Below are 57,671 nucleotides of genomic sequence, written 5' to 3' on the forward strand. Positions count from 1 at the left end.
CCGATAATGGATAACAACCAAATGCCGAATATGATGCCGATAATGGATAACAATCAACCGCCGAATATGATGCCGATAATGGATAACAACCAAATGCCGAATATAATGCCGATAATGGATAACAATCAAATGCCAAACATGATGCCGATAATGGATAACAATCAACCGCCGAATATGATGCCATATCAAATGCCGTATCAACAGCCAATGATGCCACCATATCCGCAGTATCAGCAACAAAATCCATACAATCAAATGCCGTATCAACAAATGGCGCCGCAATATACTTCTATGCCAAATCCGAATATGATGCCAATGGATAATAATATGCCGCCACTCGTGCAAGGTGAAGAAGATTGTGGATGCGGAGGAGAAAATAGGTTATATAGTCCACAACCAGGTGGACCGCAATATGCTAATCCATTATATTATCAACCAACTCAGCCAGCATATGCACCACAGCCAGGAACGATGTATTATCAACCAGATCCACCAAATGTATTTGGAGAGCCAGTTTCGGAAGAAGAGGACGAAGAGGAAGTTTAAAAAAAGGTGGGGTTATTCCCGCCTTTTTTTGCATTCATGTTAATTAAAAAAATAAAGTTTTTTTCATCAAGTGTTAGAAAATTCCTAGTGAAATATTAACAGTGTAAAAAACTACTCTGTTACTCATCATAAGAGGGAGCTTTTCAGAAGAGAAGCTCATTCTAACAGAGGGGGTTTTTGTATTGAATACGAAAGTAAAAGTTATCGCTGCTTCTTTGTTAGTTACCAGTGCATTAGCTGCATGTGGTACACCAAAAAATAATAATGCCATGGATGGACGTAACTACAATTACGAGCGTACATCTTATAATGATACACACCAGTATCGTGATAATGTAGCGCGTAACGATCGCTATACAGATTATGTAACATATAGAAACGGTCGTAACGATACAGGATACAACTATTACCGTGATGTAAATTACAACGGGCAAATTGCTAATCCGCATCCAACTCGTAATATTACAATGAACAATTCATACATTAACAATGATGGTAAAACTGCGGAGAAAATTACGAATCGTGTGAAACGTATGAATAACGTAGACCGAGTTTCTACAGTTGTATATGGAAACGATGTAGCGATTGCGGTAAAACCACGTAATACAACGACGAATGAAACAGCGATGGCAAACGAAATTCGTCAAGCTGTTGCGAATGAAGTTGGAAATAGAAACGTATATGTTTCTGTAAGAAATGACATGTTTACTCGTGTCGATGCAATGAGTACGCGTTTACGTAACGGCACAGTTACAAACGATTTTAATCGTGACATAACAAATATGTTCCGAGATATTCGTTACGGTTTAACTGGTACTATGCGATAACAAATCAAAGAGGAAGGGCTAGCCCTTCCTCTTTATTTATCATCATCTTGTAAACGACGTTTTTTTATGAAATAACTAACGGAATAAGAAGTTAAAAAGCATATGAAGAAAATACTACCTGTAAGGATAGCTTCAAACAGAGGTCTTTCTGGACTGAAAATGATATAAATAATAGCTATAATAATTCCAACAATAAGAGAACGTAAAACAATTTTGTAATAAGGAGTTAACTTTATATCCTTTTCACTTTCTTCTACATCGATTGAAACGCTTAACTGTAAATAAGCAATTAAAATACTCGTAAGCATAAATAATAACCATAATGGAGATTTTGTAATTTGATCCATTCCTTCAGTGAATCCGATATACCCTAAAATTCCAATTATACCGAGTGATTGAAAAAGAAAGGCAATACGTATGTTTTTTAACGTTTGCAGAATGAGTCGTTCATCCTTAATTTTTTTCACAATATCCATCTCCTGTTAATTATGATTTCGCTGTTATATTAATTGTAACATATATATTACATTTATCAATTTATAATTTACATATAATTCATTTGGATGAAAGAGGAAATATAATATTTTTATAAACATGTTGCGCTTCTATCTTATTAATGTTATATTAGCAAAGCGATGAGCTAATTTACGTAAGACGAGAGATATGCTTAAGTGCTAAACACGCGAATGTGGTCGCCTGGTTTCTCGCCGTAAACGCATCAAGACGCCTGCTTTGCAGGCGTCTTTCATTTTATATAAAAGTAAATGATACATGCAGATGAGGGATAAACCCTTGTCTGCATTTTTTATTTTCCCTAGAAATTTAATACTAGTGTTTATATGGATAAAACCCCCATTTCCGGAAAAGCTACAAATGAAAGTATGATTTTGCCTAGAAGAGGTGAACGGAAATGAAATGGATACTAATTGCATTGCAAGCTTTCGTTATGATGTTTTGCTTAGCTTATGGATCCGATGTGAGGGCAGAAGTAGTAGAAAAAGAACCTCAAGTTACAATTTTATTAGAGCGCATGTATGTTGACGGAGAAGTAAGTGAGGAAATACTGACAGAAAAAGTAGCGGATTTAGAAAAGTTTTTGCAGCAATATAAGGAATGGCAACTTGTTGATCGTGATGATGTGCAAATCGTATTACAAAAGAAAGTTGATGATATTTCTCCTTTACTGAAAACGAGCGGGTATTTTGGTGTTTCAGAGGAAGGGATATTACAAATTTTCAAAGGGGTACCGAAAAGTGATAACGCGATCCACTCCTTCTTTCAAATTGATATGAAAAAGCTTGAGAGTTATGAGCGTGCGAAATTGAAACGTGGTATTCGCATAAAATCAAAAGAAGGTTTTGTGAAGACAATCGAAAAAATGAAGCAGTATGCAGTGCAAAATAATAAGAAAAGCAGCTCATGATGAGCTGCTTTTCTTATTTGTTTTTAGCTAAAATTTCTTTTGCAATTTCATCAATTAGCATGTCTTTTCCGATTGGATTGAATGCTTTCGTATTGAAGACTTCATTTGATACTTCGTATACGTGATTGCTTTTTACGGCTTTATTGTCTTTCCAAACGGCACTGTTTTTATAGTCCTCGTACACTTTATCAGCTTCACCGCCGAAGTTTACGATAAACATTTGGTCAGGCTGGAATGCAACAAGACCTTCTAGTGATACTTGTGCCATCGTTTGTTTTAAATCTGTACCTTTTGTTGCTGGAAGCTTTAAATCATTAAAGATGATGTCACCGTATCCAAAGCTACCGTATACACGGAAGTTTTGAGGTGTAACTGCGACGAACATAAAGTTTTCATCTTTTGTTTTTTCTTTAATTTTTTTTGATAAAGAGTCTGCTTTTTTATCGTAATCTGCAATCCATTTGTCAGCTTTCTTCTCTTCGTCAAATAGTTTACCTACTTCTTTAAACTTACCACGCCAGTCTTCTAGATTTGTTTCTAGAACAACTGTCGGTGCCACTTTTTCTAGTTGATCATAAATTTTCAATTGACGATTGTTTAAAATAATTAAGTCTGGTTTTAAAGCTGTAACAGCCTCTAGGTCAACTTTAGGCGCCCAGTACCAGCCGACTGCTTTTACTCCGTCTAGCTTTTCTGTTAAGTGATTTTGGATTTTATCTTTATATGTGTTTGCTGTACCAACAGGCTTATGTCCAAGGATTAATAATTCCTCTGTTGATCCAGATAAGTCAACAATTCTCTTTGGATTAACTGGAATTGTTGCTTCCCCTTTAGCATGTTTTACAACTTTCGTTTTCGGTTGTTCTTTTGCTTTTGACTCTTCTTTTTGAGAAGAACAGCCAACGATAGAAAGAACAACTAGCATAATAGTAAATAAAATAAATAGCTTACGTTTCATCCCGATGTAACCCCTTTAATTAGTATTGATAATCATTATCGACTTCTGTATATTAAGGTGCTTTATCCTTTCTGTCAATGGAAAATAACAGAAGTTTCAAATAGAGAACATTTGTTGGGGCAGTCTCGCTTTTCTATTGTTAAATATGTTAAAATGGAATACATGATTTGAGAGGGAGAGATTGTATTTTGTTTGAATATGTTACAGGTTACGTGGAGTATGTAGGACCGGAATATGTCGTAATTGACCATAATGGAATTGGTTATCAAATTTTCACACCAAATCCGTATGTATTTCAAAGAAGTAAGCAAGAAATCCGTGTCTATACATATCATTATGTGAGAGAAGATATTATGGCACTTTACGGGTTTAAAACACGTGAAGAGCGTTTATTATTTACAAAGTTGTTAGGTGTGTCTGGCATTGGGCCAAAAGGAGCTCTTGCAATTTTAGCTTCTGGTCAAACCGGACAGGTCGTTCAAGCGATTGAACATGAAGATGAGAAGTTCTTAGTGAAGTTCCCGGGCGTTGGAAAGAAAACAGCGCGCCAAATGATTTTAGATTTAAAAGGAAAACTAGCAGATGTCGTGCCAGATGCATTTGTTGATCTGTTCTCGGATGTCGAAAGTTTTGATCAGAAGAAGGGTTCATCAGTGGAACTTGACGAAGCACTGGAAGCATTGCGTGCACTTGGTTATGCAGAACGAGAAGTTTCTCGCGTTGTACCAGAGTTATTAAAAGAATCATTAACGACGGATCAATATATTAAAAAGGCACTTAGTCTTTTACTAAACGGTAAGAGGTGAGTATAATGGACGAACGTCTCCTTTCAGGGGAATCTGGATACGAAGATGCGGATTTAGAGTATTCATTACGGCCACAGACGCTCCGTCAGTATATTGGCCAAGATAAAGCGAAACATAATTTAGAAGTGTTTATTGAAGCGGCGAAAATGCGTGAAGAAACGTTAGACCACGTACTTTTATATGGCCCACCTGGACTTGGTAAAACGACGCTTGCGAATATTATTGCCAATGAAATGGGTGTTAACATTCGAACGACGTCAGGTCCCGCAATTGAAAGACCAGGAGATTTAGCAGCTGTATTAACAGCGCTTCAGCCTGGAGATGTATTATTTATTGATGAAATTCATCGTTTGCATAGATCTATTGAAGAAGTGCTATACCCGGCGATGGAAGATTTTTGCCTTGATATCGTGATTGGAAAAGGACCATCAGCGCGCTCTGTACGATTAGACTTACCTCCATTTACGCTAGTTGGGGCAACGACGCGTGCAGGTGCATTATCAGCACCACTTCGTGACCGTTTCGGTGTACTTTCACGATTAGAGTATTATACAGTAGATCAGCTTTCTGCGATTGTCGAACGTACAGCAGAAGTGTTTGAAGTTGAAATAGATTCGTTAGCTGCACTAGAAATTGCAAGACGTGCTCGTGGTACACCTCGTATAGCGAATCGTTTATTACGACGTGTACGGGACTTCGCACAAGTTCGCAGCGACGGAACAATTGCAATGGAAATTACACAAATGGCGTTAGAACTACTACAAGTAGATAAATTAGGTCTTGATCATATTGACCATAAATTATTACTTGGTATTATTGAAAAGTTCCGCGGTGGTCCAGTTGGACTAGAAACAGTTTCGGCGACGATTGGGGAAGAATCTCATACGATTGAAGATGTGTATGAGCCATATTTATTACAAATTGGCTTTTTACAACGAACTCCAAGAGGCCGTATTGTAACTCCGCTTGCATATGAACATTTCGGAATGGAGATGCCAAAAGCATGACGGAGATGCCAAAGCTGCTTATTACAGCTGGTATTTTACTCATTGTTGTTGGTCTAGCTTGGAAGTTCATTGGAAGACTTCCAGGCGATATTTTTGTGAAAAAAGGAAACGTTACCTTTTATTTTCCTATCATTACATGTATTGTGTTAAGTATTGTATTATCTTTTATTATGTATATAATAAATCGATTTAAATAAGAAATAGGTGGATATAGTTATGGATATTAATCTGTTTGATTTTCATTTACCAGAAGAACTTATTGCACAAGTCCCATTAGAGGATCGTGAAACATCAAGATTAATGGTGTTAGATCGTGAAACCGGTGATATTGAGCATAAACATTTTACAGACATTCTTTCTTACTTACATGAGGGGGATTGCTTAGTTTTAAATGAAACGAAAGTTATGCCTGCTCGTTTGCATGGTGTGAAGGAAGATACAGGTGCACACATTGAAGTACTTCTTCTAAAACAAGAAGAAGGCGATACGTGGGAAACGCTTGTTAAGCCAGCGAAACGTGTAAAAGAAGGAACCGTGATCTCTTTTGGCGAAGGGAAATTAAAAGCAACTTGCACAGGAACTGCAGATCAAGGTGGACGTCAGCTTGAATTTTCATATGACGGCATCTTCTATGAAATTTTAGATGAACTTGGGGAAATGCCACTTCCTCCATATATTAAAGAGACGCTAGAAGATCGCGATCGCTACCAAACAGTATATGCGAAAGAAATTGGTTCAGCAGCAGCGCCGACTGCGGGACTTCACTTTACAGAAGAGTTACTTGAGAAGTTAAAGCAAAAGGGTGTTCAATTAGCTTTCATTACACTTCACGTAGGGCTTGGAACATTTAGACCAGTTTCTGCAGATACGATTGAAGAGCACCATATGCACGCAGAATATTACCATATGTCTGAAGAGACGGCTGTGTTATTAAATCGTGTGAAAGAGAATGGTGGACGTATTATTACAGTAGGTACGACATCAACTCGTACGTTAGAAACAATTGCGACAGATCATGATGGTAAGCTTTGCGCTGCTTCTGGATGGACAGATATTTTTATGTACCCAGGTTATGAATTTAAAGCAATTGATGGTTTAATTACAAACTTCCATTTGCCAAAATCAACATTAATTATGCTTGTAAGTGCATTTTCAAATAGAGATAATGTACTTCATGCTTACAATGAAGCAGTAAAAGAAAAATATCGTTTCTTTAGTTTCGGTGATGCGATGTTCGTTGCATCTCACTCTAAAATGAGAAACAAATAAAAGGAGTAAATTATGACAGCAATTCGTTATGAATTTATTAAAACTTGTAAACAAACGGGTGCGCGTTTAGGTCGTGTACATACGCCACACGGTTCATTTGATACACCAACATTTATGCCAGTTGGTACACTTGCAACAGTTAAAACGATGTCACCAGAAGAATTAAAGGCAATGGATTCGGGCATTATCTTAAGTAATACGTATCACTTATGGTTACGTCCAGGTCATGAAATTGTACGCGAAGCAGGCGGTTTGCATAAATTTATGAACTGGGATCGTGCAATTTTAACAGATTCTGGTGGTTTCCAAGTATTTAGTTTAAGTGACTTCCGCCGTATCGAAGAGGAAGGTGTTCACTTCCGTAACCACTTAAACGGAGATAAATTATTCTTATCACCAGAAAAAGCGATGGAAATCCAAAATGCATTAGGTTCAGATATCATGATGGCATTTGATGAGTGTCCACCATTCCCAGCTACTTTTGAATATATGAAGAAATCTGTAGAGCGTACAAGCCGCTGGGCAGAGCGTTGCTTAAAAGCACATGAACGTCCACAAGATCAAGGTTTATTCGGTATTGTACAGGGTGGAGAGTTTGAAGAGCTTCGTCGTCAAAGTGCGAAAGATCTTGTTTCAATGGACTTCCCTGGATATGCTATAGGCGGTCTATCTGTTGGTGAACCGAAAGATATTATGAACCGTGTTCTTGAGTTTACAACACCACTTCTTCCGGATAATAAACCACGTTACTTAATGGGAGTAGGTTCTCCTGACTCGTTAATTGATGGTGCAATTCGCGGTGTTGATATGTTTGACTGTGTACTTCCAACTCGTATCGCTCGAAATGGTACATGTATGACAAGTGAAGGTCGTTTAGTTGTAAAAAATGCGAAATTCGCTAGAGACTTCGGTCCGCTTGATCCGAACTGTGATTGCTACACATGTAAAAATTACTCTCGTGCGTATATTCGTCACTTAATGAAATGTGATGAAACGTTCGGAATTCGTTTAACGTCTTATCACAACCTTCATTTTCTGTTAAACTTAATGGAGCAGGTGAGACAAGCTATTCGTGAAGACCGTCTTGGCGATTTCCGCGAAGAGTTCTTTGAACAGTATGGCTTTAATAAACCGAATGCTAAAAACTTCTAATACATAATTTAAAAGGAGGAACAAAAGATGAATCCAGGTATGATGAATATCATTATGATCGTTGCGATGTTTGCGATTTTCTATTTCTTATTAATTCGCCCGCAACAAAAGCGTCAAAAAGCAGTTGCTCAAATGCAAAACGAGTTGTCAAAAGGTGATGCTATCATAACGATTGGTGGCTTACACGGTACAATTGAATCAGTAGATGAAACGAAAATCGTTGTTAAATCTGGTGGTTCACACTTAACTTTCGATCGCAATGCGATTCGTGAAGTTGTGAAAAACTAATGATGAAGGCCCTGCATGAAATATGCAGGGCCTTTTTTAGTTATTTTGTTTTGACATATTTACACCGAAAATACCACCGAGTGTACTCGCACCCATTAATGCTAATTGGTAGAGTAACTGTGAGTTCGATAAAGTTTGAGAGAAGCCTAAATAGTTAACTAGAAAAACAAGTATGGCGAATGTAAGTCCTGTTGTGAAACCTACTAGCCAACCTTTCCCTTGCGCCTTTTTTCCAGCAATAAACCCAGACATAAGCATAGATAGAAGAGCTAGTATCAAAATAGTGACGGTTAATGTCCCTTCATTCATATTCGTAAACTTTAACAATAGAGCTATAACCATGCTAGTAATAGATGCGAGGACAAGTAGGGCAATAATACCGAAGCCGATTGCAGTTGATAATTTTTTCGTTCCATCCATTTATGAATTCCCCCTTTTTAATACAAGCATATTTTCATTTTGATCAAGTTAGACTAGTTTCTTTTTTGTAGGGAAGTCTATAAATAAAAAAGGAGATGTAGAAATGGAATGGGTATCAATAATTGGCCGGACGATGCTTTTGTATATCATTATCTTAATTATTTTCCGTCTTATGGGGAAACGTGAAATTGGAGAACTAAGTGTATTAGATTTAGTCGTATTCATTATGCTCGGTGAAATGGCTGTAGTAGCAATTGAAAATACGGATAAATCACTTTGGCATCAATTAGTTCCGATGACTTTTCTTATGTGCATACAAATTATTTTGTCAGTCATTTCTTTAAAGTTTCAACGATTTCGGCATTTAATAGAAGGAGAGCCAGCTATTCTTATAAATGCGGGAAAGATTGATGAAAAAAAGATGCGGAAACAGCGCTATAACATAGATGATTTAATGATGCAATTAAGGGAGCAAGGAGTTGGAGATGTGCGGGATGTGGAGTACGCTATTTTGGAACCATCAGGGAAGTTGTCTATTTTTCAAAAACAAAAAAGTAAAAAGAGTAAAAATGATACGCCTATTTTTACTCTCCCGTTAATTATTGATGGAGAAATTCAATTCAATCATTTGCAAATGATTGAACATACAGACGAATGGCTCATTGGAAAATTAAAAAACTTAGGTTATAACGATATAGCACAAATTTTATACTGCAGCTTTCAAAATGGCCAATTTTTTGTGGATTTGAAAGGAAACTAGAGGCTTACCGTATTAAATAGTAAGCCTATTTACTTCAAAAATGAAAGTTTCCGAATGATAGGGAGGCGACTCAACTCTTCTTTTCGAATGAGTTTGAAAGCAAAGAGGAGGAAAATATAAATGATTGTTGTTAAAGTGATTTCCCATAATGTTTGTACGCCAAGTGAATGAGAGAAAATAATATACTTATGAAGGTAAAAACCGAAGGCACCTGCAATACCGATGGCAAGTCCTCCGAAAATATAGTCTTTTGCATAAATGGTAAATTTAATTTTCTTTAAAACAGTAGCATAGTGAAGGAATGTTACGGTCACTATATTTGCTGCAATAGCAAGGGCAACTCCCATCATTTGAAACTCTGGCTTTGAAGCTAGTACAAAAATAACGATTAATTTCACGATAGCGCCAATAAATGTGTTCATCATTGCAGCTCTTGCTAAGTTTAAAGCTTGCAACACAGATGTAAGTGGGCTTTGAAAATAATGAAATAAAAAGCAAGGTGCAAGAAGTTGGATGAACGCTGTTGCACTGTCCGATCCATACATAAGCGTTAAGACGGGTGAAGCAAATACATATAAAATAACGACTGACCATCCACCAGTAATTAAGGAAATTCGAAGGGCTTGTTGTAAACGGTGTTCCACTAATTTGTGCTGTCTCTTTGCCATTGCTTCACTAATGGAAGGGACGAGTGCTGTAGAAAGAGCGTATGTAATAAAGGCAGGTAGTGATAGAAGCGGGAAGGCGTAACCGTTCAATATACCGTATTGCTGTGTTGCGACAGAAGCGGCAACCCCGGCAATTGCTAGGCTTTGCATAACAACGATAGGTTCAAAGAAATAAGAAACGGAACCGATTAAACGGCTTCCTGTAGTTGGAAGTGCGATATCCATAAGAGAATAAAATGTATTTTTGCTCTCCTTTACCGTAGTGAAAAAACCAGAGCGTATAGATAAATGTTTTTCGCGCTGGAATAAAGTAAGTAAAAATAATAAAGATGCAACTTCGCCAAGAACGGCTGATAGCATTGCGCCAGCTGCAGCATATTCTACGCCGTAAGGTAAAAATAACCGAATGCATACAGCGATAATTGTAATGCGGACAACTTGTTCTATGACTTGAGCATAAGCGCTAGGTTTCATATTTTGTTTCCCTTGGAAATAACCGCGTAAAACAGAAGAAACAGCAATAACAGGAACGACAGGTAAAATGGCCATTAATGGATAGTACGTTCTTTCATCGGTTAATAATGTTTTTGCTAAAATAGGTGTAAGGAGCATAATCCCAATTGTTAAAATGATGCTAATAAAGGAAGTGACAGCTAGTGATACGGTTAATATTTTTTTTATTTTTTGTTTATCGTTCACCGCTTCCGCTTCTGCTACAAATTTTGCGATTGCAACGGGAAGACCTATTTGTGTTAATGTAATTGCTAAAATGAAGGTGGGAACAGCCATCATATAAAGGCCAACGCCTTCTTCGCCTAAAATACGTGCCATTACAATGCGGTTAATAAATCCAAGGATTTTTGTAATAAAGCCAGCTATCATTAAAATAAATGCACCTTTTAAAAAGCTTTGTCTTGTCATACTCTTCTCCTACCTTCTCAAAATCAATGGAATGATTTACAATAATTTATATGCACGTATGAGACAAGAATGACAAGCATTTAAGAGAGTAAAGTGTGAATGGTACTCTTAGAAGTAGTTATTGCTGTCCATTAGAGCGGGAGTAAAAGCGACTTTTCGTGCTGAAATAAGAAGGAGATGTTATATATGTTGGATAAAGAGGCTTTGGTAGAATCATACCGCGGACAGTTACAAGTCGTTTTAGAAAGTAAAGTAGAAGAGTTTCACTTGTTTGGTTATGACCGAGTGACAGATAATGATATTTGGAAGTTTCTCAAGGCGAAAAAGTGGAAAAAGATAGACAGTGATGTTAGGTTATATGAATTAGTAAATGATGTATTAAGAGTAAGTACTAATGAATATATGAATTATTTAACTGTTGAAGCATATCAAGCGCCACTTTGGTCGTTTGATGAATATGAAAATAAATAACCGACTGTAATTGGTTTGTTCTTCCTTTTGCAGTATAATGATAGGTATTGATAAAGAGGAATTAATTATGTCTAAGATTATATATAAAGGAGGTAGTGAAGAGAGAAAATAAATAATGAAAGTGTAGGTATGGTGACAAGCTTACCGACGCAGCTAGTGATGAACTAGCGAAAATACATGTATTTTATAGAAAGTAAGTCTACTAACTAGGCGTATGCACACGTGTAAAAATGAATCGTAAGAGATTTATTGAAAGTGTTAGTAGCAGAAAGAGGGTACATATGGCAAAGCGTGGTACAAGAATTGCCGCCTTTTTCCTCATCGTTTTATTAATTGGTGGAGTAATTGGTGCGGCAGGAAAAGACATAGCAAAAGGAATTAGTCTAGGACTAGACCTTCGCGGTGGTTTTGAAATTCTGTATGAAGTAAAACCAGCCAAAAAAGGTGATAAAATTGACCGAGAGGCACTTGTAAGTACAGTAGGTGCTCTTGAAAACCGTGTCAATGTTCTAGGTGTAAGTGAGCCGAACATTCAAATCGAAGGGCAAGATCGAATTCGTGTACAGCTTGCTGGTGTACAAGATCAGCAAAAAGCACGTGAGATGTTATCAACACAAGCGAAATTAACATTCCGTGATGTAGATGACAACCTTCTTATGGACGGAACGGATTTAAAAGGCGGCGGAGCGAAGCAAACATTTGATGAGCAAGGCCGTGCGAGCGTAGGTCTTACTCTAAAAAGCGCTGAAAAATTCCGTGATGTAACTGAAAAAATTTCAAAAATGCCACCACCAACGAATTTAATGGTAATTTGGCTTGATTTTGAAGAAGGAAAAGATTCGTATAAAGCAGAATCGGCAAAACCGAATCCGAAGTTTTTATCAGCGGCAACAGTAAGCCAAGTGTTTAATCAAGCTGAAGTATCTATCGTAGGTGGAAACTTCACAGTTGAAAGTGCGAAGCAACTTTCATCTTTATTAAATGCAGGTGCACTTCCTGTTGATTTAAAAGAAATGTATTCAACATCAGTTGGAGCGAAATTTGGTCAACAAGCGTTAGAGCAAACGATTTTCGCTAGTGCGATTGGTATCGCTCTTATTTTCTTATTTATGCTTGTATTCTACCGTTTACCAGGAATTGTAGCGGTTATTATGTTAGGTCTATACATTTTCGTTACATTACTTGTCTTTAACTGGATGCATGCAGTTCTTACGTTACCAGGTATTGCGGCGTTAGTGCTCGGGGTAGGTATCGCAGTTGATGCGAATATTATTACGTACGAGAGACTGAAAGAAGAGCTGAAAATTGGTAAGTCAATGATGTCAGCATTCCGTGCTGGTAACCATCGTTCATTAGCAACAATTTTAGATGCAAACGTTACGACTCTTGCAGCGGCTGGTGTATTATTCGTTTATGGTAATAGCTCTGTAAAAGGATTCGCAACAAGTTTAATTGTAAGTATTTTAGTTGGTTTCGTTACGAACGTATTCGGTACGCGTTTCTTACTAGGTTTACTTGTAAAGAGCCGTTACTTCGATAAAAAACCGGGATACTTTGGTGTGAAACAAAAGGATATTATTCCATTAACAAAAGGTGTAGTACATCCACCGACAAGATTTGATCGTATTAACTTCGTAAATATCGGTCATAAATTCCTTGTTTTCTCGATTGTAGTTGTAATTGCAGGTGCAATTATACTACCAATTTTCAAATTGAATCTTGGTATTGACTTTGCGAGTGGTACACGTATCGACTTGCAATCAAAACAAACACTTACTGTGTCTGATGTTCATAAAGATTTTAAAGAATTGAAAATTGATGTGAAGGAAGAAAATATTGTACCGACTGGAGATGACAATAAAGGATTCGCAGTTCGTACATTAGGTGTTCTATCAAAAGATGAAATTGCGAAAACAAAAACATTCTTCCACGATAAATATGGTACAGATCCAAACGTAAGTACAGTTTCACCGACAATCGGTAAAGAAATTGCACGAAATGCATTTATCGCAGTATTAATCGCTTCTGCGGTTATCATTTTATACGTAAGTATTCGATTCAGATTTACGTACGCATTATCTGCAGTACTTGCATTATTACATGACGCATTCGTTATGGTTGTTATATTTAGTATTTTCCAATTAGAGGTAGACTTAACGTTTATCGCTGCGGTATTAACAATCATCGGTTATTCTATCAATGACTCGATTGTTACGTTTGATAGAAACCGTGAGCTATACAAACAGAAAAAACGCGTTCGCGACATAAAAGACCTAGAAGAAATCGTAAACGCAAGTATTCGCCAAACACTTGGACGTTCGATTAACACCGTATTAACAGTGTTATTCCCAGTAATTGCGTTACTTATCTTCGGTAGTGAGTCACTACGTAACTTCTCGTTTGCGTTACTTGTTGGATTAGTTGTAGGTACGTACTCTTCTGTTTTCGTTGCTTCTCAAATTTGGTTAATGCTTGAAAACCGTCGTTTGAAAAAGGGCAAAAACAAGAAAAAGGTTGAGAAAGTAGAATCTGAACCGCAAGTATAAAAAAGATGATGTCTCTTTATGAGGCATCTCTTTTTTCGTTTGTGGATACAATAAGATAGCAACTTTTGAAAGAATAAAATGGAAGAAAGTGGTGAAGTTATCGCTGTTTTTGTTAAAATAAAAAGATAGGTTAAGAAAAGAAGGGATTTTAATTATGGAAAAAGATGAACGTTTTAAACAGGCCGAGTTTGGTGCTATTGTCGGAATCGTTGGTAATATTATATTAGCGATTATAAAAGCGGTAATTGGTTATATTGGAAACAGTAAAGCACTATTAGCGGATGCAGTGCATTCTGGATCAGATGTAATTGGTTCGCTAGCTGTACTTTTTGGATTACGAGCAGCGAAGCAGCCGCCTGATGAAGATCATCCGTACGGTCATGGCAAAGCGGAATCGATTTCAGCGATTATTGTTGCGGTATTATTATTTATTGTTGGACTAGAGATAGCGATTTCGTCTATAAAAGCTTTTTCACAAGAACTAGAACCGCCGAAGGGAATTACGATTTTTGCTGTTATTTTTTCTATTGTCGTGAAAGAAGGAATGTTTCAATATAAATTCCGATTAGGGAAAAGGATAAATAGTGATGCAATTATTGCAAATGCATATGAGCACCGTTCGGATGTATTTTCTTCAATTGCAGCTTTAATCGGTATTTGTGCAGCGATTATTGGTGGTAAGTTCGGTTTAGATTGGCTTGTATATGCCGATCCAATTGCAGGATTATTTGTTTCACTTCTTGTTGCGAAAATGGCGTGGAGTATTGGGGCAGAAGCGATTCACGCAACGCTTGATCATGTTCTTCATGAGGAAGATGTTATTCCGCTTAGAGAAGCAGTACTTCAAATAGATGGTGTGAAAAAAATCGGTTCTTTATATGCGAGGGAGCATGGTCATTACGTTATTGTTGATATTAAGGTTTCTGTAGATCCATACATTACTGTAGAAGAAGGGCACCGCATTGGAAAGTATGTGAAAGAAACGCTTATGAAACAAGATAACGTACAAAATGTTTTTGTACATATAAATCCGTATTCTCCAAATTAAATGGCATTAATATTTTAGTATATGGATATTGCATCGTAGCTTGCATCATATTGTCACCCCTTAATCTGTCTTGTATAATGGATAGGTTAAGGGGTGATTTCGTGTTACAACCGAAGACGCGTTGGAAAGAAAAAGAATATAGTGAAGAGCGAGTGAGTGAATTAGCAAGTAAATTGCAATTATCACCTCTTGTTGTTTCGTTATTCCTCGGTAGAGGATTAGATACAGAAGATAAGATTTTAGATTTTTTAAATACAGAAAATCAAGAATTTCACGATCCATTTTTATTAGAAGGAATGGATAGAACGGTAGAACGTGTAAATAAGGCGATTCAAAATGGAGAGCAAATATTAATATTTGGTGATTACGATGCGGATGGAGTAAGTAGTACGACTGTCTTATATCTTGCGCTTCAAGAATTAGGTGCAGATGTAGAATTTTATATTCCAAACCGTTTTACAGAAGGGTATGGACCAAACGAAGAAGCGTTTCGTTGGGCGCATAGCGCTGGGTTCTCACTAATTATTACCGTAGATACTGGTATTGCAGCGGTACATGAAGCGAAGGTAGCGAAGGACCTTGGAATAGATCTTATTATTACAGATCACCATGAGCCACCGCCAGAATTACCAGAAGCACTTGCAATTATTCATCCGAAATTAGAAGGCGGTGTATATCCGTTTCACTATTTAGCTGGTGTAGGTGTTGCGTTTAAAGTTGCACATGCACTACTAGGCCGTGTACCAGAACATTTATTAGAAATTGCAGTAATTGGTACAGTAGCCGATTTAGTGTCACTTCATGGTGAGAATAGATTGCTAGTGAAGCGCGGTTTAAAGCATATGCGCATGACGAAAAATATCGGACTAAAGGCGCTATTTAAAGTTGCTAACGTTTCGCAAAGTGAAATTACAGAAGAGAGTATTGGCTTCTCACTCGCACCGCGTATTAATGCAGTTGGACGTTTAGAAGATGCTACGCCGGCTGTACATCTTTTATTATCAGATGATCCAGAAGAAGCGAAAGAGCTAGCTGAAGAAATTGATGAGCTGAACAAACTGCGAAAAGATATTGTAAAGCAAATTACAGAAGAAGCTATCGCTGAAGTGGAAAATAAATTCCCGCCAGAAGACAATAAAGTACTAGTACTGGCAAAAGAAGGCTGGAATCCAGGTGTAATTGGAATTGTCGCATCTAAATTAGTTGAACGTTTTTATCGTCCAACGATTGTATTATGCATTGATCCTATAAAAGAAACGGCAAAGGGTTCAGCGCGTAGTATTGCAGGGTTTGATTTATTTGCCAACTTGTCTGATTGTAGAGAGTTATTGCCACACTTCGGAGGGCATCCGATGGCAGCGGGAATGACGCTACATATGAATGATGTAGATGAATTACGCCGCCGCTTAAATGAACAAGCAGAGGTAATTTTAACAGAAGAAGATTTTATTCCAATTACAGCAGTTGATGCTTTTTGTAAGGTGGAGGATGTAACTCTTGCTGCAATTGAGGATATGCAAAAGTTAGCGCCATTTGGTGTTGGAAATCCAAAACCACGTATTGCAGTGAAGGATGCAGAGCTAGAAAGTATTCGTGCAATCGGATCAGATGGCTCTCATTTGAAAATGGCTCTTCGCGATGGGCAAGCGACACTGGATACAATCGGATTTGGTTTTGGTGCCTATGCGAAAGAAATTTCTCCAGTTGCAAAGGTATCTGTAATAGGGGAAGCATCTATCAATGAATGGAATAATTTTAAGAAGCCACAATTAATGGTACAAGATATTGCTGTAGAGGCGTGGCAGTTATTTGATTGGCGTAGTATGCGTAATGTAGAAACGAATGTAGCAGAACTTCCTATAGAAAAAATAACAATGGTGTATTTTTCTGAAGAGGTATTGAATAAATTTTCTTTAGAAGACTATAAAGAGCATATCGTGCATGCATCAGATGTAACGCATTTGGATGATCAATATATTGTGTTACTCGATTTACCGAAAGGAACAGATGAATTGCGCGATTTATTTAAAGTCGGGTTCCCATCTCGAATTTATACGCTATTTTATCAAGAGAATAACCATTTATTTAGTACAGTCCCAACGCGGGAACACTTTAAATGGTACTACTCTTTCTTGAACCAAAAAGCACCATTTTCTTTAAAACAATATGGGGAACAACTATGTCGTCATAAAGGTTGGTCAAAAGACACAGTAAATTTCATGACACAGGTGTTTTTTGAGTTAGAATTTGTTACAATAAAAGACGGTGTCATTTTTATGGCTGAACAAAAACAAAAGCGTGATTTAATTGAATCGAACACATATCGTGAGAAAATGAACCACTTACAATTAGAAAAAGAATTGGTTTATAGCACATATCAGCAACTATATACGTGGTTTGAAACGATTCGTAATCATAAAGAAGTAGAACAGTTAGGGTAAAGGATTTGTATTTACAAACCTTTAAATCTGAGGAGGATTCAGAAATATGGATTTCAAGCAACATATCGCAATTGTACCGGATTATCCAAAAGAAGGTATTGTGTTTAAAGATATTACACCTTTAATGAACGACGGCAAAGCATACAAAGCAGCAACGGACGCAATCGTTGAGTATGCGAAAAAAAGAGATATTGACGTTGTAGTAGGACCAGAAGCACGTGGCTTTATTATCGGTTGCCCAGTTTCTTATGCATTAGAAGTAGGTTTTGCACCAGTTCGTAAACTAGGAAAATTACCACGTGAAGTAATTACAGTTGACTACGGCAAAGAATATGGTACAGATGTTTTAACAATCCATAAAGATGCAATTAAACCAGGTCAACGCGTATTAATTACAGATGATCTATTAGCTACAGGCGGAACAATTGAAGCGACAATTAAGCTAGTTGAAGAACTTGGCGGAGTTGTAGCAGGAATTGCATTCTTAGTAGAGCTTACTTACTTAGATGGTCGTAAAATGTTAGATGGTTACGATGTATTAGTATTAGAAAAATACTAATCACTATATAGGTAAAACTACGGTGATAAAAAGTACCCGTGAATCTCTTGGAGAGGAGCGGGTACTTTTGTATAATTGAACAAAAAAATAAGGTGAAATGTCAGTAAAATCTTTTCCTTTTCACAATTCACAATCATTGGGTTATAATGATAGAATATAATTTATTCTATTTAATAAATACAAAGTCAATTTTCAATAAAAGGTGATTCGATGGCAAATGAGCAAGTACTAACAGCTGAACAGGTACTCGAGAAAGCAAGTCAATATTTAGCGGATGAAGATATTGAGCTAGTGGCACGTGCTTATGAATATGCACGCGATGCACATAGCGAACAATATAGAAAATCGGGTGAACCATATATTATTCACCCAATTCAAGTTGCAGGTATTTTAGTTGATTTACACATGGATCCAGCTACAGTATCGGCAGGTTTCTTGCATGATGTAGTGGAAGATACAGAGATTACATTAGAAGATATTGAACGAGAATTTAATAAAGAAATCGCTATGCTTGTCGATGGTGTTACGAAGCTCGGAAAGATTAAATATAAATCTCATGAGCAGCAACAAGCAGAAAACCATCGCAAAATGTTTATCGCAATGGCTCAAGATATTCGAGTTATTTTAATTAAACTAGCTGATCGTCTTCATAACATGCGTACATTGAAACATTTGCCTCAAGAGAAGCAGCGTCGCATTGCGAATGAAACGTTAGAAATCTTTGCACCTTTAGCACATAGACTCGGAATTAGTACTATTAAATGGGAGTTAGAGGATACGTCACTTCGCTATTTAAATCCGCAACAATATTATCGTATTGTAAATTTAATGAAGCGTAAACGTGCAGAGCGTGAAGAATATTTAGATGAAGTAATGACTGGTATTCGTGAGAAATTAAAAGAAGTTTCAATTCAACCTGAGATTTCTGGAAGACCAAAACATATTTACAGTATTTATCGTAAAATGGCATTGCAAAATAAACAGTTCAATGAAATTTACGATTTACTAGCTGTACGTGTCGTTGTAAATAGTATTAAAGATTGTTACGCGGTGCTTGGAATTATTCATACGTGCTGGAAGCCAATGCCAGGTCGTTTCAAAGATTATATTGCAATGCCGAAAGCGAATTTATATCAATCTCTTCATACGACTGTAATTGGACCAAAAGGTGACCCGCTAGAAGTGCAAATTCGTACGAAAGAAATGCATGAGATTGCAGAATTCGGAATCGCGGCACACTGGGCGTATAAAGAAGGAAAAACAGCAGAAACAACAGGTACATTAGAGAAGAAACTAACTTGGTTCCGTCAAATATTAGAATGGCAAAATGAAGCTTCTAATGCAGAAGAATTTATGGAGTCATTAAAAATTGATTTATTCTCTGACATGGTATTCGTCTTTACACCAAAAGGCGATGTAATGGAATTACCACTTGGTTCTGTTCCAATTGATTTTTCGTATCGTGTCCATTCGGAAATTGGAAACAAGACAATTGGTGCAAAAGTAAATGGGAAAATGGTGACGCTTGATTATAAGTTGAAAACTGGTGACATCATTGAAATTTTAACATCGAAACATTCGTATGGTCCAAGTCAAGATTGGGTAAAGCTTGCTCAAACATCTCATGCGAAAAATAAAATACGTCAATTCTTTAAGAAACAACGTAGAGATGAAAATATTGAAAAAGGCCGTGAACTTGTTGAAAAAGAAGTGCGTGGCTTAGAGTATGAGATGAAAGAAGTATTAGCGCTTGATAATTTAAAACGTGTTGCTGAGAAGTTTAACTTTGCAAATGAAGAAGATATGTTTGCAGCAGTTGGTTATAACGGAATTACAGCAGCGCAAATTGTTACGCGACTAACGGACAAGTTCCGTAAACAACGTGAAGAAGAAGACATCGTTGAAGTTAAAGAAGTTCGTAAACCGATGAAAATTCGAAAATGGGATTCTGGTGTAAAGGTAAGCGGTGCTGATAATTTACTAATTCGTTTATCAAAATGCTGTAACCCAGTTCCGGGTGATGATATCGTTGGGTATATTACGAAAGGCCGAGGTGTATCGATTCATCGTCGTGATTGTGTCAATGTGCATACGGAAGAAGCTGTAGAGCGTTTACTAGAAGTAGAGTGGGAAGGTAGCCCTGAAAAAGAAATTGAATACAATGTTGATATTGAAATTTCAGGCTATGATCGCCGTGGTTTATTGAATGAAGTATTGCAAGCTGTTACAGAAACGAAAACGTATATCTCAGCTGTTTCTGGTAGAAGTGATCGTAATAAGATGGCGACGATTAACATGTCGATTTCTATTCGAAACTTACAGCACTTGAAAAAAGTAGTAGAGCGCATTAAACGTGTTCCAGAAATTTATGCAGTACGACGCATGATGCATTAATAGGGAGTGTAGAAAAGATGAGAGTTGTTTTACAACGATCAAAAGAAGCGTCTGTCACAGTAGACGGTGAGATCGTAGGACAAATTCCGTTCGGTTTAACATTACTAGTTGGCATTACGCATGAAGATACAGAAAAAGATGCAACTTACATTGCAGAAAAAATTGCAAACTTACGTATTTTTGAAGATGAGAGCGGAAAGATGAACCATTCTGTACTTGATGTAGAAGGACAAGTTCTATCAATTTCGCAATTCACATTATACGGAGATTGCCGTAAGGGAAGACGCCCAAACTTTATGGGTGCTGCGAAACCTGACTATGCAGAGCGTTTATATGATTTCTTTAATGAGGAAGTTCGTAAGCAAGGATTGCATGTAGAAACAGGGAAGTTCGGAGCAATGATGGACGTTTCTTTAATCAATGATGGTCCGGTGACCTTAATTGTGGATAGTAAATAGTGTTGTTAAAAAAGAGAGGGTTATATGACCCTCTCTTTTTTATACATTATTGTATGTTTTGTTCATTTATCATAGGATTAATTTGAGGGGGAATAAAAGATAAAGAAGGTGTAGCATGCTACAAGCGCTTAATATAGCATTACGTTTTATGCTTGAGTTATGTGTTCTTGGAATTGTTGGATACTGGGGATTTCGGGTAGGAACAATAACGGTTATAAAAGTTACACTTGCGATTATTCTTCCGGTTATTGTTGCTATCATATGGGCTTTATTTGGAGCGCAACACGCAGAATGGGAAGTACAAGGCATATTACATGTATTGTTAGAAATTATCGTGTTTGGAGTAGGTGTTGCAGCATTGTATCATTTGAAACATTATATGCTGGCGAGTGGACTGGCTATTATTATTGTTGTGAATCGAATGTTAATGTTTATTTGGAATCAATAGCTGTTTTCAGTTATGTATAACTCTTTCATCAATATGGAACAATAACAAGTAAAACATCCATATTGAATGTGAGGGATATACGTATGCGTATGAATGAAAAAGGGCATTCTGTTACAAATGGTGCAAATCAACTGTTTAACGTGAATTTTCATGATTTTATTTCAAAAGAGCAAAACAATACTTCAATGGAGCTTGCTTCAGAGTTCGGAATTTCACTGCAAGATGTAAAGCGCCTAAAGAAGCAAATTGAGCGCTCTTAGAGCACTTGACAATCCTACTCAACAAACGTATAGTAATTTTATATTTACATATGAATATAGCCGTTGATAGAGAAGAGTAAATGAGATACACATGGAAAGAGAAGAAATGTCCTAGGCTGAAAACATTTCTACATGATGACTGATTGAATGACACTCTGTAGGTTTCAACTTGAAAGGCTTATACGCTTAGTAGAGATGAACGCATATTTAAGCGTTATTAAAAAAGTGGAAGCATACGTGCTTCAATTAGGGTGGCACCACGGGTATAATACTCTCGTCCCTACTGTTCAAACAGTAGAGGCGGGAGTTTTTTTATTTTTATTAAGATTAAAACAATTTGAGGAGGAACTGAATATGTCTATTCAAATCCCACGCGGAACGCAAGATATTCTTCCAGGTAGTGTAGAGTTATGGCAGTATATCGAAGGGCAAGCGCGCGAAATTTGCCGTCGTTACAATTATAAAGAAATTCGTACACCAATTTTTGAACACACAGAGCTATTTTTACGTGGTGTTGGTGATACGACAGATATCGTACAAAAAGAAATGTACTCATTCCAAGACCGTGGAGAGCGTAGTTTAACATTACGTCCAGAAGGTACTGCACCTGTTGTACGTTCTTACGTTGAAAACAAAATGTTCGGTGATGCAACACAACCAACGAAATTATACTATATCGGTCAAATGTTCCGTTATGAAAGACCACAAGCAGGTCGCTATCGTCAATTCGTACAATTCGGTATTGAAGCAATCGGTAGTAACGATCCTGCAATTGATGCAGAAGTAATTGCACTTGCTGTAGAGTTTTACCGCGGCATGGGCTTAAAAAATATTAAAGTTGTATTAAACAGCTTAGGTGATGCAGCGAGCCGTCAAGCGCACCGCGACGCATTAATTGCACACTTTGAGCCGCGCATCGGAGAATTCTGCTCTGATTGCCAATCTCGCTTAGAAAAAAATCCTCTTCGTATTTTAGACTGTAAGAAGGACCGTAATCATGAACTAATGAGTACCGCACCATCTATTACAGAATACTTAAACGAAGATTCAGCAGTATACTACGACAAAGTTCAAGAACTATTAACGATGATGGATGTTCCGTTTGAAAAAGATCCGAACTTAGTACGTGGTTTAGACTACTACCAACATACTGTTTTTGAAATTATGAGTGAGGCAGAAGGTTTTGGTGCTATTACTACATTAAGCGGTGGTGGCCGTTATAACGGACTTGTACAAGAAATCGGTGGACCAGAAATGCCAGGTATCGGTTTTGCGATGAGTATTGAACGTTTAATTATGGCGCTAAAAGCCGAAAATATTGAATTACCAATTGAACATAGTATCGATTGTTACGTTGTAGCTCTTGGTGAAAAAGCGAAAGACCATGCTGCAAAAATTGCGTTTGATCTTCGTAAAGCTGGATTGTCAGTTGAAAAAGATTATTTAGATCGCAAAATGAAAGCACAATTCAAATCAGCGGATCGTTTAAATGCGAAATACGTAGCTGTATTAGGGGAAGATGAGCTAGATAAAGGCATCATTAACTTGAAAGATATGGCAACAGGCGGACAAGAAGAAGTAGCGTTAGATGTATTCGCTTCATACGTAGCAGAGAAATTAGTATAGGGGGAACTTACAGTGGCTGAAAGAACACATGCATGTGGAAAAGTAACGGTAGAAGCTGTTGGACAAACAGTTCAATTAAAAGGTTGGGTACAAAAACGTCGTGACTTAGGTGGATTAATCTTTATCGACTTACGTGACCGTACAGGTATCGTACAAGTTGTATTTAACCCAGAAACATCAAAAGAAGCGCTAGAAGTAGCAGAAACAATTCGTAGCGAATACGTATTACACGTAGAAGGTACAGTTGTTGAACGTGGTGAAGGTGCAATTAATGACAATATGGCAACTGGTCGTATTGAAGTACAAGCAACGAAAGTAAACGTATTAAATGCAGCGAAAACAACGCCAATTATTATTTCTGATGACACAGATGCATCAGAAGATGTGCGTTTAAAATATCGTTACTTAGACTTACGTCGTCCTGTAATGTTCAACACATTTAAAATGCGTCACGACGTAACAAAAACAATTCGTAACTTCTTAGATACAGAAGAATTCTTAGAAGTTGAAACACCAATTTTAACGAAGAGCACACCAGAAGGAGCTCGTGACTATTTAGTACCAAGTCGTGTGCATGATGGTGAATTCTATGCATTACCGCAGTCTCCACAGTTATTTAAACAGCTTCTTATGGTCGGCGGATTTGAGCGTTACTATCAAGTAGCACGTTGTTTCCGTGACGAAGATTTACGTGCGGATCGTCAACCAGAATTTACACAAATCGATATCGAGGCATCATTCTTAACACAAGATGAAATTTTAGAAATGATGGAGCGTATGATGACGAAAGTCATGAAAGATGCGAAAGGTGTAGAAGTTAGTGCACCATTCCCTCGTATGAAATATGCTGATGCAATGGCTCGCTACGGTTCTGATAAGCCAGATACACGCTTTGAAATGGAACTAACAGACCTATCTGAATTTGCAGCAGGTTGTGGTTTCAAAGTATTTACAAGTGCTGTAGAAAACGGCGGACAAGTAAAAGCAATTAATGCAAAAGGTGCTGCGAGCAAATACTCTCGTAAAGACATCGATGCATTAACTGAATTTGTAAAAGTATATGGTGCAAAAGGTTTAGCTTGGCTGAAAGTTGAAGAAGACGGCCTAAAAGGACCGATTGCGAAGTTCTTCGGTGAAGAAGATGCAAAAGCGTTAATGAATACATTAGAAGCTACTGCTGGCGATTTATTACTATTCGTAGCGGATAAGAAGAGCGTTGTTGCAGATAGCTTAGGTGCACTTCGTTTACGCCTAGGTAAAGAGCTTGAGTTAATTGACGAAAGTAAATTTAACTTCCTATGGGTAACTGATTGGCCGCTTCTTGAGTACGATGAAGATGCAGATCGTTACTTCGCAGCTCACCACCCATTCACAATGCCGTTCCGTGAAGATGTTGAGCTATTAGAAACAGCACCAGAAAAAGCACGCGCACAAGCATATGACCTTGTATTAAACGGTTATGAGCTTGGTGGTGGATCACTTCGTATTTACGAGCGTGACGTACAAGAAAAAATGTTCAAAGCACTTGGATTCTCACAAGAAGAAGCGCAAGAGCAATTCGGATTCTTATTAGAAGCATTCGAATACGGTACACCACCACACGGCGGAATTGCATTAGGTTTAGACCGTCTTGTTATGTTACTTGCAGGTCGTACGAACCTTCGTGATACAATTGCATTCCCGAAAACAGCAAGCGCAAGTTGCTTATTAACAGAAGCGCCAAGCCCAGTTGCAGAAGCTCAGCTTGAAGAGCTAAGCTTAAAATTGAGCTTGAAAGAAGAGAAGTAAGAATAGAGTCTAGATGGTTATACTATAGCCGTCTAGGCTTTTTTTTGAAGAGAAGTTTAAAAAGTCCGGTTCAGATAACTGTCGCATCTCATCGTTACGTACGCTAGTCCGGTGCTCGAGTAGTACTCCTACACTGCGCTCCTCCTAGCATACGTGCCTCGATCTGCTCGGTTCTCTGAATCCTCCTTTTTAAACGTGTATTGAAGGGAAGTTTAAAAAGTCCGGTTCAGATAACTGTCGCATCTCATCGCTGCTTCGCCAGTCCGGTGCTCGAGTAGTAAAAGCTACACCGCGATCCTCCTGGCTTCAGCGCCTCGATCTGCTCGGCCCTCTGAATCCTCCTTTTTAAACAAATATGTAAGAAAAAAGTCTGGTTCAGCTAGTGGTCTTATGTTTATTTTTTCTCTTTGAATATGTATTTTTAGGAATTCTATAACTTTTTCTATACAAATAGTCGGAAAAACGCTAGAATACATGGTAGACCATTTTTGTAATAGGAGTGTAGAGCTGAATGTTACATCAATTTTCACGTAATGAATTAGCCTTTGGAAAAGAAGGCCTTGAAATATTAAAAAATAGTACAGTCGGTATTTTAGGAATTGGCGGCGTAGGATCATTTTCGGCAGAAGCGTTAGCACGTTCTGGCGTAGGACGTCTTGTATTAGTTGACAAAGATGTTGTAGATATTACAAACGTAAACCGTCAAATTCACGCGTTAGTATCTACTGTAGGACGTTCAAAAGTAGAATTAATGAAAGAGCGTATTGCAGACATTAATCCAGAGTGTGAAGTAATTGGACTAGAAATGTTTTATACTGATGAAACATATGAAGAGTTTTTCAAACATGGATTGGATTTCGTAGTAGATGCATCTGATACGATTACGTTCAAAATTCATTTAATTAAACAATGTTTACGTCGCAAAATTAAAATTATCTCATGTATGGGTGCAGCAAATAAAATGGACCCAACTCGTTTCCGTATTGCGGACATCTCTAAAACACATACAGATCCAATTGCGAAAGTAATTCGTACGAAGCTTCGTAAAGATGGTATTAAAAAAGGTGTAAAAGTTGTCTTCTCTGACGAAAACCCAATCGTAATTCGTGAAGAAGTACGTAAAGAAATCGTACCAGACGAAAATGCAAAAATTCGTAAAGCGAAATTACCACCTTCATCAAATGCATTCGTACCATCTGTGGCAGGCCTAATTATGGCAAGTCACGTTGTACGTGAACGTATTAAAAACGTAGAAGTGAAGCGTGTAGGGCAAGAATAAAAAGAAAGCATATATCCGTCTTGGGTATATGCTTTTTCTATTTTATTTTAAAGGATTGCTGCTATTTGCAATACTAATAATTCAAATGTAAGTAAACCTAATAAAGAATAATCGTATTTGTCCGACTTATAGGCGGAAGTCTTTTTTAAAATGTGAAATGTAAAAATCCCTAACGTTAGGACGAGAACACCGAGTGTTATTTTGAATACTATTAATGAAATAGCAACCATCTCCCTTCAAGTGTATATATTTATAGTAACATTTAAGTGAAAAATATCCAATTTTCTCCAAGAGGCTTATTGTTGTCAATCGAAAAAAACAGGGATGTCACTTAGTCAAAAAAGTGATACCCCTGTTTTTTAATTCTCTGCAGAATATATAATATCTAAATTTCCATTTTGATCGGTTTTGAAAATCGGAGCAATTTGCTCCTCCTGCTCTTCAACTGAAACGAGTTTTCGAGCGCGATCCATAATTCTAACAAGCATGGCGTAATCTTCTTCGATTGCTTGTTGCTTTTTTGTGAGTACAGCTAATTTTGTTTCAAGTTCATCGTTTGTTTTTTGCAGGGAAGTGAGCTGAGCTTGTAATACGTCATTTTCGGTTTGTAACTTTGCGAGTGAAGGATTATTGTGCTCTAAGTTTTGCAAAAATGAGATGATTTTTTGTATTGTAAGACCTTGTTTACTTGGCGTAATATCTTCTGAAAACTCGGCATCGATTACGAGTTGTTTCGTTTTCGTGAAATGATCTTTTTCTATTTTAGCTTCAGAACGTTTTAATTCTTTACGTTGTTTTTTCGCAAGTTGCACCGCATCTTCGTAATTTGGCCTTACTTCAGCGTTCCATCTAAATCCACAAGCTGCGGAAGTCCGGTTTAATGTATCGCCAACTTCATCGAACGCTTTTATTTGTGTACTTCCGCCGCGAATATGTCGTAAAACAGTTTCTGCTAAAAGGAGATCGTCTTCTTTTGTCCATGCATCTTGACGTGTTTTCATAAGCGAAGCCTCCATAATGGTGACGTTTTCGTTTATGTTACCCTTTATTTTTCGTTTTATTCGAAATTTGTAATCTTTCATACACAGTAGAAAGTGCTTGCTCAAATTTCCCTGTCGTTTTCGGTTTATAGTATTGCTTGTTTTTTATTTTATCAGGTAAGTATTGTTGTTGTACCCAGCCATTTGGATGGTCATGTGGATATAAGTATCCAATGCCTCTTCCAAGTGATTCTGCGCCTTTGTAATGACTATCTTTTAAATGACTTGGAATATCACCTGTTTGTCCGTTACGTAAATCGTGTAATGCGGCATCAAGTGCTTTATAAGCTGAATTTGATTTCGGTGATAGGCAAAGTTCAATAACAGCATTTGCAAGTGGTATGCGTGCTTCTGGGAATCCAACTCGTTCAGCTGACTCAATCGCTGCAAGGGTGCGCGGTCCAGCTTGCGGGCTAGCAAGTCCAACATCTTCATATGCCATAATAAGAAGGCGTCTACCGATACTTTGTAAATCACCTGCTTCAATAAGGCGTGCTAAATAATGAAGTGCTGCGTTTACATCACTTCCACGCACAGATTTTTGAAATGCTGATAATACGTCATAATGAGCATCTCCACCTTTGTCGTGAACGAAGCTCTTTTTTTGTAAGCATTCTTCTGCGATTTCAAGTGTAATTTCCGCGGCTTTGTCGTCAGTTGTAAAGCTAGATAAAACAGCTAGTTCAAGTGCATTATAAGCTGAACGCATATCTCCGCCTGACGCATTTGCAAAGTGATGCAGTGCTTCATTCGTGACAGTTACATCATATTCCCCAAGCCCCTTTTCTTTATCTTCAAGAGCTCGTTTTAAACCAATTAAAATATCATCTTCTGTTAATGCATGTAATTCGAAGATTTGACATCTGCTTCGGATAGCAGAATTAATAGCATGGAACGGATTGCTTGTCGTTGCACCAATTAAAGTAAGAAGCCCGCTTTCTAAATGGGGTAATAGAAAGTCTTGCTTCGCTTTATCTAGTCTATGGACTTCATCTAAAATTAAAACGAGGTGTCGATGCATCTTCGCTTCTTGTACGACAACTTCCATATCTTTTTTATTATGCGTAACAGCGTTTAAGAGGCGAAACGGGGTTCCAGTACTTCCTGCAATTGCGCTAGCAATTGATGTTTTACCTGTGCCTGGAGGACCGTATAAAATCATAGATTGAAAATGGTTTGCTTGGACCATTCGCCATAAAATTTTCCCTTCACCAACTAAATGTTGTTGTCCGATAATTTCTTGAATATTTGTAGGGCGCATTCGATGTGCGAGTGGTTGTTTCATTTAGACCGTCTCCCTTAATATATAATCTCATTCTATCGTATCATTTTTTTTAATGGAATTTGAAATAGGATGCTGTTTTGTGGGAAAAATGAATATGAATATTTTCATTTTTCTTTCAATTGTAATAATTTCCGAGTTTTTCAATGTGATTTTATGTTATCATTTTGATACACAAGTTGAAATTTCTTATAATACTATATTATGCTATAATTTCATAGGATTTTAAATTGTGTTCTTTTATGAATAAAGATATAACCAATAGAAGTGAAAATTTGAAATGAGGTGCAAATAGATGAAGATTTCAACGAAAGGCCGCTATGGCTTAACAATTATGATCGACCTTGCAAAAAAGTTTGGTGAAGGCCCAATTTCATTAAAGTCAATCGCGCAGGCACATGACTTATCTGAACATTACTTAGAGCAATTAATTTCACCACTTCGTAACGCTCGTCTTGTAAAGAGTACGCGCGGGGCATATGGCGGATATGTATTATCTGATCAGCCAGTCAACATTACAGCTGGAGATGTAATCCGTGTACTAGAGGGTCCAATTAGTGTTGTAGAAATGATAGAAGAAGAAGAACCAGCACAACGCCAATTATGGATGCGTGTTCGTGATGCGGTGCAAGAAGTATTAGATAGTACAACTTTAGAAGATTTAGTACGTTATGAGGAAGAAAATCACGGGGGCTATATGTTTTACATTTAATTCCTTGTGAAACGATTTGGAAAGAAGGAGATTTAATGGAACGCATTTACTTAGATCATGCTGCGACATCTCCGACTCACCCAGAAGTGGTCGAAAAGATGATTCCATATATGACAGAAACATTCGGAAACCCGTCTAGTATTCACTTTTATGGGCGTCAAACGCGCCATGCAGTAGATGAGGCGAGACGTGTGTGTGCACGTAGCATTCATGCGAATCCGAATGAAATTATATTTACGAGCGGTGGTACAGAAGCTGATAATTTAGCGCTTATAGGTGTAGCACGTGCAAACCGTCATAAAGGTAACCACATTATAACGACGCAAATTGAACACCATGCGATTTTGCATACGTGTGAATTGTTAGAGCGTGAAGGGTTTGAAGTGACATATTTACCTGTAGATGAAACAGGACGTGTTCACGTTTCTGACATACAAAAGGCATTAACAGATGAGACAATTCTCGTATCTGTTATGTTTGGGAATAATGAAGTAGGGACAATGCAACCAATTGCGGAAATAGGTAAGCTGTTAAAAGAACATCAAGCTTATTTTCATACAGATGCAGTACAAGCTTACGGTTTATTAGAAATTGATGTGAAAGAGTTTGGCATTGATTTACTATCAATTTCAGCTCATAAAATTAACGGACCAAAAGGTGTCGGGTTCCTATATGCTGGTGCAAATGTGAAATTTGAACCGTTATTAATAGGCGGAGAGCAAGAAAGAAAACGCCGTGCTGGTACTGAAAATGTACCTAGTATCGTTGGACTGCAGCAAGCAATTTTGCTAGCTACAAAAAATCGTGAGCAAAAAAATGCCCAATATGAAGAGTTTAAAGATATAATGGTATCTGTCTTCAAAAATGAAGGCATTACTTTCGAGGTAAACGGAAACTTGGAATATCGCTTACCACATGTGTTGAATATAAGTTTTACAGGAATGAATATTGAACCGTTTCTTGTGAACTTAGACTTAGCTGGCATTGCAGTATCAAGTGGTTCTGCTTGTACAGCTGGTTCGATTGATCCATCACATGTATTAGTAGCGATGTTCGGAAAAGACTCCGATCAAATACGTTCATCCGTACGCTTTAGTTTCGGACTTGGAAATACGAAAGAGCAAATTGAAAAAGCGGCGTACGAAACAGTGAAAATCGTGAAGCGATTAACACAAAATTAGCATGGGAGGTGACATGATGAACAAACTACCTCACGAAACACGCGTTGTCATCGGGATGTCCGGTGGCGTCGATTCATCTGTAGCAGCTCTTTTATTAAAAGAGCAAGGTTATGATGTGATCGGAATTTTTATGAAAAACTGGGATGATACAGATGAGAATGGTGTCTGCACAGCAACAGAAGATTACAATGATGTAATTGAAGTGTGTAACCAAATCGGTATTCCGTATTATGCAGTAAACTTTGAAAAACAATACTGGGACAAAGTATTTACGTACTTCTTAGATGAGTACCGAGCTGGTCGTACACCAAACCCAGATGTAATGTGTAACAAAGAAATTAAATTTAAAGCATTTTTAGAGCATGCAATTGCGCTTGGTGCTGATTATGTAGCGACAGGCCATTATGCACGCGTTGCTTATATGGATGGCGAATATAAAATGCTTCGCGGCGTTGATGACAATAAAGACCAAACGTATTTCTTAAATCAATTAAGCCAAGAGCAATTATCAAAAACAATGTTCCCATTAGGTGAATTAAAGAAACCACAAATTCGCGAAATGGCGACAGCAGCTGGTTTAGCGACAGCGGCGAAGAAAGATAGTACTGGTATTTGCTTCATCGGCGAGCGTAACTTTAAAGATTTCTTAAGTAACTATTTACCAGCGCAACCAGGTGTGATGCAAACATTATCTGGTGAAGTGAAAGGAAAACATGACGGTTTAATGTACTATACAATTGGACAACGTCATGGCCTTGGTATTGGTGGTAACGGTGATCCATGGTTCGCTGTTGGGAAAAACTTGAAAGAAAACATTTTATATGTTGATCAAGGATTCCATAATGAACTTCTATATGGTGATGAAGTTATCGCTACGAATGTAGGATGGGTAAGTAACAAAGCAAAAGAAACAGAATTTAAATGCACAGCGAAATTCCGTTATCGTCAAGCAGATAATAAAGTAACGGTTCAAATTGTTGATGAAAATACAGTTCGTATTCTTTGTGATGAGCCAATTCGTGCGATTACGCCAGGCCAAGCAGTTGTTTTCTATGATGGAGATGAGTGCTTAGGCGGCGCTACAATTGATGAAGTATATCATAGTGGTAAGAAATTAGATTATTTAGGATAAAACGAGAAGCCTCTGCCGATTAGCGGTTAGAGGTTTCTTTTACATAAAGCGAATTTTCGTTCGCTTGGAAAATACATTCTTTGTTATAATTTGTTGTAGAGGTGAAGGACATGTCAAACAAACTTGAAACAGGTATTCAATATATGCAAGAAGGAAACTGGGAAGAAGCAGCTAAAAATTTTACAGAAGCAATCGAAGAAAATCCGAAAGATGCGCTTGGATATATTAACTTTGCGAATTTATTAGATGTATTAGGTGATAGTGAACGAGCAATTTTATTTTATAAACGTGCATTAGAATTAGATGATCAATCTGCGGCTGCTTATTATGGCTTAGGAAATGTATATTACGGTCACGAGCAATTTGCAGAGGCAAAGGCTGTATTTGAACAAGCGATGCAAGCTGGATTACAATCAGCTGATGTAACGTTTATGTTAGGTATTACACATGTGCAGCTTGGAAATGATCGTCTTGCACTGCCATTTTTACAAAGGGCAACTGAATTAGATGAAAGTGATGTAGAAGCTGTTTTCCAATGTGGACTTTGCTTCGCACGACTAGAACATATTCAAGAGGCAAAACCTTATTTTGAAAAGGTATTAGAAATGGATGAAGAGCATGCAGATGCGTATTATAATTTAGGTGTTGCGTACGTATTTGAAGAAAATAACGAGAAGGCTCTTACTTTATTTAAGAAAGCAACTGAAATTCAGCCAGATCACTTTTTAGCTGGTAATGGTGTTCGTTTATTAGAGCAAGAAGCTGAATAAAGTGAAATTATAGTTTAATGTGCAGTTACCCCTCATCTAAAGAATGTGAAAGAGGTGGGGGATGTACTGCTCATTAAAGTGAAAAGAACTCGGGAAGGAGAGGAAAGATGGGAAATCAACATGCAATGGATTTGTTTGAGGAAGAGAAAAAATTTATAAAAGCGCAAGTTCTTCATACCATTTTCCACAACGAAGAAAACCTCTATTCCGTTGTCAGTATGAAAATCATTGAAACGAATGAAACATACGACGAAAAGAAAGTAATGATAAACGGCCATTTTCCCCGTATGCATGAAGATGAAGTGTTTACATTAACAGGTCACTTTAAAGACCACCCGAAGTATGGGAAACAATATTTAGTTGAAACGTTTAAGAAAGAATTGCCGCAAACAAAAGCAGGTATGGTGCAATATTTAGCGAGCGATTTATTTAAAGGGATTGGAAAGCGTACAGCCGAAAAAATCGTAGATCACCTTGGTGAGCATGCTATTTCTAAAATTATGGATGATCCTGATGCGTTAAATGGTGTTGTTAACAAACAAAAAGCGCAGGAAATATATGAGACAATTGTTGAACATCAAGGGTTAGAGAAAGTAATGAGCTTTTTAAATGGTTACGGTTTTGGAACGAAGCTTTCTATTAAAATCTATCAGCAATATAAGGAAATGACATTAGAAGTGATTCGTAATAATCCATATAAGCTTATTGAAGAAGTGGATGGGATTGGCTTTGGAAGAGCGGATGATATAGGGCGTGCATTAGGTATATCGGGTAATCACGACGACCGTGTACGTGCGGGCTGTTTTTATACATTAGAGAATGTTTCACTGCAACTCGGTCACGTTTATATGGGGAAAGATCAACTTGTAAGAGAAACGATGTCACTTTTAAACAATCAAGAAGGAAGAGTGACTGAGGAAGATATTGTAGGCTGCGTTGAAATGATGCAAAGTGAAGGGAAAGTCATTATAGAAGAAGAGCGAGTGTATTTAGCTTCGTTATTCTACTCTGAAAAAGGCGTTGTAAAGTCAATTCGTCGTCTTATGAATCAAGAAGAAACCCCTGAATTCCCTGAAGCAGAAGTGTTAAAAACATTAGGGGAAATTGAAGAACAGCTAAAGGTACAGTATGCACCGCTTCAGCAAGAAGCAGTTCAAACTGCACTTCATAAGCCGATGATGCTATTAACAGGTGGACCAGGAACGGGGAAAACAACAGTTATTAAAGGAATTGTTGAAATGTATGCATCACTTCACGGATTATCATTAAATCCGAATGAATATAGTGATGATAATCCATTTCCAATATTGTTAACGGCCCCAACAGGAAGAGCGGCGAAGCGCATGAGTGAATCGACAGGGCTTCCAGCTTGTACGATTCATCGTTTGCTTGGTTGGACGCCAGAAGGGTCTTTCCAGCGCAATGAAACCGATCCGGTACAAGGAAAGTTACTCATTATTGATGAGTTTTCGATGGTAGATATTTGGCTTGCAAATCAGCTATTCAAGTCACTTCCGACAAATATTCAAGTTATCGTTGTAGGTGATGAAGATCAGTTGCCATCTGTAGGACCTGGACAAGTGTTAAAAGATTTATTAAATGCAGGAGCCATCCCAACGGTAAAACTTACAGAAATTTATCGTCAGGCAGAAGGTTCGTCTGTTATTCAGCTTGCCCATGCGATAAAAGACGGAACACTTCCACCAGATTTAGCGCAAAATAAAAAAGATCGTTCATTTATCAGCTGTGCAGGGGCTCAAATTGTTGAAGTTGTAAAAAAAGTATGTGAAAACGCGAAGACGAAAGGGTTTAGCGCAAGAGATGTACAAGTGTTGGCACCTATGTACCGCGGACCAGCAGGTATTAATGTGTTAAATGAAGCTCTTCAAGAAGTGTTTAATCCGAAAAAAGAAAAAAGTAAAGAAATTGCCTACGGTGACGTTGTGTATCGAAGAGGTGATAAAGTACTTCAATTAGTCAATCAGCCGGAAAGCCAAGTATTTAATGGTGATATTGGAGAAATTGTTTCGATTTTTTATGCAAAAGAAAATGTCGAGCAACAAGATATGATTATCGTTTCATTTGATGGGATTGAAGTAACGTATACAAAGCCTGATTTGAACCAAATTACCCATGCATATTGCTGCTCGATTCATAAATCACAAGGTAGTGAATTCCCAATAGTTATTATGCCGATTGTAAAGAGCTACTACCGTATGTTACGTCGTAATTTAATTTACACGGGCATTACAAGGAGTAAGAAATTCCTTATTATTTGCGGGGAGGAAGCAGCTTTCCAGTCTGGTGTAAATCGCCTTGATGATGCAATGCGTCAAACGACTTTAGCTGGTCGATTGCAAGAATCACAAGGAGAAGTACAGATGGTAACAGTTAATGGCGAGGAAATGGACGTGGAAAACATTTCACCGTATGATTTCATGTAACGAGGCGAAATTATATAGTGAAACTTTCAAACGTATAACGTTGAAAGGCTCCAGCAATGTATAAATGAATGCGGTTTGGACATAATGGCGAATAGAATCTGGGAGACTGTAAGGAGATGAAAGCCATATGTTTATTTGTCCAAATTGCAAAGGGAAAGACATCGGAAAAATAGGTGTCAACCAATTTTATTGCTGGAATTGTTATATCGAATTATCGGTTTCAAAGGGGAAAATCCATACACATCAAGTAGAGGAAGATGGTTCATTAAGCTCTCTTGATGATTTATTTGATGAGAATGAAAGAACGATCGGATAACGAAAAGGGGGATTTACTTTGAATATACGCAATTCATTAATCGCATTAGGTGTTGGGGCTGCAGCATATCAATATGCTCGTAAGCAAGATGTATTTTCTAAACGCAATATGAAAAAAGCACGTAAGATGATTAAGTCTTATTTATAATTTTGGTAAAGTGAAAAACTCCCTTCAGGATAAGGGAGTTTTTTTATGCACTTGTATGCAAATATAAAAGTCCGATTTCTGAGAAGAGATAAGATAGACCGTAACATCCAACGCCAAGCATTCCATAATGCCATAATTGCTTCGCCCGTTCTTTTCGCGAGGAACGAATAAAGAAACCTTTCCAAATACCAAACCCAATGCAAATCCATTCAAGAATCATAAAAAGTGCTGATAATATGAGCATAAATAAAACCATAATTAGCCCTCCTGATTATATTTTGACATTTTGTATTTTCAGGGGTGGTTGTCCTTATTATGTTAAATATATGTACGTCTTTAAAAAACAGTATGGTCTGTATAAAAAGATTTTAAAACTTTTGCACATAACCTAACCTATTTATTTTCAAAATAAAGGTGGAGGAGGTTTTTCGTGTGAAGAATCTTAAAATCATTTGGATATATCGTTTAGGATTATTGTTACTCATTTTTCTTTGTTTGCTTGTCTTTTTAAAAATTAAGCCATTGTGGGCACCAATTATTTTTGTATTTAAAGTGGCAATTACACCGTTTCTTATCGCGTGTTTCATTGCATACTTATTGCATCCTTTAATTGAAAAAATCCATAAAGAAGGAATGCCTCGTACACTTGCCATTTTGCTCATTTACGTACTTTTCTTCGGCGGGATTGGCTATGGGATTTATAAAGGAACGCCAATTGTTATTAAGCAGTTGCAAGAGATTAATGAACAATTTCCGCAGTTTACAAAAATGTACGATTCTTGGATGGATGGGGTAACGGAACAAACAGCGAATTTTCCATCATTTATTCATGAAAAGGTGAAACAAATTTTTGGTGGTGTAGAAACGAAGATTCAAGCGCTTTTAAATAAAGTCATGAGCACAGCTCGTGGTGTACTGGATTCGTTACTCATTATTTTCTTAATTCCATTCATTGTATTTTACATATTAAAAGATTACGGTGAGTTTTATCATATCTTTTGGAAATTAGTCCCGAGTAAATGGCGTAGTACGGGTCAAATGCTTGCGAAAGAAATTGATAAATCACTCGGAAGTTATATTCGAGGACAGTTATTTGTTTGCTTAGTATTAGGGGGAGTATCTGTTCTTTCTTTTTGGTTTATCGGTATGAAATATCCGTTATTACTCGGCATTATTATTGGGGTAACGGATATAATCCCGTACTTTGGTCCTATTTTAGGGGCGATTCCCACGTTGATGATTGCGGCAACGGTATCAACGAGTTTACTCATTAAGGCGGGGATTACAATTGCCATTTTGCAATTTTTGGAAAGTAACATTTTATCTCCTTACATCGTTGGTAAGTCGCTTCGTATGCACCCTGTTATTATTATGCTTGCATTACTAGTTGGAGGAGAAGTAGCAGGTATTGTAGGATTGCTAATATCAGTTCCTGTTTTAGCAATCATTCGTACAGTGATTGTTCATGTGAGACCTCTTTGGAAAAGAGAAGATGTTTAAAATGAAGCCCTCTATTTAAAAAATAGAGGGCTAATAATATGATTATTTAAGGAGTTGATCTTGTATTTTTTGAACCAGAGAGCTCATATCAGTTGTTTGAATATGTTTTATTCTTTTCCATTCCGTATCATACATAAATACAATTTGATTGCTGAAAAGCCGCTTTTGCTCTTTTAGATTAGAAATTTTTGCGAAAGAGTACTCTTCAAATATTGGGTTCTTGCTTACATCTGGTCCATAAAAGAAGAGCTTTTTGTTCGTTAAGATTAACAGTCCTGGCCTTGCGACGGAACGATATATAAATATATCTAATGAACATGCCGCATAAAAAAGGATTTTTTCATCAGTTGTTAACATTTCTTTAGCTTGATTCAATAAAGTTGTCATTGTAGTCGCTCCTTTATTGTTGATAATTTAATTATAACAAATGATGTAATATTTAGAAATTTGTATAAAGTATTTTTGTGAGGAGATTCCTATTTAGTAATAAATGCATAATATATTTAAAGGCTGTTAAGAATGAATAGTAGAATAACTATGAATAATGAGCAATTGATATAATATAAATGATTATCTACATTGACAAACTTAAGAGAATTCTATTATATTTAGTCATATAATACATTAAATCAATGACGGAACAAGTACGTTACAGTCCATTTGTAGAGAGAAGCTTCCACTGGCTGAAAGGAGCTTTAAATGAAGGGTAACAGAAAGCTAATCCTGAGAGCAGCTAATCACTGCCGTCTTGCCACGTTACGGCACCATGAGGTGATGAATTGATTGTTATAATAATCAATTCATAATTAGGGTGGTATCGCGAGTTAACTCTCGTCCCTTTTATAGGGGCGGGAGTTTTTTATATTTAAGGAGGAAAATACAATGAAACAACTAACAGGCGCACAAATTCGTCAAATGTTTTTAGACTTTTTCCAAGAAAAAGGACATGCAGTAGAACCTAGTGCATCACTAGTTCCACATGAAGATCCATCTCTTCTATGGATTAACAGTGGTGTAGCAACATTAAAAAAATATTTTGATGGACGCGTAATCCCGCAAAATCCACGTATTACAAATGCTCAAAAATCAATTCGTACAAACGATATTGAAAACGTAGGGAAAACAGCTCGTCACCATACATTCTTTGAAATGTTAGGGAACTTCTCAATCGGTGATTACTTCAAAGAAGAAGCAATTACTTGGGCTTGGGAATTCTTAACGAGCGACAAATGGATTGGATTCGATAAAGAATTACTATCAGTTACAATCCATCCGGAAGATGAAGAAGCATTTACAATTTGGAATGAGAAAATGGGTGTTCCAAAAGAGCGCATCATCCGTTTAGAAGAAAACTTCTGGGATATCGGTGAAGGGCCAAGTGGGCCGAATACAGAGATTTTCTATGATCGTGGTGAAGCTTACGGTAATGACTTTAGTGACCCAGAATTATATCCAGGCGGAGAAAACGAGCGTTACTTAGAAGTATGGAACCTTGTATTCTCTCAATTTAACCATAATCCAGACGGTTCATATACACCGCTTCCTAAGAAGAACATCGATACAGGGATGGGTTTAGAGCGTATGACATCTATCGTTCAAGATGTGCCTACGAACTTTGATACAGATCTATTCATGCCGATGATTGGTGCAACAGAATCAATTTCTGGTGAGAAGTATCGTAATGGTGACTTAGAAAAAGATATGGCATTTAAAGTAATTGCTGACCATATCCGTACAGTAACATTCGCTGTTGGTGATGGAGCACTTCCTTCTAATGAAGGCCGTGGTTATGTATTACGTCGTTTATTACGCCGCGCGGTTCGTTACTCGAAAAAATTAAACATTAACCGTCCATTCATGTTTGAATTAGTACCGGTTGTTGGAGAAGTAATGAAAGACTTCTATCCAGAAGTACTTGAAAAGAAAGATTTCATTGCGAAAGTTGTGAAAAACGAAGAAGAGCGTTTCCATGAAACACTTCATGACGGTGAAGCAATTTTAGCTGAAGTTATCACAAAAGCAAAAGAAGAAAAAACAACTGTTATTTCTGGAGTAGACGCGTTCCGTCTATATGACACATACGGTTTCCCAATTGAATTAACAGAAGAATATGCAGAAGAAGCTGGTATGACAGTTGATCAAGCAGGCTTTGAAAATGAAATGGAAAAACAACGTGAGCGTGCACGTGCTGCTCGTCAAGACGTTGATTCTATGCAAGTTCAAGGCGGTGTACTTGGTGAAGTTAAAGTAGCGAGCGAGTTTGTTGGTTACGGTACAGTTGCAACAGAAAGTAACGTTGTTGCACTTGTGAAAAATGGTGAGTATACAGATAGCTTACAAGCTGGTGAAGAAGGACAGTTAATGCTTGATGTAACGCCATTCTACGCTGAGAGCGGTGGACAAATTGCTGACCGTGGTTATCTTCTTACTGACGGTGTGAAAGTTCTTGTAAAAGACGTACAAAAAGCGCCAAATGGTCAGAACTTACACAAAGTTGTTGTTGAAGAGGGTACATTAACGAAAGATGCGGCTGTAAAAGCTGTTATTGATACGAAGAACCGTAGTAGCGTTGTGAAAAACCATACAGCAACTCATTTACTGCACCAAGCATTAAAAGACGTACTTGGAATGCATGTTAACCAAGCTGGTTCTCTTGTAACTTCTGAACGTTTACGCTTTGACTTCTCTCACTTCGGCCAAGTACAAGCTGACGAATTAGAAAAAATTGAGCGTATCGTAAACGAAAAAATTTGGGAAAGTATTGATGTTGAGATTTCTCAAAAAGCAATTGAAGAAGCGAAAGAAATGGGTGCAATGGCATTATTCGGTGAAAAATACGGAGATGTTGTACGCGTTGTACAAGTTGGCGGTTACAGCTTAGAGCTTTGCGGTGGTTGTCACGTTGATAACACAGCTTCTATCGGTATTTTCAAAATTGTTGCTGAGTCTGGTATCGGTGCAGGAACTCGCCGTATTGAAGCAGTAACAGGTAAGTCTGCATACGAATTAATGAACGATCAAGTAGGTTTATTAAAAGAAGCAGCAGGTAAAATGAAAACAAATCCAAAAGATATTTTAACAAGAGTTGATGGTTTATTTGCTGAAGTAAAACAACTTCAAAAAGAAAACGAATCTCTTGCTGCGAAATTAAGCAATATCGAAGCTGGAAACTTAACTGATTCAGTAATGACAGTTGATGGCGTGAACGTATTAGCGGCAAAAGTAAATGTTGCAGATATGAACAACTTACGTACAATGATGGATGATCTAAAAAATAAATTAGAGTCTGCAGTTGTTGTATTAGCGTCTGTAAGTGATGATAAAGTAAACATTTTAGCTGGCGTAACGAAAGATTTAATTAGCCAAGGTTACCATGCAGGTAAGCTTGTGAAAGAAGTGGCTTCTCGTTGTGGTGGCGGTGGTGGTGGCCGTCCTGATATGGCTCAAGCAGGCGGTAAAAACCCAGCTCAAGTTGAGGAAGCTTTAGCGTTTGTACAAGAGTACGTTAAATCTGTTTCAAAATAAAGAGATAGTAGTGTACAATGGTAGGGAGAGGAGAAGTTCTTCTCCCTATACTTACTACTTACAAGTGAGGTGCTTGAAATGGACGGTTTTGATAAAACAATGAAGTTTAGCATTCAAGATGAAAAACAGAGTGTCCATGTAAATGATGTACTTTTAACTGTGTATGATGCACTTCAAGAAAAAGGCTATAATCCGATTAACCAAATCGTCGGTTATTTATTAAGTGGAGACCCAGCATACATACCTCGCCATAAAGATGCTCGAAGCATCATTCGCAAGCTTGAACGTGATGAGTTAATTGAAGAGCTTGTGAAGTCTTACTTGAAACATCATCGTGAGGAGTAGTTTATGCGGATATTAGGTTTAGATGTAGGTACAAAAACAGTCGGAGTTGCAATGAGCGATGAAATGGGCTGGACAGCACAAGGGCTGGAAACAATTAAGATTAACGAAGAACGAGGTCATTTTGGTTTTGACCGTATTTCTGAGTTAGTAAAACAGTATGGTGTGGACAAAATAGTAGTAGGTTTACCTAAAAATATGAATGGTACAATTGGTCCGCGTGGTGAAGCGTGCCAGCAATTTGCAGAAAACCTACGAGAGCTGTTACAATTAGACGTTGTAATGTGGGACGAGCGTTTGTCGACGATGGCAGCGGAACGTCTGCTCATTTCAGCTGATGTAAGCCGTAAGAAGCGAAAGCAAGTAATCGATAAGATGGCTGCAGTCGTAATCTTACAAGGATTTTTAGATAGTAAATAAGAGGTGACCAAAATGGAAGAAAATCAAATTACAATTGTAGACGAAAAAGGTAACGAACATTTATGTGAGATTGTTTTCACTTTTGATGCTGAAAAGTTTGGCAAAAAATCATACGTAGTCTTCTCTCCAATCGGTGAAGTAGACGAAGATGGAGACCAAATTTATGATGCAATGGCTTATGAGCAAAATGAAGAAGAGGGCGGAACTTTACTTCCAATCGAATCTGAAGAAGAGTGGGAAATGGTACAAGAAATGTTCAACACTCTTGCTGATGAGCAAGAAGCAGAATAATAGTACTGAAAAGATGGACGACATACAGTCCATCTTTTTTTATATGTAAAATGAAAGATTTTTTGTCGAAACTGTGTAAGTCTTTGTAGTATAATGAGACGGATTGTAGAAAAATAAAATATCTATCTAAAAAAGATAAATAAATTTATTGTGTTTTTATATCGTATTGTATAGAAATATGTACATACGGTCTACAATTGAATAAGGAGGAAGAGTTTTGGTAGAGAATCAAGTGAAAAAGAAGCGTAGACGCATTTTTTTATTTTCGATTATTGCATTGCTCTTAGTTTGTGGTTCAGTCTATGCATATATTTCATCGGCATTAGGACCAGTTGATAGCGAGAATAAAAAAGAGATTGAAGTAGAGATCCCAAAAGGATCATCTACAAGTAAAATTGGTGAAATTTTAGAAGAAAAAGGTGCTGTGAAAAACGGTACAGTTTTTAGTTTTTATACAAAGGCTAAATCGAAAAGTTTACAAGCAGGTACATATTTATTAAATCCTTCGATGAATGCTAAAGATGTTATCGAACAAATGTCATCCGGTAACGTGCATCGTCCAGCTCTTTATAAAGTAACGATTAAAGAAGGGGCGCAAGTAACTGAAATTGCAGAAGTGATTGCGGCAGAATTAAAGTGGAATAAAGATGATGTTGTGCGTCAATTAAACGATAAAGCATTTATTCAAAAAATGCAGCAAAAGTATCCGAAGTTATTGACTGATAAAATTTTTGATAGCAATATTAAATATCCATTAGAAGGCTATCTATATCCAGCGACGTATTCTTTCTATAAAAAAGATACAACGTTAGAAGAAATCGTAATTCCAATGCTTGAGAAAACGAATGCAATTATTGTTCAAAACGAGGCAAAAATGAAAGCGAAAAACTGGGATGTTCATCAGCTTTTAACATTGTCTTCACTTATTGAAGAAGAGGCAACGGGCTTTACAGATCGTCAAAAGATCTCTAGTGTTTTCTATAATCGTTTAGCAAAAGGTATGCCACTTCAAACAGATCCGACAGTGTTATACGCGCTTGGAAAGCATAAACAACGCGTATTATATGAGGATTTAAAAGTAAACTCACCGTACAATACGTATGTTGTGAAAGGATTGCCAGTTGGGCCGATTGCAAACTCAGGGAAACATTCAGTGGAAGCGGCGTTAGAGCCTGCGCAAACAGAGTATTATTATTTCTTAGCTGCACCAAGTGGTGAAGTGTATTATGCGAAAACATTAGAAGAACATAATGCATTAAAGCAAAAATATATTACGAAAAAACAGTGAAACGGGGAGGGATAGCGAAAAAGGTCGCACATCCCTCTTTTTTGTGGTAAAATATATCGGGTTAAAAACTGGCAGAAGAATCGTTTTTAATATCAAAACGGGACGTACAAGCTAAGGGTGAAGCTGGCTTGTATTTTTATTGCATTCTATGTGTGAAAAGACAAAGATTGACGCGTCATAGAGGCACTTCTCCATGTAAATAAGGAGGACCAATTATGGAGGATGCAGTTAACGAGTACCTATTATCATTTATTGATCCAAAAGATAAATTAATTCTTGAAATGGAAGAGTATGCAACAGAAAACCATGTGCCGATTATGGATCGACTTGGAATGGAATTTATGCTGCAATTTTTACGTTTAATTGGGCCGAAAAGCATTTTAGAACTTGGAACAGCAATCGGTTATTCTAGTATTCGTATGATGGAAGCTATTCCAAATTCACGTATTGTGACAGTAGAGCGCAATCGTGAACGATATGAAAAGGCACTTGAATATATAGAACGTTCTCCAGTAACAGATCGCATTTCTGTTATTTACGGTGATGCTTTAGAAACAGGCGAACAAGTGAAAGAACATGGAACATTTGATATTATTTTTATTGATGCAGCGAAAGGGCAATATCGTCGCTTTTTTGACTTATATGAACCGTTATTAAATCCTGGTGGCGTAATTATTTCAGATAATGTTATGTATCATGGTCTTGTAACGACAAAAGAGAAAATTGAAAATAGACGTACACGTGGTTTGATTCGTCGTATTAAGACGTACAATGAATGGCTTATGAACCATGAAGGATATGATACAACGATTTTCCCGATTGGTGATGGAGTGGCTGTAAGTAAAAAGAAAGGGTGACAAAGGTATGAAGAAACCTGAATTGTTAATAACGCCTAGAGCAGTGGCGGATATCGAACCTCTTGCAAAAGCAGGAGCAGATGCAGTAATGATCGGTGAACAAAAGTTTGGTTTACGTTTAGCAGGGGAATTTTCACGTGAAGATGTAAAACAAGCTGTTAAAATTGCACATGAAAATGGTGTGAAAGCATACGTTGCAATGAATGCGATGTTCCACAATGATAAAGTAGAAGAATTAACAGACTACGTTGCATTTTTAAATGAGATAAATGTAGATGCGATTGTTTTCGGAGATCCAGCGGTATTAATGGCTGTTCGTGAAGTTGCACCAAACATGAAGTTGCACTGGAATACAGAAACGACAGCAACAAACTGGTTTACTTGTAACTATTGGGGGCAAAGAGGGGCGAAACGAGCTGTATTAGCTCGTGAACTTAGCTTAGATGAAATTGTTGAATTAAAAGAAAATGCGGAAGTGGAACTTGAAGTGCAAATTCACGGTATGACTTGCATGTTCCAATCAAAGCGTTCATTAGTAGGAAACTACTTTGAGTATCAAGGTCGTAATCTCGACATTGAAAAGAAAAAGTATGAAGAGAATATGTTCTTGTACGATCCAGAGCGTAATAATAAATATCCAATTTATGAAGATGAAAATGGTACTCACATTATGAGTCCGAACGATATTTGTTTCATTGATGAGTTAGAGGAACTAATCGACGCTGAAGTGGATAGCTTAAAAATTGATGGTGTCCTAAAAAGTTCTGAATACATTATTGAGGTAACAAAGAAATATCGTAAAGCAATTGATTTATGTGTAGAAGATCGTGATGCGTATTATGACGTGAAAGACGATTTATATAAAGAGATAGAAGAAATGCAACCAGTAAATCGTCCATTAGATACAGGATTCTTCTTTAAAGAGACGGTTTACTAAACGAGGAGGGTGTAGGAAATGACTGTACAAGAAATTTCACGAGTGATCGATGGCAAACGCGTTATTGTGAAGAAACCTGAACTGTTAATCCCTGCGGGTAACTTAGAAAAATTAAAAGTAGCTATCCATTATGGGGCAGATGCTGTATATTTAGGTGGACAAGAATTTGGTCTTCGTTCGAATGCAGGTAACTTTACGCTGGAAGACATGGCAGAAGGCGTTGAATTTGCAAAGAAATATGGAGCGAAAATATATGTAACAACAAATATTTTTGCACATAATGAAAATATGGACGGGCTAGAGGAATATTTAAAAGGGATTGAAAAAGCTGGCGTAACGGGAATTATCGTTGCTGATCCGCTTATTATTGAGACATGTAAACGTGTAGCACCTTCTGTTGAGGTGCATTTAAGTACACAACAATCGCTATCCAACTGGAAAGCAGCACAGTATTGGAAAGAAGAAGGTTTACATCGTCTTGTATTAGCTCGTGAAGCAAGCTATGAAGAGATGAAAGAAATTAAGGACAAAGTGGATATTGAAATTGAAGCATTCGTCCATGGTGCAATGTGTATCGCATATTCAGGAAGATGTACATTAAGTAACCATATGACAGCGCGTGACTCTAACCGTGGTGGTTGTTGTCAATCTTGTCGCTGGGACTATGATTTAGTTCAAACGGTATCACAACATAAAGATGCAAAAGAGCTTCCTTTATTCCAAGAAGAAGATGCTCACTTTGCGATGAGTCCAAAAGATTTAAATTTAATTTTATCAATTCCGAAAATGATTGAAATTGGAATTGATAGCTTAAAAGTTGAAGGACGTATGAAATCTATCCATTACGTAGCGACTGTGGCAACTGTATATCGTAAAGTAATTGATGCGTATTGTGCGGATCCGGATAACTTTGAGTTTAAACAAGAGTGGTTAGATGAGCTTGATAAATGTGCAAATCGTGACACAGCTCCTGCATTCTTTGAAGGGGTTCCAGGACATCAAGAGCAAATGTTTGGAAATCATAGTAAGAAAACAACGTATGATTTTGCTGGTTTAGTGTTAGATTATAATGAAGAAACGGGCATCGTAACGCTTGAGCAACGTAATCACTTCAAACCAGGACATGAAGTGGAGTTCTTTGGACCAGAAATAGAAAACTTTACGCAGACGGTGGAGAAAATTTGGGATGAGGATGGAAACGAATTAGATGCAGCGAGACATCCGTTGCAAATCGTGAAATTCAAAGTGGATCAACCAGTGTATGTGAATAATATGATGCGCAAAAACATACTTCAATAAGAAAGAGTGGTAGTCGAATGGGGACGAATAAGCCTGTTGTAATTGGAATCGCTGGTGGTTCAGGATCAGGAAAAACAAGTGTAACGAAAGCGATTTTTGACCATTTTAAAGGTCATTCCATTTTAATCTTGGAGCAAGATTATTATTACAAAGATCAAAGCCATTTACCAATGGAAGAGCGTTTAAAAACAAATTATGATCATCCGCTTGCGTTTGATAATGATCTGTTAATTGAACATTTGCAGCAGTTGCTTGCATATGAGCAAATTGATAAGCCTGTATATGACTATACATTGCATACGCGTTCAGAAGAAATTATTCCAGTTGAGCCGAAAGATGTAATCATTTTAGAAGGAATTCTTATTTTAGAAGACCCACGTCTTTGTGAGTTAATGGACATTAAGCTATTCGTTGATACAGACGCGGATCTTCGTATTTTACGCCGCATGCAGCGTGATATTGAAGAGCGTGGTCGTACGATGGATTCAGTTATTGATCAATACGTAACTGTTGTACGTCCAATGCACAATCAATTTATTGAGCCTTCTAAGAAATTTGCGGATATTATTATCCCTGAAGGTGGACAAAACCATGTTGCAATTGATATTATGGTGACAAAAATTGCAACAATTCTTGAACAAAAAGTAAATTTGTAATAGCATAGTAAAAGATATACGATAGGAAGGGATTTTTTCCCTTCCTATCGAATACAATGAAACATGCAACCTCATCTATATATAGGTGAGGGCATATTTATATCAACTTTCCATACATATCTTCTTTATATAAAGAAGAATTGGGAATACGGGGTTGTATGTGACAACTCCGCTAGTGCAAGCGTACTAGAAACCTCCGCTACACATATAAGTGGGGGAGTTTTCATATGGAACTCCTCTTTTTTTCAGGGGATTGGTATATAAAAGGAGTGGAAAATATGGCAACAGAAAAAACATACCCAATGACGCAAGAGGGTAAGCAAAAGCTAGAGAACGAACTTGAGGATTTAAAAACGGTAAAACGTAAAGAGGTTGTAGAGCGCATTAAGATTGCACGTAGCTTCGGAGATCTTTCTGAGAACTCTGAGTACGATGCAGCAAAAGATGAGCAAGCGTTCGTAGAAGGACGTATTACACAATTAGAAAACATGATTCGTAACGCAGTTATCATCACAGATAACGGTGAAGAATCTACAGTTGTTACATTAGGTAAAACAGTAACATTTAAAGAGTTACCAGGTGGAGATGAAGAATCTTACACAATCGTAGGTAGCGCAGAAGCAGATCCATTTGAAGGAAGAATTTCTAACGATTCTCCAATCGCAAAAAGTTTATTAGGTAAGCAAATTGGTGAGAAGGTAGCAATTCAAACACCAGGTGGAGAAATGCAAGTAGAGATTATCTCTGTAAAATAACGTAAAAATCACTCGTGTAAAAACGGGTGATTTTTTTATTTGTATAAAAGATGAAACACCTCGTCTAAACTACATGAGACGAGGTGTTTTTTATGAAAATAAAACGGAGAATTACAGTTGTTTTAATTTGTTTTATGAGTGTAATGTTTTTACTACTTTGTCGCTTAATCCAAATACAGATTTTAGATACGGAATCATTTACTGACCAAAATATCAATTTAATTGAAAAAAGTGTTACGCAGCGAACGCAATCACTTACAGTAGATAATGGAAGAGGGCACTTTACAGATCGAAATGGTAAGGAAATCGGTGAAGAGAAATATCCAGTTCTAATTATTTTTCCATTTTTACAAATAAAAAATGACATGTTAGAGAAAATTTCGCATATCATTGGTTTGTCGAGACAAGAGATAAGACTGCAAATGAAAAGTAAGAATAAAGCATTTATATTACAAAGGGGGAATATCCCATTTCAATTAACGGTTGAGCAGATGGAGAAGGTAAATCAGTTAGATACTTTAGGCATTGTAGCAGCAGAAGCTCGATTGAAGCAAACGGGAGAGGTAAATCATTTAATTGGTGATGTGGGAGAGAATGAACAGGAATTTCAAAAGCGCTATGGAGAAATGAAAAAACTTTCGGAACAAACGCCAATTGGTATTTCCGGATTGCAACAATCATTTGATGAATTTTTACTTACTGATGGAGAAGCAAAAGTACTATATCAAGTGGATCGGCAAGGAGAGCCGATTTTCGGGAAGCAGGCAAAATACACTTCACCAGGAAATCCATTTTATCCAGTTACTATTCAAACAACGTTACATAAAACGTTGCAACGGCAAGCTGAACAGATTATAAATGAAAACGGAATAAAAAAAGGTGGATTAGTATTACTAGACATAAAAAATAGTGAAGTTTTAGCAATGGTAAGTAAGCCATCTTTACAGATGAATGATAGGAGCGCATACAAAGCAACACTGGAAAATCAAATGTTAACTCCTCATTTTCCTGGATCTGTTTTTAAAACAGTAGTTGCAGCGGCGGCAATTGATCAAAATTTGGTGCGATTTAACCGTGTATTTAACTGTAATACGGATTTATACGGTGAAAATCTTCCACAAGTTATGATGGGGTCATTAAACTTTAAGGAAAGCTTTGCTAGAAGCTGTAATCGAACGTTTGCTGTATTAGGTGATGAACTAATGCAAAAGGATAGGGATGTGTTAGAAACGTATTTAGGGGCCTTAGGAGCAAGTAAGAAGGTAGGGTGGAAAGGTTCGGTATTTCATACATCGGAATTTGAGCAATTACCAGAAGAAAAGAATGCTGTAATTTGGAGAAGTGAAGAAAATAAAGTTAGTAGAAAAGCCATTGCTCAAACGATGATTGGACAAAAAGATGTACGCGTGTCGCCTCTAGCTATAGCGAATATGATGGCGACAATTGCTAGAGATGGAGAGAAGTTGGAAGTGAAAGCTGTAAAAAAAATAGTGTATAAAAATGGAACCGACTTTTTTACATTTGAAAATCATGAATTAACTGGGAAACAGCTTTCTTATGAAACGGTGAAAAAGCTACAAGAATTATTAAGAGGTGTTGTAACGACGGAGAAAGGAACGGGAACAGTGTTCCGTTCGTTACCACTAAATGTTGCCGGAAAATCTGGAACGGCACAAACAGGAAAAGGAGAAAAGGTGAATCGCTGGTTTGCAGGTTATTTTCCATATGAAAATCCAAGGTATGCTTTAGTTGTAGTTGATATAGAAACAGATAGTAACAAAAATGTAGTTACACCCGTTTTTACAGAGCTGGTAGAAGCAATTCATAGATTAGAAAATGAAAAGTAATCTTGCAATTATTTATGAAATGTTTTCATTTCGTGAAAATATTATTGTAAATGTTCAACCTTTCTAGATTTAATGTTACAATAGCAAGTATGAAAAACTGCATGGAGGTTTGAAGAATGGCAGGAGGATCTAGATTCCAACAGAAACAACAAAAACGTCGTCAAAACGGTGTTTTAAATATTGCAATCGCTATTGTATTAGTAGCAGTAGCTATTGTGGCATATCAATTGTTTGTTCCTGAAACAAAAGAGCAAGCGTCTTCTAGTGATAAAAAAGTAGCTCAGCAAACAACAAAAGAGAATAAAGCTGAGAAAGCTAAAGGTAAAGAAGAGACGAAGAAGAACGAGCAAGAGAAGGCAGAAGCTAAGAAGAAGGAAGAAGAGAAGCAAAAGGCTGAAGAAGAACAGAAAAAAGCTGAAGAAGAAGCGAAAGCTAACGAGAAAGTACCAGCTGAAAAAACACAGCCAAAGGCAACCGATGCTTATACGAAATCTTCTTGGAAGCCAGTAGGTACAGAGCAAGGCGCAACACCTGCGATGACGTTTAAAAAAGGTACAGCAGATTGGAATGAGATGAATCAAGCAATTTCCGCTGCAATTGACGTTCCAGTAGAGCAATTAGTTATTCATAGAATCGGAAATAACGGTAAGAATAAAGCTTACGGTAACGTACAAGATAAACAATCAGGTAAAAAATATTATGTAAATATTGATTGGGTAGACAATGAAGGCTGGAAACCAGTACTTGTTCAAACTCTAAACTAAAAAAGAGAAGCTCTTATGAGCTTCTCTTTTTTAGTTAGCGTAATTTTTTTAATTTAAAATGAACAACCGCGCTATAATATGGTCTTTTGCTTTCCGGATCCATAACCATTTGATGCGAGATGTGATGAACCTCAAGCATAAGTGCTTTATTATTATCGATTTGTTCACTAATTTTTCGTTCTAAAGAAGCTAAGTCTCCCGCTTCAAAAAACTCTACTTTATCTTCTAACATTTCAAAGGTAAATGACACGAAGACGACCCCTCTCCTATGTAATCACCTATAGTGTAACAAAGAAAAGAAGGAAATACCATGTACATTTCAATTGACATTTTTAGAAAGAGGGCATATTATACTGATAAAACCGATAAGAAAAAGGGGAATTTTTATGGGGACAGAATTTAATGGTTTATTTGATGAGTGGGCTCATACGTACGACTCATTCGTACAAGGTGAAGATATACAATATAAAGAAGTTTTCGCCCGTTATGAGGACATTTTAGAGGATGTAGTTAACAAGTCATTTGGTAACGTATTAGAATTTGGTGTTGGTACTGGCAATTTAACAAATAAATTATTACTTGCTGGTCGTACAGTTTACGGTATAGAACCGTCACGCGAAATGCGCATGATTGCTAAAGAAAAATTGCCGCAAAAATTTTCAATTACAGAAGGTGATTTTCTTTCATTCGAAGTTCCAAATTCAATTGATACCATTGTGAGCACCTATGCATTTCATCATTTAACAGATGAAGAAAAAGACGTAGCGATTGCGAAGTATAGTCAATTGCTAAACAAAGGTGGTAAAATAGTGTTTGCTGATACAATATTTGCAGATCAAGATGCATATGATAAAACTGTTGAAACAGCAAAACAAAGAGGTTTTCATCAGTTAGCAAACGATTTGCAAACAGAATACTATACACGTATTCCTATCATGCAATCTATTTTTGAAAACAATGGCTTCCATGTAACGTTCACGAGATTAAATCATTTCGTTTGGGTAATGGAGGCAACTAAGCAATAGAAAGAGGGATTAGATTGAGAATTGCTGTAATTGGAGCAATGGAAGAAGAAGTACGTATTTTACGTGACAAACTAGAACAAGCAGAAACAGAAACTGTTGCAGGTTGTGAATTTACGAAAGGGCTATTAGCAGGACATGAAGTAATCTTGTTAAAGTCTGGTATTGGTAAAGTAAACGCAGCGATGTCAACGACGATTTTATTAGAAAGATATAAGCCTGAAAAAGTAATTAATACTGGTTCAGCTGGTGGATTCCATCACTCTTTAAATGTTGGAGATGTGGTTATTTCAACAGAAGTTCGTCACCATGACGTAGATGTAACAGCATTTAACTATGAATATGGTCAAGTGCCAGGAATGCCGCCTGGATTTAAAGCTGATGACGCATTAGTTGCATTAGCTGAGAAATGTATGCAGGCAGAAGAAAATATTCAAGTTGTAAAAGGTATGATTGCAACAGGCGATTCATTTATGAGTGATCCGAACCGCGTTGCGGCAATTCGTGATAAATTTGAAGATCTTTATGCAGTAGAAATGGAAGCAGCAGCTGTTGCACAAGTATGCCACCAATATGAAGTTCCGTTTGTTATTATTCGTGCACTTTCTGATATTGCTGGTAAAGAATCAAATGTTTCATTTGATCAATTTTTAGATCAAGCAGCTCTTCATTCTACAAACTTTATCGTAAAAGTACTAGAAGAGTTAAAGTAATGTAACAAAAAGGCAACTGTCTCATATAAAGAAAATACATACAGTTGCCTTTTCTTTATTGGCAAATAAGGGGGAGAACACGATGAATGTATATCGTGGCGTTCATGAATTGATTGGTCATACACCAATTGTAGAAATTACTCGTTTTTCACTTCCAGAAGGAGTCCGTTTATTTGCAAAGCTTGAATTTTACAACCCAGGCGGAAGCGTTAAGGATCGTTTAGGAAGAGAATTAATCGAAGATGCGTTAGAAAAAGGGCTTGTTACCCAGGGCGGAACAATTATTGAACCGACGGCTGGAAATACTGGCATTGGACTGGCACTTGCAGCGTTAGAACATGATTTACGTGTCATCGTTTGTGTACCAGAGAAATTTAGTATTGAAAAGCAAGAATTAATGAAAGCGCTAGGTGCAACGGTTGTGCATACACCGACTGAGCAAGGAATGACCGGCGCAATTGCAAAGGCAAAAGAATTAGTAAAGGAAATACCAAATTCATACTCTCCAAGTCAGTTTGCGAATGAAGCAAACCCTCGTGCTTATTTTAAAACGCTAGGACCTGAACTTTGGTCGGCACTGAATGGAGAGATTAACATATTTGTTGCAGGGGCAGGAACTGGCGGTACGTTTATGGGAACTGCATCTTATTTGAAAGAGAAAAACATTGATATTAAAACGGTTATTGTAGAACCAGAAGGCTCTATTTTAAATGGCGGTAAAGCTGGTTCACATGAAACAGAAGGAATTGGTCTTGAATTCATTCCACCATTTTTAAAAACATCTTATTTTGATGAAATTCATACGATTTCTGATCGACATGCATTTTTACGAGTGAAAGAATTGGCGCAAAAGGAAGGCCTTCTTGTTGGAAGCTCTTCAGGAGCAGCATTTCATGCGAGCTTACTTGAGGCAGAGAAAGCAACACCAGGTACAAATATTGTAACGATTTTTCCTGATAGTAGTGAGCGCTATTTAAGCAAAGACATATACAAAGGATGGGAATAGAAAATGAGAGCAAAGACAAAATTAATTCATGGTATTCGCATAGGAGAACCTTCAACTGGATCTGTAAACGTACCGATCTATCAAACAAGTACGTACAAACAAGAAGCAGTTGGTAAGCATCAAGGATATGAATATTCACGTACAGGCAACCCAACACGTGCAGCTTTAGAAGAAATGATTGCTGTATTAGAAAACGGTCATGCTGGATTTGCATTTGGCTCAGGAATGGCTGCTATTACAGCAACTATTATGCTATTCTCAAAAGGTGACCACGTTATTTTAACAGATGATGTTTATGGCGGAACATACCGCGTGATTACAAAAATACTAAATCGTTTCGGCATTGAGCATACATTTGTAGATACAACAAACCTAGAGGAAGTTGTAGAAGCAATTCGCCCAAATACGAAAGCAATTTATGTAGAAACACCAACGAATCCATTACTAAAAATTACTGATATTAAGAAAATATCTACTCTTGCTAAAGAAAACGATTTATTAACAATTATTGATAACACATTCATGACGCCATATTGGCAGTCGCCAATTTCTTTAGGAGCAGACATTGTACTTCATAGTGCAACGAAATATTTAGGAGGTCATAGTGACGTAGTTGCAGGCCTAGTCGTTGTAAATAGCCCACAACTAGCAGAAGATCTTCATTTCGTGCAAAACTCAACAGGAGGTATTCTTGGACCACAAGATAGCTTCCTACTACTTCGCGGTTTAAAAACGTTAGGAATTCGTATGGAAGAGCATGAAATAAATTCACGCGCAATTGCTGAGTTTTTAAATAACCATCCAAAAGTAAATAAAGTATATTATCCAGGTCTTGAATCACATCAAAATCACGAATTAGCAACAGAACAGGCGAATGGATTTGGTGCAATCATCTCATTTGATGTAGACAGTGAGGAAACGTTAAATAGAGTACTTGAGAAGTTACAGTACTTCACACTTGCTGAAAGTTTAGGAGCAGTAGAAAGTTTAATTTCTATCCCGTCTCAAATGACACATGCATCAATCCCAGCAGATCGCCGTAAAGAATTAGGAATTACAGATACATTAATTCGAATCTCTGTTGGTATTGAAGATGGAGAAGATTTAATTGAAGATTTGGCACAAGCACTAGCATAATAAAAATGCACTGCTAATATAGAGCAGTGCATTTTTATTATGTTAATTTGTGAAATATTTCACAAATTAGACATACACAAATGAAATGATTTCATGTATATTGAATTCATGAAATGTTATTCACGAACAAACTTGTGAAATGTTTCACAAACAATGGGATTCATGTAGGACGGTAACTCTATTTTTTTTCGCTAATCGGGACTTATTATGACCTATAGGGACTTATAAAGACCGTGATAACAGAATAGGAGGAAATTTACATGGTAGTCAAAGAGAAAGTTGTAAATGAAATGCAAGAGGTAAAAGAGATGATTGATACGTTAGTAAATAACGGTCAAGAAGCTTTACAAGCATTAGAAAGTTTTACACAAGAGCAGATTGACAACATTGTTCATGAAATGGCACTAGCAGGTGTTGATCAACATATGCCGCTTGCGAAATTGGCTGTTGAAGAAACGGGCCGTGGTGTCTATGAAGACAAATGTATAAAAAATATTTTTGCCACTGAATATATTTGGCATAGTATAAAGAAAGATAAAACGGTAGGAATTATTCATGAAGATCCTCATGAAGAAGTAATAGAAATTGCAGAACCTGTCGGTGTAGTAGCTGGGGTAACGCCTGTAACGAACCCAACGTCGACAACAATGTTTAAAGCGTTAATCGCGATAAAAACGAGAAATCCAATTATTTTCGCATTTCATCCTTCTGCACAAAATTGTTCCGTTGCAGCGGCGAAAACAGTATATGATGCAGCAGTGAAGGCCGGTGCACCAAAGCATTGTATTCAATGGATTGAAAGACCTTCTGTGGAAGCAACGAAACAATTAATGAACCATGATGGTGTCGCGCTCGTTCTAGCAACTGGAGGGGCTGGTATGGTGAAATCGGCTTATTCTACTGGTAAACCAGCACTTGGTGTAGGTCCTGGTAATGTACCGTGTTATATAGAGAAATCAGCACATGTAAAACGAGCTGTTAATGATTTAATTTTATCGAAAACATTTGATAACGGTATGATTTGTGCATCGGAACAGGCAATCATTATCGATAAAGAAATTTATGATGATGTTAAAACAGAAATGATTGCAAATAATTGTTACTTTGTAACAGAGGAAGAGAGAAAGAAATTAGAAAAGCTTGTTATTAATGAAAATACATGTGCAGTAAATAGTGATATTGTTGGGAAATCAGCACAGTATATTGCTGAATTAGTAGGAATTACTGTACCTGAACATACAAAAATGCTTGTAGCTGAAATTAAAGGTATCGGGGCAGCATATCCACTATCTCGTGAGAAACTGAGCCCAGTGTTAGCTTGTGTAAAAGCAAATTCATTAGAAGAAGGATTTACATATTGCGAAGAAATGTTAGAGCTTGGTGGCCTAGGGCATTCAGCGGTTATCCATTCTACAAATAAAGAAGTACAAAAACAATTTGGGTTACGTATGAAAGCCTGTCGTCTCATTGTAAATGCACCTTCATCACAAGGTGGAATCGGTGATATATATAATGGATTTATTCCATCACTTACGCTTGGTTGTGGCTCCTACGGGAAAAACTCAGTTTCCCAAAACGTAACGGCGACTCATTTATTAAATATAAAAAGGTTGGCAAATAGAAAAAAGAATATGCAGTGGTTCAAATTACCACCCAAAATTTATTTTGAAAAACATGCGACAGCATATTTAGCAAACATGCCTAACATTTCCCGCGCATTTATTGTAACGGATCCAGGGATGGTTGAGCACGGTTATGTAGATACAGTTACACACTATTTACGTAAGCATGCAAATGATGTGAAAGTTGAAGTTTTCTTTGAAGTTGAGCCAGATCCATCAGATGAAACTGTGTTTAAAGGTGCGGAAATGATGAGAAGTTTTAAGCCAGATGTAATTATCGCACTTGGTGGTGGTTCTGCTATGGATGCAGCGAAAGGGATGTGGCTTTTCTATGAGCATCCAGAAACAACATTCTATGGCATTAAACAAAAGTTTTTAGATATAAGAAAACGTACATGTAAATATCCGGAATTAGGAAATAAAGCGCAGTTTGTTGCTATTCCAACAACATCAGGAACAGGGTCAGAAGTGACACCATTTGCGGTTATTACAGATAAGAAAAATAATATAAAGTATCCGCTCGCAGATTATGAATTAACACCAGATGTAGCGATTGTTGATCCGCAATTTGTAATGACAGTACCACCTCATGTAACAGCAGACACTGGTATGGACGTATTAACGCATGCAATCGAGGCGTATGTGTCTGTTCTGGCAAATGACTATACAGATGGATTAGCATTAAAAGCAATTGATCTCGTCTTTAAATATTTACCAAGAGCGTATAAAGACGGAAATGACGCAGAAGCACGAGAAAAAATGCATAACGCTTCCGCAATCGCAGGAATGGCATTTGCAAATGCATTCCTAGGTATTAATCACAGTTTAGCACATAAAATTGGGCCAGAATTCCATATTCCGCATGGGCGTGCGAATGCAATTCTTATGCCGCATGTAGTTCGTTATAATGCTATTAAGCCAAGAAAACACGCATTGTTCCCAAAATATGAGCATTTTGTGGCTGATGAACGCTATGCACATATTGCGAGAATGCTCGGGCTTCCAGCAAGCTCAAAAGCGGAAGGTGTGGAATCACTCGTCCAAGCAATTATTGAGCTTGGAAAAAGCTTAAATATAAATATGAGTATTGCAGGACAAGGAGTTGCTAAAGACCAATTTGAAGAGGTTGTTGCATTATTAGCAGAAAGAGCTTTTGAAGATCAATGTACAACAGCTAATCCAAAATTACCGCTCATTTCAGAGCTGAAAGAAATCTATATGGAAGCATATAAAGGCGTATAATAGATAAAAAAGAGCCGCGAGTAAGCGGCTCTTTTTTACTTTGGAAAACATCTCCCAGATTGGTTCTATTTACTTGTCTTTAAGCTTGATAGAATGTGATAAAGTGAGGATGGGAGTGATAAGCAGATGAAAGAATTACAAGAAAAAATAGCAGATTATACCCGGTTTGCACAAGTACTTTTAGCTATAAGTACATTTTTAATGATCGGTTTATTAATTCCAAGTGGAATTAAAAGTATGGTACAGTCTTTTGTTATGATGGGAAGTATTATTGTATTTTTAGTTCTTTCTTTTTTCTTCTTTAAGCGTGTTAAAGCGATGCGTGACCAATTAGAGGAGAGCGAATATGAAGAAAATTGTTAAATAGGGCGCTACGAAAAGAAGAAATCTTTTTGTAGCGTTTTTTTGTTTTTTGTAGAAAATGTATGCGTTTCATGTTGACAATGATAATCCTTATCAATTAAAGTAGAATAGTAGTCAATGATTATCATTATCAATTAGAGGTGGAAGAATGAAAAAATCTATTACGCTGTTCACAGCGATCTTATCTATTTTTTTCTTGTTAATAGGTTGCAGTGCAAAGGAAAACGAAAAAGCATCTGCAACAAAAACAGAAAAAGGAACAGACAAAATCGAAATTACCGATCTCTCAAAAAGAAAGGTAACATTCAATAAAGTTCCTGAAAGTTTTGCAACGTTGAGTATGGGGGACTTGGATATTATTCACGCTTTAGGTGGGAAAATAGTAGGTCGTCCTGATACAAAATTAACTCTCCCAGAGGAATTAAAGAAAGCACAAGTAATCGGAAATGCACATCAACCGAATTTTGAGCAAATTGCTAGTTTAAAACCGGATGTACTTGTTGCTAATAATGGATTCCAAAAGAACATTCCAACGGTCGAAGGACAAGGAACAAAAGTAATCATTTCTTCAGCCAATTCTGTAAAAGATATTCAAAAGAGTATTGAAATGTATGGAACAGTAATGAAGAAAGAAGATAAAGCAAAAGAACTTAATCAAAAAATTAATGATCAAATGAAGCAATATGAGAAAAAGAGTG

57 protein-coding genes, 1 pseudogene and 2 other annotated features (1 of these 60 running past the window's edge) are annotated in these 57,671 nt (G+C 37.1%); of the genes and pseudogenes, 49 read left to right on the plus strand and 9 right to left on the minus strand.

Translation table 11 applies throughout. From position 1 onward, the window contains the following. Window positions 1-546 (plus strand): annotated as a pseudogene (gene exsA, locus Q3V31_RS14275) (spore coat assembly protein ExsA); the annotation flags it as partial. Window positions 547-728: 182 nt separating this feature from the next. Beyond that, window positions 729-1,373 (plus strand): YhcN/YlaJ family sporulation lipoprotein, encoded by a 645-nt coding sequence (locus Q3V31_RS14280; RefSeq protein ID WP_001093545.1) that lies wholly within the window; start codon window positions 729-731, stop codon window positions 1,371-1,373. 32 nt (window positions 1,374-1,405) lie between these two features. Here Q3V31_RS14280 and Q3V31_RS14285 read toward each other — a convergent pair whose 3' ends face one another. Next, window positions 1,406-1,849, minus strand: a complete 444-nt coding sequence (locus Q3V31_RS14285) for a branched-chain amino acid ABC transporter substrate-binding protein (RefSeq protein ID WP_080119933.1) — start codon at window positions 1,847-1,849, stop codon at window positions 1,406-1,408. Between the two features lie 434 nt (window positions 1,850-2,283). Between Q3V31_RS14285 and Q3V31_RS14290 the strand changes: the two genes are divergently transcribed. Further along, window positions 2,284-2,796, plus strand: a complete 513-nt coding sequence (locus Q3V31_RS14290; RefSeq protein WP_000871168.1) for a BofC C-terminal domain-containing protein — start codon at window positions 2,284-2,286, stop codon at window positions 2,794-2,796. A gap of 13 nt (window positions 2,797-2,809) precedes the next feature. On the opposite strand, the gene Q3V31_RS14295 is transcribed toward Q3V31_RS14290, so the two are convergent. Continuing rightward, window positions 2,810-3,754, minus strand: coding sequence for an iron-hydroxamate ABC transporter substrate-binding protein (locus Q3V31_RS14295; protein WP_000823596.1), 945 nt, complete (start codon window positions 3,752-3,754; stop codon window positions 2,810-2,812). Window positions 3,755-3,942: 188 nt separating this feature from the next. On the opposite strand from Q3V31_RS14295, the gene ruvA reads away from it, so the two are divergent. From ruvA to yajC, 6 genes are read left to right on the plus strand one after another with little or no spacing between them, the layout of a single operon-like run. Then, entirely contained in the window at window positions 3,943-4,560 is a 618-nt protein-coding gene (gene ruvA, locus Q3V31_RS14300; protein WP_000464515.1) for a Holliday junction DNA helicase RuvA, read from the plus strand. Between the two features lie 5 nt (window positions 4,561-4,565). Further along, window positions 4,566-5,567 carry a Holliday junction branch migration DNA helicase RuvB gene (gene ruvB, locus Q3V31_RS14305; protein WP_000344469.1) on the plus strand — a complete coding sequence of 334 codons (1,002 nt, stop codon included), beginning with the start codon at window positions 4,566-4,568 and terminating at the stop codon, window positions 5,565-5,567. After that, window positions 5,564-5,764: a DUF2905 domain-containing protein gene (locus Q3V31_RS14310; RefSeq protein ID WP_000138162.1), complete on the plus strand. Its 201-nt coding sequence runs from the start codon at window positions 5,564-5,566 to the stop codon at window positions 5,762-5,764. Before ruvB ends, Q3V31_RS14310 begins: the two co-directional genes overlap by 4 nt. Before the next feature lie 19 nt (window positions 5,765-5,783). Beyond that, window positions 5,784-6,836, plus strand: coding sequence for a tRNA preQ1(34) S-adenosylmethionine ribosyltransferase-isomerase QueA (queA, locus tag Q3V31_RS14315; protein WP_000354023.1), 1,053 nt, complete (start codon window positions 5,784-5,786; stop codon window positions 6,834-6,836). Between the two features lie 12 nt (window positions 6,837-6,848). Continuing rightward, window positions 6,849-7,988: a tRNA guanosine(34) transglycosylase Tgt gene (tgt, locus tag Q3V31_RS14320; RefSeq protein WP_000125371.1), complete on the plus strand. Its 1,140-nt coding sequence runs from the start codon at window positions 6,849-6,851 to the stop codon at window positions 7,986-7,988. 27 nt (window positions 7,989-8,015) lie between these two features. Next, complete coding sequence (gene yajC / locus Q3V31_RS14325; protein ID WP_001068062.1) at window positions 8,016-8,276, plus strand: preprotein translocase subunit YajC; 261 nt, start codon at window positions 8,016-8,018, stop codon at window positions 8,274-8,276. A 36-nt stretch (window positions 8,277-8,312) separates the two neighbouring features. On the opposite strand, the gene Q3V31_RS14330 is transcribed toward yajC, so the two are convergent. Then, complete coding sequence (locus tag Q3V31_RS14330) at window positions 8,313-8,696, minus strand: TIGR04086 family membrane protein (protein ID WP_000349128.1); 384 nt, start codon at window positions 8,694-8,696, stop codon at window positions 8,313-8,315. 103 nt (window positions 8,697-8,799) lie between these two features. On the opposite strand from Q3V31_RS14330, the gene Q3V31_RS14335 reads away from it, so the two are divergent. Beyond that, window positions 8,800-9,456, plus strand: coding sequence for a DUF421 domain-containing protein (locus Q3V31_RS14335; RefSeq protein WP_000455376.1), 657 nt, complete (start codon window positions 8,800-8,802; stop codon window positions 9,454-9,456). 29 nt (window positions 9,457-9,485) lie between these two features. Here Q3V31_RS14335 and spoVB read toward each other — a convergent pair whose 3' ends face one another. After that, window positions 9,486-11,045, minus strand: coding sequence for a stage V sporulation protein B (gene spoVB, locus Q3V31_RS14340; RefSeq protein ID WP_329765529.1), 1,560 nt, complete (start codon window positions 11,043-11,045; stop codon window positions 9,486-9,488). 186 nt (window positions 11,046-11,231) lie between these two features. Here spoVB and Q3V31_RS14345 point away from each other — a divergent pair, with 186 nt between their 5' ends. The 12 genes from Q3V31_RS14345 to Q3V31_RS14400 all read left to right on the plus strand — a co-directional run bounded on the left by Q3V31_RS14345 (window position 11,232) and on the right by Q3V31_RS14400 (window position 26,363). Further along, a complete protein-coding gene (locus Q3V31_RS14345) occupies window positions 11,232-11,516 on the plus strand; it encodes a post-transcriptional regulator (RefSeq protein WP_000884547.1) in 285 nt (94 codons plus the stop codon). 281 nt (window positions 11,517-11,797) lie between these two features. Continuing rightward, window positions 11,798-14,062: a protein translocase subunit SecDF gene (gene secDF, locus Q3V31_RS14350; RefSeq protein ID WP_098764396.1), complete on the plus strand. Its 2,265-nt coding sequence runs from the start codon at window positions 11,798-11,800 to the stop codon at window positions 14,060-14,062. 154 nt (window positions 14,063-14,216) lie between these two features. Then, window positions 14,217-15,110 carry a cation diffusion facilitator family transporter gene (locus Q3V31_RS14355; RefSeq protein WP_329765530.1) on the plus strand — a complete coding sequence of 298 codons (894 nt, stop codon included), beginning with the start codon at window positions 14,217-14,219 and terminating at the stop codon, window positions 15,108-15,110. A gap of 101 nt (window positions 15,111-15,211) precedes the next feature. Then, window positions 15,212-17,551 carry a single-stranded-DNA-specific exonuclease RecJ gene (gene recJ / locus Q3V31_RS14360; RefSeq protein WP_329765531.1) on the plus strand — a complete coding sequence of 780 codons (2,340 nt, stop codon included), beginning with the start codon at window positions 15,212-15,214 and terminating at the stop codon, window positions 17,549-17,551. Between the two features lie 46 nt (window positions 17,552-17,597). Beyond that, window positions 17,598-18,110, plus strand: a complete 513-nt coding sequence (locus Q3V31_RS14365) for an adenine phosphoribosyltransferase (protein ID WP_000346222.1) — start codon at window positions 17,598-17,600, stop codon at window positions 18,108-18,110. Window positions 18,111-18,320: 210 nt separating this feature from the next. Next, a complete protein-coding gene (gene relA / locus Q3V31_RS14370; RefSeq protein WP_001262798.1) occupies window positions 18,321-20,504 on the plus strand; it encodes a GTP diphosphokinase in 2,184 nt (727 codons plus the stop codon). 17 nt (window positions 20,505-20,521) lie between these two features. Then, window positions 20,522-20,962, plus strand: coding sequence for a D-tyrosyl-tRNA(Tyr) deacylase (locus Q3V31_RS14375; protein WP_001266959.1), 441 nt, complete (start codon window positions 20,522-20,524; stop codon window positions 20,960-20,962). A gap of 115 nt (window positions 20,963-21,077) precedes the next feature. Further along, window positions 21,078-21,410 carry a YrdB family protein gene (locus Q3V31_RS14380; RefSeq protein WP_329765533.1) on the plus strand — a complete coding sequence of 111 codons (333 nt, stop codon included), beginning with the start codon at window positions 21,078-21,080 and terminating at the stop codon, window positions 21,408-21,410. An 83-nt stretch (window positions 21,411-21,493) separates the two neighbouring features. Continuing rightward, complete coding sequence (locus Q3V31_RS14385) at window positions 21,494-21,670, plus strand: hypothetical protein (protein WP_001242605.1); 177 nt, start codon at window positions 21,494-21,496, stop codon at window positions 21,668-21,670. Between the two features lie 54 nt (window positions 21,671-21,724). Further along, window positions 21,725-21,955 (plus strand) — a binding site (T-box leader). A 69-nt stretch (window positions 21,956-22,024) separates the two neighbouring features. Beyond that, window positions 22,025-23,296, plus strand: a complete 1,272-nt coding sequence (gene hisS / locus Q3V31_RS14390) for a histidine--tRNA ligase (protein WP_000027075.1) — start codon at window positions 22,025-22,027, stop codon at window positions 23,294-23,296. A gap of 12 nt (window positions 23,297-23,308) precedes the next feature. Beyond that, window positions 23,309-25,084, plus strand: a complete 1,776-nt coding sequence (aspS, locus tag Q3V31_RS14395; RefSeq protein WP_000840912.1) for an aspartate--tRNA ligase — start codon at window positions 23,309-23,311, stop codon at window positions 25,082-25,084. 511 nt (window positions 25,085-25,595) lie between these two features. Then, window positions 25,596-26,363, plus strand: a complete 768-nt coding sequence (locus Q3V31_RS14400; RefSeq protein WP_000903181.1) for a tRNA threonylcarbamoyladenosine dehydratase — start codon at window positions 25,596-25,598, stop codon at window positions 26,361-26,363. Between the two features lie 359 nt (window positions 26,364-26,722). Here the strand turns inward: Q3V31_RS14400 and Q3V31_RS14405 are convergent, their stop codons facing one another. Together Q3V31_RS14405 and Q3V31_RS14410 are read right to left on the minus strand one after the other, a co-directional pair. Next, the gene (locus tag Q3V31_RS14405; RefSeq protein ID WP_000857694.1) at window positions 26,723-27,364 is read right to left on the minus strand and encodes an RsfA family transcriptional regulator; all 642 of its coding nucleotides are present in this window, start codon (window positions 27,362-27,364) and stop codon (window positions 26,723-26,725) included. A gap of 37 nt (window positions 27,365-27,401) precedes the next feature. Next, complete coding sequence (locus Q3V31_RS14410; RefSeq protein ID WP_000812926.1) at window positions 27,402-28,688, minus strand: replication-associated recombination protein A; 1,287 nt, start codon at window positions 28,686-28,688, stop codon at window positions 27,402-27,404. Window positions 28,689-28,980: 292 nt separating this feature from the next. Here Q3V31_RS14410 and cymR point away from each other — a divergent pair, with 292 nt between their 5' ends. The 7 genes from cymR to Q3V31_RS14445 all read left to right on the plus strand — a co-directional run bounded on the left by cymR (window position 28,981) and on the right by Q3V31_RS14445 (window position 35,387). After that, window positions 28,981-29,397: a cysteine metabolism transcriptional regulator CymR gene (cymR, locus tag Q3V31_RS14415; RefSeq protein WP_000704117.1), complete on the plus strand. Its 417-nt coding sequence runs from the start codon at window positions 28,981-28,983 to the stop codon at window positions 29,395-29,397. Window positions 29,398-29,432: 35 nt separating this feature from the next. Then, window positions 29,433-30,578 carry a cysteine desulfurase family protein gene (locus Q3V31_RS14420; RefSeq protein ID WP_000439919.1) on the plus strand — a complete coding sequence of 382 codons (1,146 nt, stop codon included), beginning with the start codon at window positions 29,433-29,435 and terminating at the stop codon, window positions 30,576-30,578. A 16-nt stretch (window positions 30,579-30,594) separates the two neighbouring features. Further along, on the plus strand, window positions 30,595-31,710 hold the full coding sequence (gene mnmA, locus Q3V31_RS14425; RefSeq protein ID WP_001038013.1) for a tRNA 2-thiouridine(34) synthase MnmA: 1,116 nt from the start codon (window positions 30,595-30,597) through the stop codon (window positions 31,708-31,710). Window positions 31,711-31,820: 110 nt separating this feature from the next. Beyond that, the gene (locus tag Q3V31_RS14430; RefSeq protein WP_000066412.1) at window positions 31,821-32,480 is read left to right on the plus strand and encodes a tetratricopeptide repeat protein; all 660 of its coding nucleotides are present in this window, start codon (window positions 31,821-31,823) and stop codon (window positions 32,478-32,480) included. A 107-nt stretch (window positions 32,481-32,587) separates the two neighbouring features. Further along, window positions 32,588-34,924: an SF1B family DNA helicase RecD2 gene (recD2, locus tag Q3V31_RS14435; protein WP_000528053.1), complete on the plus strand. Its 2,337-nt coding sequence runs from the start codon at window positions 32,588-32,590 to the stop codon at window positions 34,922-34,924. Window positions 34,925-35,051: 127 nt separating this feature from the next. Further along, on the plus strand, window positions 35,052-35,240 hold the full coding sequence (locus Q3V31_RS14440) for a hypothetical protein (protein WP_000469281.1): 189 nt from the start codon (window positions 35,052-35,054) through the stop codon (window positions 35,238-35,240). Between the two features lie 18 nt (window positions 35,241-35,258). Continuing rightward, window positions 35,259-35,387 (plus strand): YrzQ family protein, encoded by a 129-nt coding sequence (locus Q3V31_RS14445; RefSeq protein ID WP_001026264.1) that lies wholly within the window; start codon window positions 35,259-35,261, stop codon window positions 35,385-35,387. Between the two features lie 43 nt (window positions 35,388-35,430). Here Q3V31_RS14445 and Q3V31_RS14450 read toward each other — a convergent pair whose 3' ends face one another. Next, window positions 35,431-35,643, minus strand: a complete 213-nt coding sequence (locus Q3V31_RS14450; protein ID WP_000242544.1) for a hypothetical protein — start codon at window positions 35,641-35,643, stop codon at window positions 35,431-35,433. Between the two features lie 176 nt (window positions 35,644-35,819). On the opposite strand from Q3V31_RS14450, the gene Q3V31_RS14455 reads away from it, so the two are divergent. After that, complete coding sequence (locus Q3V31_RS14455; protein WP_000793104.1) at window positions 35,820-36,887, plus strand: AI-2E family transporter; 1,068 nt, start codon at window positions 35,820-35,822, stop codon at window positions 36,885-36,887. Window positions 36,888-36,929: 42 nt separating this feature from the next. On the opposite strand, the gene Q3V31_RS14460 is transcribed toward Q3V31_RS14455, so the two are convergent. Continuing rightward, the gene (locus tag Q3V31_RS14460) at window positions 36,930-37,274 is read right to left on the minus strand and encodes a PH domain-containing protein (RefSeq protein ID WP_000209534.1); all 345 of its coding nucleotides are present in this window, start codon (window positions 37,272-37,274) and stop codon (window positions 36,930-36,932) included. Between the two features lie 236 nt (window positions 37,275-37,510). Next, window positions 37,511-37,729, plus strand: a binding site (T-box leader). Window positions 37,730-37,769: 40 nt separating this feature from the next. On the opposite strand from Q3V31_RS14460, the gene alaS reads away from it, so the two are divergent. The 12 genes from alaS (at window position 37,770) to Q3V31_RS14520 (ending at window position 49,868) form a co-directional block, all read left to right on the plus strand. Further along, entirely contained in the window at window positions 37,770-40,412 is a 2,643-nt protein-coding gene (alaS, locus tag Q3V31_RS14465) for an alanine--tRNA ligase (protein WP_000811813.1), read from the plus strand. Between the two features lie 78 nt (window positions 40,413-40,490). Then, entirely contained in the window at window positions 40,491-40,757 is a 267-nt protein-coding gene (locus Q3V31_RS14470; protein WP_000348590.1) for an IreB family regulatory phosphoprotein, read from the plus strand. 3 nt (window positions 40,758-40,760) lie between these two features. Continuing rightward, window positions 40,761-41,174, plus strand: coding sequence for a Holliday junction resolvase RuvX (ruvX, locus tag Q3V31_RS14475; protein ID WP_001221201.1), 414 nt, complete (start codon window positions 40,761-40,763; stop codon window positions 41,172-41,174). A gap of 12 nt (window positions 41,175-41,186) precedes the next feature. Further along, window positions 41,187-41,465: a DUF1292 domain-containing protein gene (locus Q3V31_RS14480; RefSeq protein ID WP_000392249.1), complete on the plus strand. Its 279-nt coding sequence runs from the start codon at window positions 41,187-41,189 to the stop codon at window positions 41,463-41,465. Between the two features lie 217 nt (window positions 41,466-41,682). Beyond that, on the plus strand, window positions 41,683-42,753 hold the full coding sequence (gene mltG / locus Q3V31_RS14485; protein WP_000230077.1) for an endolytic transglycosylase MltG: 1,071 nt from the start codon (window positions 41,683-41,685) through the stop codon (window positions 42,751-42,753). A 215-nt stretch (window positions 42,754-42,968) separates the two neighbouring features. Next, a complete protein-coding gene (locus Q3V31_RS14490) occupies window positions 42,969-43,610 on the plus strand; it encodes an O-methyltransferase (RefSeq protein ID WP_329765552.1) in 642 nt (213 codons plus the stop codon). A gap of 7 nt (window positions 43,611-43,617) precedes the next feature. Beyond that, window positions 43,618-44,547, plus strand: a complete 930-nt coding sequence (locus tag Q3V31_RS14495) for a peptidase U32 family protein (protein WP_071734844.1) — start codon at window positions 43,618-43,620, stop codon at window positions 44,545-44,547. Window positions 44,548-44,565: 18 nt separating this feature from the next. After that, a complete protein-coding gene (locus Q3V31_RS14500; protein WP_000217960.1) occupies window positions 44,566-45,846 on the plus strand; it encodes a peptidase U32 family protein in 1,281 nt (426 codons plus the stop codon). A 17-nt stretch (window positions 45,847-45,863) separates the two neighbouring features. Then, entirely contained in the window at window positions 45,864-46,502 is a 639-nt protein-coding gene (udk, locus tag Q3V31_RS14505) for a uridine kinase (RefSeq protein ID WP_000537077.1), read from the plus strand. A gap of 278 nt (window positions 46,503-46,780) precedes the next feature. Beyond that, window positions 46,781-47,257, plus strand: a complete 477-nt coding sequence (greA, locus tag Q3V31_RS14510; RefSeq protein ID WP_000179964.1) for a transcription elongation factor GreA — start codon at window positions 46,781-46,783, stop codon at window positions 47,255-47,257. Window positions 47,258-47,349: 92 nt separating this feature from the next. Then, window positions 47,350-49,104: a peptidoglycan D,D-transpeptidase FtsI family protein gene (locus tag Q3V31_RS14515; RefSeq protein ID WP_000695160.1), complete on the plus strand. Its 1,755-nt coding sequence runs from the start codon at window positions 47,350-47,352 to the stop codon at window positions 49,102-49,104. 116 nt (window positions 49,105-49,220) lie between these two features. Continuing rightward, window positions 49,221-49,868, plus strand: a complete 648-nt coding sequence (locus tag Q3V31_RS14520; RefSeq protein WP_000907115.1) for a YrrS family protein — start codon at window positions 49,221-49,223, stop codon at window positions 49,866-49,868. 34 nt (window positions 49,869-49,902) lie between these two features. Here Q3V31_RS14520 and Q3V31_RS14525 read toward each other — a convergent pair whose 3' ends face one another. Beyond that, on the minus strand, window positions 49,903-50,118 hold the full coding sequence (locus Q3V31_RS14525) for a YrzA family protein (protein WP_000010984.1): 216 nt from the start codon (window positions 50,116-50,118) through the stop codon (window positions 49,903-49,905). A 136-nt stretch (window positions 50,119-50,254) separates the two neighbouring features. Here Q3V31_RS14525 and Q3V31_RS14530 point away from each other — a divergent pair, with 136 nt between their 5' ends. The 7 genes from Q3V31_RS14530 to Q3V31_RS14560 all read left to right on the plus strand — a co-directional run. Then, complete coding sequence (locus Q3V31_RS14530) at window positions 50,255-50,893, plus strand: class I SAM-dependent DNA methyltransferase (RefSeq protein WP_000536336.1); 639 nt, start codon at window positions 50,255-50,257, stop codon at window positions 50,891-50,893. A 14-nt stretch (window positions 50,894-50,907) separates the two neighbouring features. Then, a complete protein-coding gene (gene mtnN, locus Q3V31_RS14535; RefSeq protein WP_001217032.1) occupies window positions 50,908-51,603 on the plus strand; it encodes a 5'-methylthioadenosine/S-adenosylhomocysteine nucleosidase in 696 nt (231 codons plus the stop codon). A gap of 82 nt (window positions 51,604-51,685) precedes the next feature. Next, the gene (locus Q3V31_RS14540) at window positions 51,686-52,609 is read left to right on the plus strand and encodes an O-acetylserine dependent cystathionine beta-synthase (RefSeq protein ID WP_001103865.1); all 924 of its coding nucleotides are present in this window, start codon (window positions 51,686-51,688) and stop codon (window positions 52,607-52,609) included. A gap of 3 nt (window positions 52,610-52,612) precedes the next feature. Next, window positions 52,613-53,746 (plus strand): bifunctional cystathionine gamma-lyase/homocysteine desulfhydrase, encoded by a 1,134-nt coding sequence (locus Q3V31_RS14545; protein WP_001201901.1) that lies wholly within the window; start codon window positions 52,613-52,615, stop codon window positions 53,744-53,746. Window positions 53,747-54,006: 260 nt separating this feature from the next. Further along, window positions 54,007-56,610 (plus strand): bifunctional acetaldehyde-CoA/alcohol dehydrogenase, encoded by a 2,604-nt coding sequence (adhE, locus tag Q3V31_RS14550; RefSeq protein ID WP_016130274.1) that lies wholly within the window; start codon window positions 54,007-54,009, stop codon window positions 56,608-56,610. Window positions 56,611-56,736: 126 nt separating this feature from the next. Continuing rightward, entirely contained in the window at window positions 56,737-56,973 is a 237-nt protein-coding gene (locus tag Q3V31_RS14555; protein WP_000661439.1) for a YrhC family protein, read from the plus strand. A gap of 148 nt (window positions 56,974-57,121) precedes the next feature. After that, window positions 57,122-57,671, plus strand: the 5' portion of a protein-coding gene (locus Q3V31_RS14560; RefSeq protein WP_000748447.1) for a helical backbone metal receptor. 398 nt of this gene lie beyond the right edge of the window; 550 of the gene's 948 nt are visible here — the first part of the coding sequence; the start codon lies at window positions 57,122-57,124; its stop codon lies beyond the right edge, outside the window.

Origin of the sequence: Bacillus nitratireducens (genome assembly GCF_036320425.1) — a bacterium.
Lineage (GTDB): Bacteria > Bacillota > Bacilli > Bacillales > Bacillaceae_G > Bacillus_A > Bacillus_A nitratireducens.

Excerpts from the sequence above, each read along its gene's own strand:
- Q3V31_RS14285 (WP_080119933.1), bottom strand. The coding sequence starts at position 1,849 with ATGGATATTGTGAAAAAAATTAAGGATGAACGACTCATTCTGCAAACG.
- Q3V31_RS14290 (WP_000871168.1), top strand. The coding sequence starts at position 2,284 with ATGAAATGGATACTAATTGCATTGCAAGCTTTCGTTATGATGTTTTGC.
- Q3V31_RS14295 (WP_000823596.1), bottom strand. The coding sequence starts at position 3,754 with ATGAAACGTAAGCTATTTATTTTATTTACTATTATGCTAGTTGTTCTT.
- ruvB (WP_000344469.1), top strand. The coding sequence starts at position 4,566 with ATGGACGAACGTCTCCTTTCAGGGGAATCTGGATACGAAGATGCGGAT.
- Q3V31_RS14310 (WP_000138162.1), top strand. The coding sequence starts at position 5,564 with ATGACGGAGATGCCAAAGCTGCTTATTACAGCTGGTATTTTACTCATT.
- queA (WP_000354023.1), top strand. The coding sequence starts at position 5,784 with ATGGATATTAATCTGTTTGATTTTCATTTACCAGAAGAACTTATTGCA.
- tgt (WP_000125371.1), top strand. The coding sequence starts at position 6,849 with ATGACAGCAATTCGTTATGAATTTATTAAAACTTGTAAACAAACGGGT.
- yajC (WP_001068062.1), top strand. The coding sequence starts at position 8,016 with ATGAATCCAGGTATGATGAATATCATTATGATCGTTGCGATGTTTGCG.
- Q3V31_RS14330 (WP_000349128.1), bottom strand. The coding sequence starts at position 8,696 with ATGGATGGAACGAAAAAATTATCAACTGCAATCGGCTTCGGTATTATT.
- Q3V31_RS14335 (WP_000455376.1), top strand. The coding sequence starts at position 8,800 with ATGGAATGGGTATCAATAATTGGCCGGACGATGCTTTTGTATATCATT.
- spoVB (WP_329765529.1), bottom strand. The coding sequence starts at position 11,045 with ATGACAAGACAAAGCTTTTTAAAAGGTGCATTTATTTTAATGATAGCT.
- Q3V31_RS14345 (WP_000884547.1), top strand. The coding sequence starts at position 11,232 with ATGTTGGATAAAGAGGCTTTGGTAGAATCATACCGCGGACAGTTACAA.
- secDF (WP_098764396.1), top strand. The coding sequence starts at position 11,798 with ATGGCAAAGCGTGGTACAAGAATTGCCGCCTTTTTCCTCATCGTTTTA.
- Q3V31_RS14355 (WP_329765530.1), top strand. The coding sequence starts at position 14,217 with ATGGAAAAAGATGAACGTTTTAAACAGGCCGAGTTTGGTGCTATTGTC.
- Q3V31_RS14365 (WP_000346222.1), top strand. The coding sequence starts at position 17,598 with ATGGATTTCAAGCAACATATCGCAATTGTACCGGATTATCCAAAAGAA.
- relA (WP_001262798.1), top strand. The coding sequence starts at position 18,321 with ATGGCAAATGAGCAAGTACTAACAGCTGAACAGGTACTCGAGAAAGCA.
- Q3V31_RS14375 (WP_001266959.1), top strand. The coding sequence starts at position 20,522 with ATGAGAGTTGTTTTACAACGATCAAAAGAAGCGTCTGTCACAGTAGAC.
- Q3V31_RS14380 (WP_329765533.1), top strand. The coding sequence starts at position 21,078 with ATGCTACAAGCGCTTAATATAGCATTACGTTTTATGCTTGAGTTATGT.
- Q3V31_RS14385 (WP_001242605.1), top strand. The coding sequence starts at position 21,494 with ATGCGTATGAATGAAAAAGGGCATTCTGTTACAAATGGTGCAAATCAA.
- hisS (WP_000027075.1), top strand. The coding sequence starts at position 22,025 with ATGTCTATTCAAATCCCACGCGGAACGCAAGATATTCTTCCAGGTAGT.
- Q3V31_RS14400 (WP_000903181.1), top strand. The coding sequence starts at position 25,596 with ATGTTACATCAATTTTCACGTAATGAATTAGCCTTTGGAAAAGAAGGC.
- Q3V31_RS14405 (WP_000857694.1), bottom strand. The coding sequence starts at position 27,364 with ATGAAAACACGTCAAGATGCATGGACAAAAGAAGACGATCTCCTTTTA.
- Q3V31_RS14410 (WP_000812926.1), bottom strand. The coding sequence starts at position 28,688 with ATGAAACAACCACTCGCACATCGAATGCGCCCTACAAATATTCAAGAA.
- cymR (WP_000704117.1), top strand. The coding sequence starts at position 28,981 with ATGAAGATTTCAACGAAAGGCCGCTATGGCTTAACAATTATGATCGAC.
- Q3V31_RS14420 (WP_000439919.1), top strand. The coding sequence starts at position 29,433 with ATGGAACGCATTTACTTAGATCATGCTGCGACATCTCCGACTCACCCA.
- mnmA (WP_001038013.1), top strand. The coding sequence starts at position 30,595 with ATGAACAAACTACCTCACGAAACACGCGTTGTCATCGGGATGTCCGGT.
- Q3V31_RS14430 (WP_000066412.1), top strand. The coding sequence starts at position 31,821 with ATGTCAAACAAACTTGAAACAGGTATTCAATATATGCAAGAAGGAAAC.
- recD2 (WP_000528053.1), top strand. The coding sequence starts at position 32,588 with ATGGGAAATCAACATGCAATGGATTTGTTTGAGGAAGAGAAAAAATTT.
- Q3V31_RS14440 (WP_000469281.1), top strand. The coding sequence starts at position 35,052 with ATGTTTATTTGTCCAAATTGCAAAGGGAAAGACATCGGAAAAATAGGT.
- Q3V31_RS14450 (WP_000242544.1), bottom strand. The coding sequence starts at position 35,643 with ATGGTTTTATTTATGCTCATATTATCAGCACTTTTTATGATTCTTGAA.
- Q3V31_RS14460 (WP_000209534.1), bottom strand. The coding sequence starts at position 37,274 with ATGACAACTTTATTGAATCAAGCTAAAGAAATGTTAACAACTGATGAA.
- alaS (WP_000811813.1), top strand. The coding sequence starts at position 37,770 with ATGAAACAACTAACAGGCGCACAAATTCGTCAAATGTTTTTAGACTTT.
- Q3V31_RS14470 (WP_000348590.1), top strand. The coding sequence starts at position 40,491 with ATGGACGGTTTTGATAAAACAATGAAGTTTAGCATTCAAGATGAAAAA.
- ruvX (WP_001221201.1), top strand. The coding sequence starts at position 40,761 with ATGCGGATATTAGGTTTAGATGTAGGTACAAAAACAGTCGGAGTTGCA.
- Q3V31_RS14480 (WP_000392249.1), top strand. The coding sequence starts at position 41,187 with ATGGAAGAAAATCAAATTACAATTGTAGACGAAAAAGGTAACGAACAT.
- Q3V31_RS14490 (WP_329765552.1), top strand. The coding sequence starts at position 42,969 with ATGGAGGATGCAGTTAACGAGTACCTATTATCATTTATTGATCCAAAA.
- Q3V31_RS14495 (WP_071734844.1), top strand. The coding sequence starts at position 43,618 with ATGAAGAAACCTGAATTGTTAATAACGCCTAGAGCAGTGGCGGATATC.
- Q3V31_RS14500 (WP_000217960.1), top strand. The coding sequence starts at position 44,566 with ATGACTGTACAAGAAATTTCACGAGTGATCGATGGCAAACGCGTTATT.
- udk (WP_000537077.1), top strand. The coding sequence starts at position 45,864 with ATGGGGACGAATAAGCCTGTTGTAATTGGAATCGCTGGTGGTTCAGGA.
- greA (WP_000179964.1), top strand. The coding sequence starts at position 46,781 with ATGGCAACAGAAAAAACATACCCAATGACGCAAGAGGGTAAGCAAAAG.
- Q3V31_RS14515 (WP_000695160.1), top strand. The coding sequence starts at position 47,350 with ATGAAAATAAAACGGAGAATTACAGTTGTTTTAATTTGTTTTATGAGT.
- Q3V31_RS14520 (WP_000907115.1), top strand. The coding sequence starts at position 49,221 with ATGGCAGGAGGATCTAGATTCCAACAGAAACAACAAAAACGTCGTCAA.
- Q3V31_RS14530 (WP_000536336.1), top strand. The coding sequence starts at position 50,255 with ATGGGGACAGAATTTAATGGTTTATTTGATGAGTGGGCTCATACGTAC.
- Q3V31_RS14540 (WP_001103865.1), top strand. The coding sequence starts at position 51,686 with ATGAATGTATATCGTGGCGTTCATGAATTGATTGGTCATACACCAATT.
- Q3V31_RS14545 (WP_001201901.1), top strand. The coding sequence starts at position 52,613 with ATGAGAGCAAAGACAAAATTAATTCATGGTATTCGCATAGGAGAACCT.
- adhE (WP_016130274.1), top strand. The coding sequence starts at position 54,007 with ATGGTAGTCAAAGAGAAAGTTGTAAATGAAATGCAAGAGGTAAAAGAG.
- Q3V31_RS14555 (WP_000661439.1), top strand. The coding sequence starts at position 56,737 with ATGAAAGAATTACAAGAAAAAATAGCAGATTATACCCGGTTTGCACAA.